This window comes from Phocaeicola abscessus CCUG 55929 (assembly GCF_000312445.1).
GTDB lineage: Bacteria > Bacteroidota > Bacteroidia > Bacteroidales > Bacteroidaceae > Phocaeicola > Phocaeicola abscessus.
This window is the reverse complement of the sequence record NZ_HE997183.1, coordinates 999-58,669: the sequence shown is the minus strand read 5'-3', so window position 1 is coordinate 58,669 and position 57,671 is coordinate 999. Positions and strand designations below refer to the sequence as shown.

Here is a 57,671-nt window from a genome sequence, read left to right as displayed (position 1 = left end):
ATGTTTCCATGCAGGCTTTTACCTGCGGTGCATAGGCTGCAAGAGTCTCTTCCGAGACGAAGCCTGCCACTTTGTCGATGTTCAAACTAATATTTTTCATCGTTCTTTCTGTTTTATCTGAATGAATCGGTTAATAATTTTATTTCGATCAGGGGAGAGATGCGTTCGTAAAGGATGTTGTAAACAGCGTCGACGATGGGCATGTTGACATGCAAGTGCCGGTTTATTTCTTTGATGCATTTCGTGCCGTAATAGCCTTCCGCTACCATCTCCATTTCGATCTGGGCGCTTTTTACGGAATAACCCTTTCCGATCATGGTCCCAAACACCCTGTTCCGGCTGAAATTGGAATAGGCCGTTACCAATAAATCGCCTAAATAGACGGAATCGTCGACCTCTCTATCGACAGGATTCACAATCGCCAGAAACCGATGCATCTCTTCAATGGCATTCGATACGAGCACCGCTTGAAAGTTGTCGCCATAATTCAATCCGCTGCAGATTCCTGCGGCAATGGCATAAATATTTTTCAACACTGACGCGTATTCGATGCCGGACACATCCTGACTTATTGACGTCTTGATATAGGCTCCGGCAAGGAAATGTGCAAAGCTGTCGGCTTTTTCTAGATCTTTGCATCCGATAGTGAGGTAGGAGAGACGCTCCAAGGCCACTTCTTCCGCATGGCATGGACCTGAGATGACGGCGATGTTGGTTTCTGGCACTTTGTAATTCTTCCGGAAGTATTCGGATACGATGACATTCTCATCGGGGACGATGCCTTTGATGGCAGTCACGATAAATTTATCCCTGATTTTGGCCTTCAATTTCTTGAGGTGGAGTTTCAGGTAGGGGGAAGGAGTGACGAAAATCAGCGTATCTGCCTCTTCCACCGCCGCATTGACGTCCGAGTTAAAGTGGATGCGTTGAATGTCGAATTGAACGCTTGTCAGATAGGCTGGATTATGCCCGAGGCGCTTGAACTCTTCTATGCGGTCGTCTCGTCTGAGATACCAGTTGATCGAATCAGCATTGTTCAGCACGATCTTTGCGATAGCTGTAGCCCAACTTCCGCCGCCAATGATCGTTATTTTACCTGGAAGTTTCATTGTATACGGTTAATCCATCCGGCAACTTCGTCTACAGTGGGGTTTGTCAATCCTAAGTGGTATTTTTTATTGATACCGCAAATATCCATTTGCACTTTCTGCGGATTCACGTCTTTCATATCCGATACTGAATTATATCCGGCTTTCTGTATGGCGGGTACCCAGTCTTCGTCGATGCCCAATTCCACATATTTGGAGGTGGGATCTTTCGGCGCCGTTTTTTCAGGGCGCATTTGCGGGAAGAGCATCACCTCCTGGATGTAGGTATTGCCTGTCATCAGCATGGTCAGCCGGTCGATACCTATTCCGATACCACTTGTGGGAGGCATTCCGTATTGCAAGGCTCTCAAGAAATCCCGATCGATGATCATCGCTTCGTCGTCGCCTTTTTCAGAGAGTTTCATTTGTTCCTTGAAGCGTTCTTCCTGATCAATCGGGTCGTTCAATTCGGAATAGGCGTTGGCCAATTCTTTGCCATTGACCATCAATTCGAAACGTTCTGTCAGACCGGCTTTGGAACGGTGCATTTTCGTCAGCGGAGACATTTCGACGGGATAGTCGATGATGAATGTCGGCTGAACGAAAGTCCCTTCACAGCAGGTACCGAAGATTTCGTCGATTAGTTTGCCTTTGCCCATGGTTTCGTCAATCTCTATGTTCAACTTTCGACAGACTTCCCGGAGTTGTATTTCGTCCATGCCGTTCAGGTCGTATCCCGTCTGTGTCTCGATCGCTTCCAGAATAGGCAAGCGGCGATAGGGGGCTTTGAAGCTGATGACCTTGCCGTCGATTTCTTTTTCCGGGCTTCCGTTGACGGCCGTACAAACAGCTTCGAGCAACTGCTCCGTAAACGACATCATCCACTTGTAATCCTTGTACTGCACATACAGTTCCATACAGGTGAACTCGGGATTATGATTCCGGTCCATCCCTTCGTTGCGGAAATTTTTCCCGATCTCGTATACCCCTTCGAACCCGCCCACGATCAGTCGCTTCAGATAAAGTTCCGTAGCGATTCGCATGTAGAAATTCATGTCGAGCGCATTAAAATGAGTGATGAAAGGACGAGCGGAGGCTCCTCCCGGGATATGCTGCAAAATAGGAGTTTCCACTTCCGTATAGCCGGCTCGATCCAAGTAGTCGCGCAACGTCTTGATCACCTGGGCGCGCTTCAAGAATATATCTTTCACTCCGTCGTTCACGATCAGGTCCACGTAACGCTGGCGATAGCGCATTTCGGGATCTTCGAACTTGTCGTAGGCTATCCCGTCTTTATATTTTACGATAGGCAACGGCTTCAATGATTTCGACAGGACTGTCAACTTACGGGCGTGGATGCTAATTTCTCCCATTTGCGTACGGAACACGAAGCCTTCGATACCGATAATGTCTCCCAAGTCGAGTAATCTCTTGAAAACCGTGTTGTACATCTCTTTGTTTTCGTCCGGACAGATATCGTCGCGCGTAATGTAAACCTGGATTCTGCCTTTCGAATCTTGCAATTCGATGAAAGAGGCTTTTCCCATGATTCGACGGCTCATCATTCGGCCGGCTACTGATACTTGTCGTTTCTCGGTGTCATCGTCTTTAAATTCGGCTTTTATATCGGTGGAAAATGCGTTGGTTACATATTCGGCAGCAGGGTAGGGATCGATTCCCATGGTGCGTAGTTCATCTAAACTGTTCCGTCTGATAATCTCTTGTTCGCTCAGTTCTAATACATTCATTTTGATAAAAATTTATCTCAATTTGCTTACAAAAATACTAAACATTTTTAAATGACCCATGCTTTTATCGGAATTTCTGTGTCTTTGCGCCCGTAGAGAGTTCAGCGGCAAGGGTGCTGTTGCGCAATATTTGTAAAACTCTTGGTTTAGGGTATGAAAAGAGGGGCGCAGGCGATCGCCTGCATACCCCTCATTCATTTCGTAAAAGCTCTCCTCACTTAGGGGGAGCAGTTTTTGAGAAATTTCGCTCCTTCAAACTTTTATTTTGACGCAGTCACTTATTCTTTTAAAGACCGATTATAATAAGAATCCTAATAATATACCGGCTGCGACGGCCGAACCGATTACACCTGCCACGTTCGGTCCCATGGCATGCATCAGCAGATAGTTGGTAGGATCGTATTCCAATCCGATGACTTGTGAGATGCGTGCGGAGTCGGGGACAGCAGATACGCCGGCATTACCGATCAATGGATTCAACTTCTTGTGCTTGGGTAGAATCAGATTGAATAGTTTGACGAAGCATACGCCGGAAGCGGTTGCGATAATGAACGATAAAGCGCCTAAGGCGAAGATCAGGACGGAATCGAAAGTCAAGAACTCGGAGGCCTGCGTAGAGGCGCCTACCGTCAAACCTAACAGGATGGTGATGACATCGATTAATGGTCCATTCGCCGTATTAGCCAAGCGGCGGGTAACACCACTTTCCTTCAATAGGTTGCCGAAGAACACCATGCCTAATAACGGAAGACCCGACGGTACGAAGAAACAGGTCAGTAACAGACCGATGATGGGAAACATCACTTTTTCCGTATGCGAGACGGGGCGCGGAGGTTTCATGTGGATGAGGCGTTCGCTGCGAGTCGTAAGAAGTCGCATGATAGGCGGTTGGATAACCGGAACCAAAGCCATGTACGAATAGGCCGATACAGCGATGGCACCCATCAGATTCGGAGCTAATTTCGAAGAAAGGAAGATCGCCGTAGGACCGTCCGCACCGCCGATGATACCGATTGCACCGGCTTGCATCGGGTTGAAACCGAGTAACAGAGCCAACATGTAAGCGCCGAAGATACCGAATTGAGCTGCAGCACCGATCAACATCAATTTCGGGTTCGAGATCAATGCGGAAAAGTCGGTCATGGCTCCAATGCCTAAGAAGATCAGCGGTGGATACCAGCCGGACGTCACGCCTTGATACAAGGTGTTCAAAACGGAGTTCTGTTCATAGATACCCAACTGAAGGCCCGCATCCATGTTGAAAGGGATGTTGCCGATCAACATGCCAAAACCGATAGGGATCAACAGCATCGGCTCGAATTCGTGTCGGACGGCCAGGTAGATGAAAAAGCCCCCCACCAAGATCATGATAAAGTGTCCCGGCGTGGCATTCGCAAAGCCCGTGTACGTCCAGAAGTCGGCCAGATTATTTCCGATAAAATTAAAAAACTCTCCCATATCATCCAATCATTATGAGGTCCGTACCTTCCAAGATAGAATCGCCTTTGTTAACAAGGATCGAGGTAATCACGCCGTCGCGGTCGGCATTGATGTTGTTCTCCATTTTCATGGCTTCGAGGACGATCACCACTTGGCCTTTTTTAACTTCTTCTCCTTCCTTGACTTTGATCTCAAGGATAACTCCCGGAAGGGGCGATTTAACGCCCACGCCTTTTCCGACCGGTGCGGCCGCCTTAGGTACGGCTGCTTGGGGAGCAGTGGGAGCGGTTTTGGAAGCGGAGGGAGTGGGAGTGACTTTCGGAACTGTCGCTTTGGGGGCAGTTTCGTCGTTCTCCATTTCCACGTCATAAGAGGTGCCGTTAACCTCTACATGGGCGATGTTCTCTTCGATGTTTCCAACAGTAACGTTGTATTCGTTGCCATTGATTTTATATTTGAATGTTTTCATTGTTTTAAATCGTTTTAAAGGATGACTACTTTATTTTCTAATCGGTTTCGAACGCATCATGCTCACCTTTGAATTCCAGGGCGATTGCGTATTGCAGATGGTGATTACATTGCTTTCGAGGTCGTGCATGCCTCCCCGGAATTCGTAAAGCGCCATGGCGATAGCCGCATATACGTCGTTCGACGCGGAAGTTGCTTTAACAGCCGACTTCTCTTCTTTCTTTTCGACAAGCGAAACCGCATCAACGGTTTTCTTGTCATCCTTTACGGAATGATATTTACCTACGGTGCGGAAAGAGAGATAGAGCAAAAGCAGGGCTGTGAATACGACGCTCATCGCGGTAATGGCCATGCCGATGCCTGATTCATCTTTTTCAGTGAACTTATCCATTTTCGGATTCGACTCCTTGGTCATATTGTTGGCTTTCGGAGTGACATACTTGGAGGGATCGCCGCCACCTTTTACCTCCCACTGACTGCTGCCGTCGTCATGGCGGGCATACGACTGGTCCGCTTTCAGGGTGTTCTCGGGAATGGTGATCTCGTCGAGCAGTTTGGAACGGGTATCGAATAGCGCAATCCACGTTTTCTTCGTCGGATCTAAACTGAAATTCGTATGGAAAGTTCCTTTGTTAGCCTCTCCGTCGGCGAAGAATATGGTCTGTTGGCGTTGAGCGACTTTGGTGTTGATGTCCCCTTTCGGGATGATATAAGTGGCCGTGTCGCCAAGGGTGTTGCTCATTTTGAGGTAACAGCCTGCCAAATCAGCTATATTATACGATTTATTGAATATTTCGATCCAAGGCGAGTGCTCTCCGTAAGTATTCACGTAACTCGTTTCGTTGGTCATGAGTACTTCGTTGATCAGGAACTTGGAATCCACGCGTCGGGGATTACACGAGCCGAGTCCTGCCCATAATCCTGCAGAAAGAAATATTCCGATAATTGTTTTCTTCATTATGATACTTATTATAATTAAAATGGATTACAATGGAATATTCCCGTGTTTCTTGGCGGGGACGTTCTGTTTCTTGTTACGTAACTGGGCTAAGGCTCTGATGATACGGAATCGGGTATTGCGCGGTTCGATGACATCTTCGATGTAGCCGTATTTGGCAGCGACGTAAGGATTGGCGAATAGCTTGGTGTATTCGGCTTCTTTTTCGGCGAGGAAGGCCTTCGGATCTGTTTGTTCTGCGGCTTCTTTGGCGTAGAGGACGCCGGCGGCACCAGCGCCACCCATGACGGCGATTTCGGCAGAGGGCCATGCGTAATTCAGATCGCCGCGAAGCTGTTTGCAACTCATCACGATGTGTGAGCCACCGTACGATTTGCGCAGGGTAACGGTTACTTTGGGCACGGTAGCTTCACCGTAGGCATAGAGCAGTTTTGCACCGTGCAGAATAACGGCATTGTACTCCTGACCGGTTCCCGGCAAAAATCCCGGAACGTCGACCAAGGTAACCAGCGGGATATTGAATGCGTCGCAGAAGCGGACGAAACGAGCCGCTTTACGGGAAGAGTTGCAATCGAGCACACCCGCCATGAATTTCGGCTGATTGGCTACTACGCCGACTGACTGTCCGTTGAAATGAGCGAAGCCGATAATGATATTCTTGGCATAGTTCTCTTGAATCTCGAAGAATTCGCCGTTATCTACCAGGGCGCGGATCACTTCGTACATGTCGTAAGCTTGGTTGGGATTGTCGGGAATGATCTCGTTCAACGCGTCGTCCGCCCGATCGATAGGATCGTTGCATGCGGTCATAGGAGCCTCTTCCATATTGTTCTGTGGGATGTAGCTCAACAGTTTTTTGATCGTAGCGATTGCTTCTTCTTCGGTAGGAGCGGTGAAGTGAGTTACGCCGGATTTGGTGGAATGGACGCTTGCGCCGCCCAGATCTTCTGCCGTCACGTCTTCGCCCAGGACGGTCTTCACTACCTTTGGCCCGGTTAAGAACATGTTCGAGGTGCCTTCCATCATTAACGTAAAGTCGGTCAATGCAGGAGAATAGACCGCCCCACCCGCGCAGGGGCCGAAGATGCCGGATATTTGAGGCACTACGCCGGAAGCGAGGATGTTGCGCTCGAAGATTTCGGCATAACCGCCCAAGGCGTTGACGCCTTCTTGGATACGTGCGCCACCCGAATCGTTCAGACCGATTACAGGAGCTCCCATGGTCATGGCCATATCCATTACTTTACAGATTTTCTTGGCCATCATCTCGGAGAGAGAGCCGCCCGTCACGGTAAAATCTTGTGCGAAGACATAGACTAACCGACCGTCGATGGTACCGCTGCCGGTTACTACGCCGTCGCCCGGGATGTATTTCTTTTCCATGCCGAAGTTCGTGCAGCGATGTTCGACGAACATGTCCATTTCTTCGAAACTGCCTTCGTCCAGAAGCATAGATAGGCGTTCACGAGCGGTGTATTTGCCTTTTTCGTGTTGCTTGGCGATGGCTTTTTCTCCGCCGCCCAAGCGCACTTTTCCCCGACGCTCCACGAGCGCGCTTATTTTTTCCTGTTGAATACTCATGTTATCTTATTTATTTGGATTTTCACAAAGTTCTGTCAATACACTCATGGTCGATTTGGGATGCAAGAAGGCGATATTCAAGCCTTCGGCCCCTTTACGGGGCACCTTGTCGATCAGCCGCAAACCTTTCCCCTCCGCTTCGACCAGCGCATGGGCCACACCGTCTTCTACGCAGAAAGCCAAGTGATGCATGCCGCCATGTCCGCCATTCTTCTCTATAAATTTAGCGATCGGGCTTTCCGGATCCGTCGGCTCTAATAGCTCTAATTTTACTTCGCCTACTTTTAGGAAAGCGGTCTTTACTTTCTGATCGGCTACTACTTCGATGTTGTAACACTTGAAGCCCAAGACATTTTCAAAATACGGCAATGCTTCCTCAATGCTTGGAACGGCGATGCCTAAATGTTCGATGTGAGAAATTTTCATGATATTTATGCTTAAATAGTTGTTAAAAACTCTTTTTGCTTATCAAAATTCGCTGCAAAATTAAATAATTTAGTGAAGAACTTGAAATATTTTGAACTAAAAATTTGTAAAACAATTTGGGATGTTAAAGATAGAGTTGAGTGGCGAGTGCGTTCAGCCAGTTCCACCTGAATTTGAACCAACGGCGCGTACTCCGCTGTTTCCCTCCGAAGCGGAGGATGAATTCGCGATAACCGTGAAGTCGGAAAGGCACGCCCACATCCATGAATTCGAAATGCGGATACTTCTTTTCGTTGGCATATCGGATAGCGGCCCATACGGCAAGTACTCCCGGATACTGTAGCTTGTACGTCTTGCGCATGCCTCCCGAAAACCAGAGGTAAGCCGTTTGACCGGAGAATATGCAGACCGAGCCGCCGATGATCTTTTCTTTATAGGAGACGATAAAGACTTTTGCAATTTCTTTTTTAATGTTATTTCGATTCATTTGTAGAAAGAAACTCATATCGGGAAAATGCCTCAGGATCTTGGAGGAATAATTTTTTTTCAACATGGTGATGAACGACTTTACCTCTTCCTCCGTTTCAGCTGCTTTCACGACGGATCCGTTTTTCAGCCCCTGGTTTATCTGCCGTTTTCGGGAGGCGCTCAGACGCACTTCCGGCGCCTTGCTATGGAGGGAATTGTATACCCTCATCCAATTCATGGGGAAGTAGCCGTTTTCCCGGAACTCTTTATAGGCGAACAGGGATTGAGTGATATTGCGGCATTCGATCAGGAAACAGCGGGGGAGCACCTGATAGGTGAGGTGAGTTAACATTTGTCCGAACAGCACCGGTTTGTTGACGCTGTCGTCGAGGAAATCGCCTGGCTCGAAGATTTCGCAACGGTTGACGAGCGACCCCGGAAGCCAGCGGCAACCGCGCCGGATCACGGCGAGTAGCTTCGCCACCGGACGGTCTTCCTCGTAGGCGATCATATAGAAAGGATCGTAGCCCGGCGTATTTTCATAGATATGAAACAGTTCGGCGGAGTGGAACAGAGAGTTGCTCGGCAAATCGGGCAACGTCGCTCCTCGGGTGTATGTAAGCAATCGGATACACATCGTAACTGCAAATGTATCAAATTTAACCCGACAAACAATTGATCCCGTCTGAATTTGCAGAAAAAGTTTCTCCGCTCGCGCAGAAAGCCTGCACTTTTATTTCACCTCCTCCAATCCTTTTTCCTGCATCAGGTTGCCGAGTTTTGTCTGGTCGGCGATATAAGCGATCCCTTTGCCGAATACGGCAGGACGGAGAAAGACGCTCAAATCCTTCACGCTTTCGTAAACGCAATAATCGCCGGCCAGGCCGCAGACGATCAGCGTATCCCTCTTATAGAAATGGAATTTCGCTCTGTCGGAAGTCAGCGTAACGTAGTTTCCCTTGTCTTCGAGGTGAGCGAAGGCGCTGTATGCTTCCGTTTTCGGATCGGCACCTTTGCGGATCACCTCGAAGGGGATGCGATTCTTCTGGCAAGTGCCGATCAACACGTCGGGGATAGAAGCTCCTGTTGAATATTGTACGCAATGCATGGGCCAGTGCCCTCCGTTTTCGGTAAAAGAGCAATGGTCGACCGGATGCCAGTCGACGGTGAAGAAGACCTTGTCGACGGTTCTGGAATTCAGAAGTTTTAAGATTTGTCTTAAAGCTTTTCCGGCGCCATCGACATAAAGAGCGCCTTTCTTTTGGCAAAAATCGATCTGAAAATCGACGATGATGAGTATATTCATTTCGGTACGATGAAATTAACACACAAAAATAAGCAAAATATTTTGTTTTTAACTCACATAAAATGTAAATTTGCCCACGTACGATATTCGTTAGCATTCTAACGTAGAATCAGGAATAAAATCGCTTTATGAAGAAAATAATTTTAGTCGGTATCGTATGTTTGCTGGGAGGAATCCTGAAAGGGTGGACGCAGACCTCTCGGAAGAGCAAGACTTCTGATAATTGGTATATAGGTGTAAATATGGGGGCGGCGGCAAAGACCACCCACGTGAGCACGTTCCGAAATTTGAATCCTGTGGTTGGTCTTCGTCTGGGCAGGCATTTCACCCCTGTATTCGGATGGGCGATGGACAGTCAATTTCATTGGGATGACAAGGGGTATTGGTGCGGCAAGACGAATACGGCTGTTGCAGGGGTGAATGCTTCTTTATTGGGAACGATCGACTTCACCCATTGGTGGGTAGGCTATAAGGGACTACCGTACGGGTTGAATGTGGTCGGCATTGCCGGCCTGGGATGGGGGCATACGTTCGGACAGCTACCTGAGGATAAGGCCCGAACAGTGAAGATGGACCGAAATGCGCTGACTTCCAAGGTCGGGGTGGACCTTATGCTGAATATCGACAACGAGAAAACCTGGCAGATTTATTTTGAGCCGGCGTTGACTTACCATCTGAACGATGGAACGCAGTATAATATCAACCGCTCTGTATTCGGACTTTCGGCCGGATTGATTTACAAGTTCAAGAATTCGGACGGAACGCATCATTTTGCCGTCGCCAAACTGTATGATCAGGCTGAAGTGGACGCCCTGAACAACGAGATAAATCGATTGAGAAACTCCAAGCCCGAAACTACAGTCGGGGAAGCTAAGCAGGCGGTGGAGAAACCGGTCTATGCGGGCGACGTGGTGGTGGTCACATTTGCCAAAGCCAAGTATGAGCTGAGTGACCAGGCAAAAGAGGTGCTCGACCAGATCGATTCGAAGGCTACCGTGGCGATTAAAGCCATCGCTTCGCCCGAGGGATCGAAGCGGTATAACAGGGAACTTTCGGAGAACCGCGCCCAGGCGGTCAGAGAATACTTGGAAGACCGCCACGTGAAGGTGAAGTCGGCAAGAGGGCTCGGCATCACTGGCGAAACCTCCAACAGAGTGGCCATCGTAACCATCGAATAAATGCGCTCCGCCGGAGGTGATTGCGACGAGACGACGATTTTTTTACCGAAAAACTTGCAAGAACAAAAATAATACGTACCTTTGCAACCGCTCTTCGGGAGTTGCAAGCGGAAGGTGTGTTAGTTCAGCCGGTTAGAATGCCTGCCTGTCACGCAGGAGGTCACGGGTTCGAGTCCCGTACACACCGCCTCTTGCAGCCTCTTCTCGAGTGGTGCAAAGGTGTGTTAGTTCAGCTGGTTAGAATGCCTGCCTGTCACGCAGGAGGTCACGGGTTCGAGTCCCGTACATACCGCTTCTAAAGAGAGCGAAAATTAGAAAAAACTCTGATTATCAATGTATTTAAGGATTTTTTTTGTTTGTAGTGAAGCAATATAGGCTTAAACTTCCAAAAGAGACGTGATCTCTTGTATGCTTTCTGTTTGTCGTATTTTTGTGTCATTTATATATGCTGTGGCTGTGGATATGGTATGAGCATCCGGAATTGAATATTTCCAATACCAACAATGAACTTGAATTGCTAAACGCTGACTTGAAGGCTAACTGGATTTACATAAAGGCATTAGTATGGAAAGAAGAAAAATCTTCGTTCAAGACTTTATAAAAGTCTACGCGCCCAGTAGATAAAGCAGAAATGGGTTTTTACAGGGCTCTTTTTGTTATATATGCCTAATTATTAATGAATTATCTGATTTCGTTTGATTTTTATATGAAAAGTTGCACAAAAATATTTCATTCTCTTCTTTCTTTTAGGAATGTTTTTGCATTCAACAAGGATTGCTATTTGTTATTTATGGTTAAATTTAATCTTGACATAGATTCTATATTTGTTTATATTAAATAAATTCATTTCCTTTGTATCAAAATATAACTTAACCGTTTAAGTATGTCTTCAAAAACAAAAATACAATCTTTAAAAGCTGTAGCGGAACATTTGCATATTTCTGTCGCAACTGTATCTTGGGTACTCTCGGGAAAAGGTGATGAGAAAAAGATAAGTCTTGCTACTCAAGAAAAGGTGCTTGCTTATACCCGTGAGATAGGATATCATCCAAATCTTTTAGCAAGAGCATTGAATGTAGGGAGGACTAATACTGTCGGCTTGATACTACCTTCTATTTCCGACACTTTCTATTCAGGTGTGGCCAAAGTTGTGGAGAGCTGTTTAGATAAGTTGAACTATTCATTGATGATTTGTAGTTCTGATTCTAACGGTGAGCGCGAAGGTCGTATGGTTAGAATTATGAAGTCACACCAAGTTGATGGAATAATCATTGCGCCTACAAAACAGAATCGGGAGGTCATACAGGGATTAATTGATGAACATTATCCGTTAGTTCTTTTCGATCGTTTCTTTTCGGATTTATCTACCAATTATGTTTTAATCGACAATAGAGAAAGTAGTTGCAAATTGGTTGATAACATTATCCGTAAAGGAGCGAGGAAAATAGCTATCATAACAACTAATCCTTACCTTACCACTCTAAGTTTTCGCTTAGAAGGGTATTTGGATGCTTTAAAGAAAAATGGCATGCCAATCGATCTTAATTTGATAAAAGTAATAGATATTCATGGGTATGAAGAAAATATTCCTTTTGCTCTAGATGAATTATTCTATCAGGTTCCGGATGTTGACGGTTTCTTTTTTACAACTCATATTTTGGCTATCGAAGCTTTCAATTATTTTATTAACAACAATATTGATTATAATAACAGGTTTAAGCTTGCGTCGATACACGAAGAATCTCTATTCAGAATTATAGCGCCCCAAATGGATATTGCTTTGATGCCTATACAAGAAATCGGGGAAAAAACAGTGGGCATATTATTAAAGGAGGTGGAACGGAAATTCAGGAAAGAAAATTTTGCAGATGGTGACAATATTGAACATTTAATATTACCGTGTAAGATGTTGTACAGAGAATAATTTTTTAAACGGATACTTAATCGTTTAAGTTAAGTGACGCTTGTTTTTTGTTGTACAACTTAATCGATCAAGTTGCTTCGAGAGAATTTCATTTGATGATGTATAAATACAATTTGATATATAATATATACATAAATAGTAATGCCAATTATAGATAAACATATTTTGGGTGTGGATATTGGAGGTACAAAGACAGCCATTATCTATGCACAAGAAAAAAACGGTATGGAAATAAAGAATAAGATTTCTTTTCAAACTGTTAAAGTGTGGGACACAATTGATAAGATTATCGAGTCGCTTCAAGAGATTATAAAAAGAAATAATCTTAGTGTAAACGATATATCGGGAATAGGAGTGAGTTGTGGCGGCCCTTTAGACAGCGGAAAAGGCATTATCATGTCTCCGCCCAATTTGCCTGATTGGGATAATATTCATATCGTTGATATTATCCAAGAACATTTTAATGTGCCTTGCGCTATTCAGAACGATGCAAATGCATGTGCGCTTGCTGAGTGGAAATTTGGAGCAGGGATTGGGGCCAAGAATATGGTTTTTATAACCTTTGGAACAGGATTGGGGGCTGGATTGATTTTGAATGGAACATTATATACCGGTGCTAATGATAATGCCGGTGAGATAGGTCATATAAGATTGTCGGATTTTGGACCAGTTGGATATGGGAAACAAGGATCTTTCGAAGGTTTTGCCAGTGGTGGAGGCATTGCACAGCTGGCTAAAACAAGATTGGAAGAATATTTTCAAAGAGGTAAAAAGGTTGAATGGTGTGATATAGACAACTTGGATAATGTGACCGCATGTCTAATTGCCGAGCAAGCTCATAAAGGAGATGAACTTGCTAATGAGATAATAGAACTATCTGCAAGGTATTTAGGTAAAGGGCTTGCTATATTGATTGATATATTAAATCCTGATCGTATAGTTATTGGCAGTGTTTATGCCAGAAATGTTGATTTGTTTTATCCTACTGTGAAAAAGGTACTACGAAAGGAAGCCTTGGATTTAGCTTTCAATGCATGTACAATATGTCCAGCACAATTAGGAGAGCAAATCGGTGATTATGCTGCAGTCTCTATAGCCAGTAATCTTTAGTTTTCAATAGATACATATAAATCAATATTATGCAAGATTTAATAAATGACAGTTTTAATGAAGCGCTTGAAAGTCTGCGTGTTTTTATGGATTCTTCAGAAAATATGCAGATGATTGAGAAAGCTGCCACGGCTATTGCTACTGCCATTCAACAAGGCAATAAGGTGATGAGTTGTGGAAACGGGGGCTCTCTATGTGATGCAACTCATTTTGCAGAGGAGTTGACGGGAAGGTATCGAATCAATAGGAATCCATTTCCTGCGATAGCACTCAACGATCCGTCACATATTACTTGCGTTGGCAATGATTATTCATTTGATGAGATTTTCAGCCGTTATGTTGAAGCGGTGGCCCAAAAGGGAGACGTCTTAATTGCTATTAGTACAAGCGGAAATTCCAGAAACATTCTGAATGCCGTTGAAGCGGCACACAAAAAAGGAGTGTCTGTGATAGGAATGACTTGTGACTCGGATAATCTTTTGAGGAAAACAGCAGATTTTCCGATATGTGCACCAAAAAACAAGTATTCAGATAGAATTCAGGAAATCCATATAAAAGTGATTCATATCATGATTCAAGTAATAGAAAGTAAACTATCTATTAATAATTAAAATAGCAAGAGCTTATGATGCTTAATGAAAAACAGCATGGGCAAGTTGATAAAATTTTGCCAGTAATATTTGACTTTTTCGTTATGGGATTTTTTGATTTGATTGGAATTGCTTCAAACTATGTAAAGCAGGATTTTGAATTGAACGCTTCCGTTGTTAATCTGGTATTATTTTCATGTTTCCTTTGGTTTTTGGTCATATCAATGCCAACAGGCATGATAATGAACAAGAAAGGACACAAAAAGACTATGCTTTTAAGCTATTTGTTTGCTTTTTTAGGATTGTTCATACCTTGCTTTTCGTACAATTTTGAATTTATGATTGCTGCTTTTGCCTTTATCGGAGTAGGTAGTGCTAACTTATTCTCGATTGTTTCCTCACTGGCTTTAAAAGCTGTCCCTCACAAAGCTAATGAGATACCATCGCTCTTAATTGTCGGGGATGTCGGGTGGGGCAATTATAACACCAATATTAGATTTTGTTTTTGATATGTTCTCTACTCAATCAGCGGCTCTCATTGTTTTGATTGTAATATGGCTTTATATGATATGGATGATAAATAAAGTCATGAATTTGCAATAATAAGTGTATTTTTTGTTAACTTAAATAAATTAATCATGAAAGCTAATTGTCGTTTAAAAGGGGAGTATACCCCAAGAAGGATGCAACAGCGAATGTTTTCTATTATGCTACTTGCTTTGCTAGTGCCAATAAGTGTTTTAGGCCAAAATAAAGCAATGGTAACCGGTTATGTTTTTGACACATATAATGAACCTCTTGTAGGTGCTATGGTGAAGGTTTCCGATTCTACTATATCAGTTGGTACTTACACCGGACTGCAAGGTGAATTCTCTTTAGAAATTAAAGAGGGAACTAAATTGGAGATTTCGTTTATCGGCTATGATACGCAGTATGTTACAGCTCGAAATGGAATGAAAATCCTTTTGAGTGAATCCACTAAAGCCTTAGATGAAATTGTAGTGGTAGGATATGGAACTGTAAAGAAAAGTGATTTAACAGGGGCTGTATCTTCTGTAACTTCAAGAGATTTTTTAGACCAACCAGCAAGTTCAGCCAATTCCGTATTATCTGGTAGAGTTGCCGGTGTAGCTGTAAGAAGGGCTAGTGGTAATCCAGGTGAAGGAAATACTATCAGAATTAGAGGTGCAAACTCTATTTATGGTGGAAATGATCCCCTTATCGTAGTGGATGGTAACTATGGCGGTATGCCTCATATTGAAGATATAGAATCAATAGAAATATTAAAAGATGCTTCTGCAACTGCCATTTACGGTTCTCGTGGTGCAAATGGTGTTATCATTGTAACAACGAAGCGTGGTAAAGAAGGTAAACCTAATGTTAAGTTTAGTACCAATTTCTCTGTAAACAAAGTATTAAAGCATTATGATTTGATGAATGCCATGGAATTTGCAAACTATAACAAAGAAGTAGGAACCTATCCTTTCTCTGATGATGAGATGGCTTTAGTTAAAGCTAACCCCTGTGGTGTTAATTGGCAGAATGAAGTATTGCAGACTGCCTTAATTCAAGATTATAAGATTGTTGTATCTGGTGGTACAGATAAATTTAAGTACTATGTTTCTCCTCATTATTATAACAATACAGGAGTTATAAGAAACTCTAAAAGTGAAGGATATGGAATTAAATCTAAAATAGATATTAAATTGAATAACAGCGTTTTAATGAAAGTTGAAATCGATGCTGGGCACGGTGATGTGTTGAATCAATATTATGGATCAGCAGGTAGTAGTACATCCCATCCTTTGATGGCAGCATTGCTTTGGTCCCCTACAGAACCAGTTTACGATGAAGACGGACAACTTAATCGTTTGGGTATTGGTACTGGAACAATTCTTAACCCTAAATTGCTTGTTAGTCCTGAAGAAAGGTATTATAGCAATTGGGCCAACGCTGTTGGAAATTTGAATATCAATATTCTTGATGGTCTGAGTTTAGCTTTAAATGGAAAAGTGGGGTTTAGTACTGGAGGTACTAGAAAATTTGTAAGCAAGAATTATACAGGCACAAATGCAGCAGCTAATCAAGTTTCATATGAAAACCTTAATTGGTTAATAAATGCTGTTTTAAATTATAACAAAACGTTTGCTAAAGTTCATCATTTTTCAGCAATGTTAGGTTTTGAACAGTCTGCAAGTAGCAATCAAAACTTTAGAGCTGATGCTCTTTCTCTTCCTATTGAATCTGTCAGTTGGTATAATTTGGGCTTGGCAGCGCCAAACATCAGTATTGGCTCAGGATATGGCAATGACGCTTTAATTTCATATTTTAGTCGTCTGAACTATAACTATAAATATAAATATTATTTGACTGCTAATTTTCGTGTTGATGGATCGTCTAAATTTAGACCAGGAAAACGATACGGCTATTTCCCTTCTTTTTCTGCCGCTTGGCGCATTTCTGAGGAAGAATTCATGAAAGATCAAAATGTATTCCAAAACATCAAATTGAGAGTAAGTTGGGGAATGACCGGCAATCAAGCTGTTGGAGCATATTCAACCTATTCAATTTTGAACCCTCGCGCTAACTCTTGGGGCACTGGGAGTCTTCAATCTGGATATTATCCTGTTATTGGTGGCAACCCTAATTTGACATGGGAGTCTACAAAACAATATAATCTTGGCCTAGATTTGTCATTCTTGAATAATCGTGTTTCTCTGTCTTTTGATTATTATAATAAGAAAACTGTTGATTTGCTAGCTCCCATTGCTGTTCCAGGATATAATGGTGGTGATTCTGAATATGGTGAAAAGAATGTGATTTCTAATGTTGGTTCTGTTCGTAATGAAGGATTAGAATTCAATATGAATGTTGATGTTGTAAAGACAAAAAAAATCTCATATGACATAAACTTTAATGGGGCAATTAACAAAAATGAAGTACTTAGTTTAGGTGATTCTCCTATCATATACGGTGATAGATATGCTCACGGTTTAACATCTACAAGCCCTTTTGCTTTGATTCCCGGTGAACCAATTGGTACTATCTATGGATTGAAATATTTAGGAATCTGGCAAGAAAACCAAGCAGAGGAAGCTCAAAAATATGGTCAGACTCCTGGTGACTACAGATATGATGACCTAAATGGGGATAATAACTATACAGCTGAAGACAATCAAGTAATAGGAAATACTAATCCTAAATTTACATGGGGAGTTAACAATCATGTTTCTTATAAAAATTTTGATTTTAACATTCTTCTTGAAGGTTCTCATGGACGTGATGTCTTGAACTGGACATATATGACCACTGTTGAAAAAACAAGGTCATCTACATATACTAATTTAGATGCCAGAAATCGTTGGACACCTCAGAATCCTAATGCAAAATTTGCAAAGATTGGAGAAACGAATAGATTGAATCCTGTATCTTCTCAATATATGGAAGACGCAAGCTATGTAAAACTACGTAATATTAGTGTGTCCTACAAATTTCCACGTAGGTTGATTCCTTTTGTCGCCTTACAGCTTTCATTAAGTGCACAGAATATACTTACTATTACAAAGTATAAAGGATATGATCCTGAGGTAAGCTCTTCAATTGGCAGTGATATGAACTCAGGAATGGATTGGTATGCATATCCTAACCCTGCCAGCTTCTCATTCGGATTATCAATTACCTATTAATAATTAAATTCACAAAAAAGGAAATCATATGAAAAAGATATATTTAATTCTATTGCTAGTCTTAGTTTCGTTCGCCTCTTGTGAACTTGGTGGAGGTTTTTTGGACGAAGATCCTAAAGGATATTTATTCCCGGAAAATTTCTATAATAACGAAGAAGAATTGAAAATGGCAAATAATGCATTGTATAGCCATTGGGTTGATGCATTAAACAGACCATATGAAAGTATGGAAATCAAGTATGCAAGCGCTGATGATATCTTAGGTACAGGAAATCAGCGACAATGCTACAATGAAATCGAAATTAATTTGGAAAATTCAGTTGGTATTGATGCTGATATTTCAAAAGGCTGGGAACGATGCTATGACGTTATTAATATAGCTAACTCCATCGTTTTAAATCATAGAAGAGCTGAAGGAAAAGTTACCGAAGAAACGTTAAACAGATATGCAGCACAAGCTCATTTTATTCGTGCTTATATGTACTTTTGGTTAGTAAGGTTTTACAACAATATCCCTCTGATTGAAACAGCATTTCAACCGGATGATAATAAAACCGTTAGATGTTCTAAGGCTTCTGAAGTTTACGATTTAATTGTTAGAGATCTCAAGTTTGCCGAGGAATATTTGCCAATTGATTGGAAAGATTTCGATAATACACTTCGCACAGGCGGAGCTATCACTAAAGGAGCTGCTAAATCTACTCTTTCAAAAGTATATTTACAAATGGCAGGTTTCCCTATAAATGGTGGTAATGAATATTATGCATTGGCTAGAGATAAGGCAAAAGAAGTAATTGATAATGCAGGTACATATGGTTATGAATTGAGAAATCATTTTTATCAAGTATGGGATCCATACTGGAAACCTTATTCTTTTGCTACGGACGAGGTAATCATTTGGACAGCTCAAAGTCTTATTAATGATGAATATTCTGTCCGTGCACCAAATCCTTGCCGTCCGATAGAATTTGGTGGTTGGGAATCAATGATTGCAGAAAAAGGATTCTATGAACGTTTTCCTGAAGGTGAACGAAAAGAATATACCTTTGTGACTGATTTTTATAAAGGTGGTGAACATTACAATTACATGGATTTAAAATGTCAGCACCCTGCTTATAGAAAAATGTGGGCTGACAATCTGACAGAAGGTTGGGAATGGGAAACTAGGAATGAACCCAATAGCAAATGGCGTACGAATATGGAAGCATCCGCAAACTGGTATTCAACTAGATCTACTATTATTATGCGTTATGCTGACATTCTTTTAACTTATGCAGAAGCAAAGGCACGTACTGACGGTCCTGATGCTTTGGCTTATAAATGTTTAAATGATGTAAGAAACAGAGCATTCGAGGGCGTAGGTGCAATAGGGGCTTCTTTAAATGATTTGAGTACAGATGATTTTATTGATGCTGTTGTATGGGAAAGAGCATATGAATTTGCTGGATTTGAACATTCATCTCGTTGGTTTGACTTGCAGAGACTTGAGTTGGTGGAAAAGGCTAATACAGAGTGGAGAAATGAAACTGAGGATAAATATAAATTAGTTCGTCCTTACTCCAAGAAAGATTATTTCTTACCAATTCCAAGCAATGAACTTATTTTAAACCCTGGCTTAGCAGATAATAATGCAGAGTTTAACTGATTGAATTTGTTTAATCGATAACGAATATGGCCGGGTAGATTCCAAAGATTAAATAAAGTAATAAACTTAAATAGAAAATTTAATCATGAAAAAAAAGTTCTTGTTACGTTACTTTTTTGTATTGTTTATTATTGCACAAAAAACGATTTTAACATCTTTTTCGCAAAACTTAACTAAATATGTAAATCCGTTTATTGGTACAGATTTTACCGGTCATACTTATCCTGGGGCTACGACTCCATTTGGCATGGTTCAAGTGGGGCCAGACAATGGTACGGATGGATGGAAATTCTGTTCTGGTTACCATACTGATTCAAAATCTATTATGGGTTTTTCTCATACTCATTTAAGTGGGACAGGAGTTTCTGAAATGGGTGATATTCTATTTATGCCAGTTATAGGTGATGTAGAATTAAAAGTAGGAGATAAATCGGAAAGTTATAAGTCTTCTTTTTCCAACGATTCTGAAATTGCGAGCCCTGGATACTATAAGGTGTTTCTTCAAGATTATGATATCACTGCGGAAATGACCGCCACCCTTAGGGCAGCCATGCATCGTTATACTTATCCGGAACATACAAAAGCTGGTGTAGTGATAGATTTGGAACATGGTATAGGTGATAAGACTACTGAGAGTTATTTGCGAGTGATAGATTCTCAAACAATTGTTGGAATGCGTCGTTCAAGTGGATTTATTAGAGATCATCGTTATTATTTTTGTGCTCGATTCTCAAAACCATTCTCCAAAGTGGTTTCACTTGAAGATGAGATACTGTCGAATGAGAAGTACATTTTGGGGAAAAACACCAAATTCTTACTTCAATTTTCCACAACCGATAAGGAAGCCGTGATAATCAAAGTGGGCTTATCAACTGCTCATGAAAAGGGAGCAATTAAGAATTTGGACAAAGAAATTCCCGGTTGGATTTTTGAGGAAGTAAAGTTGGAGGCTGAAAATACTTGGAACAGTTACTTAGGACGTATTGAAATAGAATCATTTAATGAAAGTCAGAAAATATCGTTCTACACTTCTCTGTACCATACTCTCCTGATGCCTAATTTGATATCAGACTTGGATGGAAGTTATTCGGGGTGGGATCATAAATTACATAAAAGCGAGGATGGTAACATGTATACCAATTTCTCGTTGTGGGATACCTATCGTGCTCTTCATCCTTTCTTGAGTATCATGTATCCAGAAAATAATAGCCATTTCGTAAAATCTATGCTTGAGCGTCACAAGCAAGTGGGTTTGTTACCTACTAATGAATATGGGATGTGTGAAACTTGGTGCATGATTGGTAATCATGCAGTACCTGTTATTGTGGATGCCTTTTTGAAAGGAAACAAGTCATTCGATGCAGAATTGGCTTATAATGCTGTTAAACATGCACAAACGCACGACCATAATAAATCAGATTGGACAAATTATAATCGGTATGGCTATTTCCCCTTTGATAAGAGTTCTGTTGAATCAGTCTCTCGTACTTTGGAATCAGTCTATGATGATTATTGCGTAGCAATGATGGCCAAAGCTCTGAATAAAAATGAGGATTATAATTCCTTCATGAAACGTGCTTCCAATTATAAAAATATCTATCATCCAGGTTCCATGTTGGTGAGAGGCCGTAATTCAAAGGGAGAATGGAGAACTCCTTTCGATCCTTTTGCGCTGACAAGTGAAGCTGGCGGTGGCGATTTTACAGAAGGAAACGCCTGGCAGTGGACTTGGCATGTACAACATGATGTAGATGGGCTGATAGATTTATTTGGCACAAAAGATAAATTTGTTCAGAAGCTTGATACATTTTTCGCAACAAACGTTACAGATTTGCCGGGTCAGGATTTAGTACCTGACGTAACAGGTTTAATTGGGGGCTATTCCCAAGGAAATGAACCAAGCCATCATGTTGCTTATCTCTATACTTTGGCTGATCGTCCTGATCGTACAGCCGAAATTGTTAGAGAAGTATTTGACCGTTTTTATTTAGCAAAACGTGATGGCTTGTGTGGTAATGACGATTGTGGTCAAATGTCTGCATGGTATTTGTTTTCAGCAATGGGCTTTTATCCAATTGATCCCGTTTCGGGAGAGTACGTGTTAGGTGCACCTCAGGCACACCGTATTTCTCTAAAACTGCCTAATGGTACATTTACTATGAGAGCCAATAAACTCAGTGTCAAGAATAAGTATGTGGAAACTGTACGTTTGAATGGCAAGAAGACTAATCTGAAAACCCTCAAGTATAATGATATCAAAAATGGAGGATTGCTTGAGTTTGATATGACCAACCGTGCTTTATGAAAGAACTTCTATTGTTTTTTTTCCCACTGATTGTTTCATGTGAGATGCAGAAACAAAATGATTTGTCCCAATATACGGATCTCTTTATAGGAACTGCATACGTGGGGCATACCCATCCGTCTGCGCAGTTGCCTTTCGGCATGGTACAAGTGGGTCCCGATACAGGAACTGATTTATGGGAGCATTGTTCAGGATATTATGATGGCGATTCTACCATTATTGGATTTTCACATACTCATTTAAGTGGGACGGGGTGTCCAGACATGGGGGATATCATGCTTATGCCAGTTGTGGGTGATGTCCCTTTAGATCGTGGGGTGTCTACAGATACTTCCACGGGGTATCGTTCTGCGTTTTCACATCAATCAGAAGAAGCTACCCCAGGATATTACAAGGTACAATTGGATGATTACGAAGTAAAGGTAGAATTAACTGCTACTCAACGTGTTGGTTATCATCAATATACTTATCCCGCATCCGAACAGTCGGGATTAGTCATTGATTTGGGACATGGGATAGGGGATGAACCTATATATTCTTCTATGTCATTGGTTAATGACACTATCATCGTAGGCATGAGACGATCGAAAGGATTCGTCGAGGATCACAGTTATTACTTCTATGCGGTTATTTCTAAACCCGTAAATAGCGTATCTTCTTTTGCGGATAACATTATATCCCATTCTATGTCTGTTGAAGGAAAAGATACAAAATTGCATTTGGCTTTTAGTACACAGGCCCATGAAATTGTAACTGTCAAAGTTGCATTGTCAACTGTAAGTATTGATGGAGCCCAAAAAAATCTGCTTGCTGAAGTTAAAAACAGTAGTTTCGACGAAATTCGTTTGCAAGCTAAAGAGACTTGGAATAGTTACTTGCAAAAAATACAAATAGAGCCTTTGAATGCAGACCAACAAACCTCTTTTTATACAGCTCTTTATCATGCATTGTTAATGCCTAACTTAGTGAGCGATGTAGATGGTTGTTACTCTTTGCCGGATGGCACTTTGGCGAATGATTCAGCCGACCACTATACCAATTTCTCTTTATGGGATACTTATCGGTCTGCTCATCCTTTCTATCTGTTGATGTATTCAGACAAAAACAATGATTTCGTTCGCTCCATGCTTTCTCGTTTTAGTCGTAATGGCATTTTAAGTACAAATGAGTATGGACAGAATGAAACTTGGTGTATGATTGGTAATCATGCGGTACCTGTGCTTGCAGATGTGTATGTAAAGGGTACGATGCCTGAAAAAAACAAAGAAATAGAACATGCCATATACAATTCGCTTACCATTTCTCATCCCAAATCGGATTGGGGAATATATGATAAATATGGCTATTATCCCTTCGACTTACTTACTGTAGAGTCTGTATCAAGAACCTTGGAACACTGTTATGATGACTATTGTGCAGCCTTAGTTTATCAAAGAAGTGATTCAATCAAACATCGTTTTTTCAGAAATCGTTCTGGTAATTATGTGAGTCTTTTTGACAAATCGATTGGTTTGATGAGACCTAAAGACTCCAACGGGACCTGGCGTTCGCCTTTTGATCCATTCTTGCTTTGTCATGCAGGAACAAGTGGCGGCGATTATACAGAAGGTAATGCTTGGCAGTATACATGGCATATTCAGCATGATATCCCGAAACTTGTAGAACTTATGGGAGGAAAGGATTCTTTCGAAAGTAAACTTGACTCTTTGTTCTTTCTTGATGTCCAATCGCTTGGTGGTGGATTTCATGGGGATGTTACAGGGTTGATAGGGCAGTATGCGCACGGTAATGAACCGAGCCATCATATATCGTACCTTTATAATTACACCAATCATCCATACAAAACTCAATCGATTATTCGCGATATTTTTAATCGATTCTATTTGACTGGTAGAGATGGGCTTAGTGGAAATGACGATTGCGGTCAAATGTCAACTTGGTATATATTTTCTGCTATGGGCTTTTATCCTGTAAATCCAGTTTCCGGCGAATATATCATCGGAGCTCCTCAAGTAAAGAAAGTAACATTGAATTTACCCAACGGCAAACATTTTGTCGTGACTGCCAATAAGCTTTCAACCGAAAACAAATTCATCGAATCCGTCACGCTTAATGGAAAAACGTTGGATTCGTTTAAAATAAACTATAAAGACATAATGAATGGAGGAGAACTTATTTTTGAAATGTCTTCTCAAGCAAAATAGTACCCTAATAAACTTAAATTAGATAACATGAAAATTACCCTTTCTAAATTTTGTGCATCTTTATTATTGTGCGCGACTGTTTGTTCCTGTACAAACAAAGTAAAGTATGAGGACATATATGATCCGATTAAGGATGTAGGTCAATTTCAATTGCCCTCATTAACCAAGACTCCCAAGTATTGTTGGTTTCTGACCGTTGAGAATGAAAATCCTTCTCAGAGTCTTAAGGAATATATTCTTGCAGCGTCAATGTCTGGACTGACTGCAAGAGCTATTCAGAATGACAAGACGGACGTTGCAATATGGATTCGTAATCATGGAGACAATTTAGCCGCATACAAAGCCGAACTGATGTCTTTGCAAGAAAGAGGATGCCAATTTTTGGGAGATATATCTCCCTTTGAACTGATGACTCAAAAGATGCCTCTTGTCAATGGTAAAGATGTAAATATCAATCATCTTTTCGACGGATACATCCTGATGGATATGGACAATAATCCCCAAAGTGGTTCTGTGGCAGTTACAGCCTCTCATGTTTATAACGGCGTAATAGTTGACAAGGTATTTAAAGATAAATTCGACAAGGCCGGATTCAAGATGCTTTACGACGCATCAAACAAAAAAGTTCCCGATGCTTGGAACGAATTCAAGGATAAATGTGCCACTGATGGCATGGTAGTCATGCCTAACAACACCTACGAACTTAGAGATGTTGCCATCCAGAATTCATGGTTCTTTATGAATTTCTATCCAGAACCTCACAGCAATGACAAGGGGGAATACTGGAATTTGTATCAAGAAGTGTGCAGCACGCTTGATAATCATACTATGGTTTATGGTTGGGAGGAAGGGCCGCATGATGAACGTGCTATCAATGCGGTTGTTTCTGAAAATGCATTGTCTACAGCTATCAATGACTGGTTCTACAATTACTGCTTAACGAATTCTGATTATCGTAATAGACAGAATTCAGTATTGGCAGATGTTATAAATCCTAAAGATATAAACTATAACAAGGACAAACGATTTGTCTCTTATTATATGAGTGACGGAGACAACAATCAATGGATGATGGGAGGATTTATTGAAGATTGGTATGATGTTCCTTATAGCAGTGCCAATAAGGTAGCTTTTGGTATCAACACAACTGCAATGCCTCAAATGGCTCCTGCTGCTTACGAATATATCTTGAATCATCAACCCAAAGGTTCAACGATAGTTGAAGTACAAGGGGGAGGGGTTATGTATAGTGACACTTATGGCAATAAACGAAACAGATCCGAGGCTCTTAAAGAGAGAGCACGAATGACGGCTGCTCATATGCGCCAACATCGTATCAAAGTTTTGGGATTGATGGCTAAGGAATACGTTGGATCCGAACAAGCCAAAGAGGCCTATCAAACCTACATTAATGAAAACGACCAGCTCATTGGATTGGTAGCTCTGCAATATACTCCTTATGCCGGAGGTAGAGGTGATATCTATTGGTTCAAGAATACGGTGGGTATGCACATTCCTGTGATAACAGTGAAGTACTCTTTATGGAATGAACCTCAAAATAGGGAAAGAGAGGGAACTCCCAAGTATATAGATGCTTGTTTGGACAAAGACGAAAATAACCCCAAATACAATTTGGTGTGTATCCATGCTTGGAGTAAATTCTCGGATCAAGGAACTGACTGTGATGAATTGGCCGAAACCCGGAAAGGCGATGTAATGGGCAGTAATATTGCCACGCTTCTTACCAATCATCTGGACGATTCGTACGAAGTGGTAAGCCTTGAAGAGCTTATATGGCAACTTCGGATGGACGTGTATCCTGAAGAAACCCAGAATTTTTTAGATTCACTGCAATAGATAATGGCCGATGCAGGAGGCTATCTGTCAGCGCAGGAAAATTATGCTGCAAAAGTGAATACTTCAATCGGTACTCGAGGAACGGGATTGGCTTGTGAGACTTTTTGCATCCAGGAGTTTCATATTCATAAGGATATTGGATGAACCGTTAGTCCCGTACATACCGCCAAAGGGTTGAAAGATGGGCTGTAAGTCGTTTGAAACAGTTTTAGGAACGAATCCCAAAGCGTCTTCAGCAGTGAAAACGAAGACGTTTTTTTCGTCGCCATTCTTAGATTCGGATGAGGTCGGGAATCAGCGCGTATTCCGTAAACATACCCCTGACGAGAGAAGAAAACCGGAGGTACCCGACCAATAAAAACTAAAAAAATACACCTATTTTTTGCACATAGTGCGAAAATCTAAAAACTTTTTCTATATTTGCATATATCAATCATGGAGGTATACAATGCAGACACGAACTATTCTTGATCACACCCGGTTACATTCACTGAAACGATTCTCGCTCGACGATACGGCGGAGGTTAAAATGTCTCCGACGGGGAACTTTTATGATCATTATGTCAAGAAATCGATGATTTTTCGAATACCCACTTGATAAAATGTCACAAAAGAGTCTCCGCCGGGAACACTTGGCTGCCGGGTGATCGAAACAGAGTCTCCGCCGGAAGCACTCGGCTGTCGGGTGATCGAAACAGAGTCTCCGCCGGGAACACTCGGCTGTCGGGTGATCGAAACAGAGTCTCCGCCGGAAGCACTCGGCTGTCGGGTGATCGAAACAGAGTCTCCGCCGGGAACACTCGGCTGCCGGGTGATCGAAACAGAGTCTCTGCCGGGCGGCACAGCATCCTTATTTACGGAAAAATACGGCAACAGTTGCCGGAACTGTTTGTTAAATCATAAAATATAAATGCCATGAAGCAAGTTAAACAAATTGACAGAACCTTGAGTTCCAAGTTTTCGCTCGGCTTGCATGCCGACCTGCAAATGCGTCTCTATGCGGAGATCAGTAAGATGACGCCCGAGAAAATTCTCTTGACGGCTGCCGACCTCGCCGCCTGGAAGTCGGATGTCGACGTGGAAAGCGATGCGGCACGCCGCATCATGGCCTCGGAACAAACCGCCCGACTGTCGGTTAAGGACAAGGAGCGCGACAACATCGTGACGGCCCTGTTCGAGGAAATTCGCCAGGCCGTGCAATCGCCTATTGCCGCCCGCGCCGAGGCGGGACGGAAGCTGAAAATCGTAGTCGACACCTACAAAGGACTGCAGTGGGAGAGCATCGCCGAGGAAACCTCCCACATCGAGGGACTGCTCGTCGACTTCGACAAGTGCACCGCCGACCTCGCCACGCTGGGGCTCGCCCCTGTGGTGGAGCTGCTGCGCACGGCCAACGCCGAGTTCATCGCGATCCGTACCGATCGCGCCCTGTCTAAGGCTGCCGACACGTTGCCCGCCGGCCGGATTATTCGCCGTAAGAACGACGAAACGATGAACACCGTTTTCCGCCATATCGAGGCAGCTTACATCACCGTTGCCACCGATGACGACCGCCAGGCTATCTCCGACCTCATCGATCGGTTGAACCGGGTGATTCGCGAAACGAAGACGACGCATAACGAGAGTCAGGCGCAGAAAAAGCGCGACGGCGGAGATATGCCTCTCGAAGCCGTTTCGGCGGAAAGTCCGCAAGCGTGAAAGCTGCTCCCCGATCCCGAGGCGGGCTGCTTTGAAGAAACTGTTTCTCGAAAGGGCGATGCTTCCCTATCGTCAGATAGTCCTGCAGCGCTTTGGCGTAGGCTTCGAAAGTTTGCTTGTCTTTCTCCGTCGTTCGGCAGGACCGTGCGGGTGCGTCGCCCTTCGAAAGTCCGGTTTACCTCGAGGTAACCGGCTTTCCATATAGTTGGGTTTAATGCGAGGACGGATGTTCGAATCGGCTGTGGTCGGTCGACATATCGATCAGCCGTCGTTTGACCTTGCTTCCTCGGCTGAAATTCCACGTAACGGCAAGCTTAATCAATCTTCCGGTTCGGCCGATCTTGTAATCCGACAAACTTTCGTAGTCGTTCAATTGGCTGCGATAGCGGTGGTGCTCGTTGAACAGGTTCTTCACGCCGACCGATGCGATCCACTTGTTTTTCTTCCACTTTTTCTTGAGGGTAAAGTCGAGCGTCCGGTGCGGAGCGACCTCGCTGTTGCCGGAGTATAACCGGCTGTAAGCATCGTAGAGGAATTCCGCCGAATAACCGGCCGGCAGACGGAGGCCGACCAGGATGTTCGTAAACAGCAGGTGGTGGTGGCGGTAATCTTCTCTGTCGGTCATTTGAATACGTTGACGTACGCCCGTCAGGTTCACCGTAAGCTGCAACCATTCGGCGGGTTGGAACGGCGCACTGATATGAACGAACCAATGGTCCTCATGCCGGTGGTTTTCGTATTGAATGTACGAGATGTTCGGGTTCTGGGCGTCTTGCTTGGAAAACTCGCGGATCAGGTTCTTATGCAGGCGGCCGCCGATACTGAGGATGAAGCGGTAATTGTAGACGAGGGTGGCGCTGATATTGTCGATATACGTTGGTTTCAGATCGGGATTTCCGATCCGGTACGAGTATTCCGAATGCTGGATGCGATTCGGATTGAGAGCTTCGAAACTCGGACGTTCAATGTTTTTAGCGTACTGCAGGGTGGTCATCCACTGCTTCATCTTGTCGAACGAATAGGTGAGGGCGAGGTGCGGATAAAGATCGAGGTATCGCTTCGAGCTACCGTCCGTCCGATTCTTCGTATGGGTATATTCCGTCCGCAGCCCCGCATCGATGTCGATACGTTGCCGGGATATTTTACAGGTCGCGAAGCTGGCAAGGATGGATTCCCGGTATTTGTAATCGTAACGGAAGGCGGGGAGGGGCGTCCAACCCTCCTTCCGCAAGCCTTCGTACCGGGAGCGGTCGGTCATGCCGATTTGCGTGCCTTTCGCGCCGATTTGCCAAGAGGTGTGCTCGGAGACGTACTTTTTATAGGAGACGTCGGCGGAGGCAATGTGATAGTCGGCGGTCAGCCGGTTCCGGTAAGTCGTATCCCGGCTGCTGCGGTGTCGGGAGATGAAATAGGTGTTCCGACTTCTCGAATGTTTGCCGGTGTAATCGGCCAGCACCTTGAGGGCGGAACCCTTTTGGTCGTACTTGCGCACATAGCTCATCGCGCCGGAATACATGTCATAGTCGGTCCGCTGACGATAGTTCCCGCTGCTCTCGTAAATTTCTGACGGATAGGCCAACCTGCTTTCGTCCGTCGTCTTCATGCCCGTATGATAACGGAAGTATTCCACCATCGCACCGACGGTGCGCATGGAATCGACGGCATATTGGACGTCCGCTTTGGCAATCGCGTTATTGTCGTGTTGTTTCGCCCTGCCGCGATTGGAATACGAAACGGACGGGGCGGCATAGTTCCTTTCTCCGGAGCTCGTCACGTCGTTCCTGAAAGTTGGCGAAACCGCGACATTACCGAAGATGCTCCATCGGTTGATCCGGGTGTCTACGGTAAGGGAGGGGAACAGACGGGAGAAGGAACCGGAGACGGATTGACTCACTCCCGCATTCCCCTGCAGCCCGTTGTCCGACCGGTGCTTGAGATGGATGTAGACGATGCCTCCTTTGTCGTTTGCGTCGCTGGCCGCATCCGCCATGGGTAGGACCTCCACCTTTTTTATGTTCTGTGACGGCAGGTTCCTCAGGTAATTGATCAGTTGTTCGCCCGTCAGCCGCACTTCCTTTCCGTCGACGAACACTTTTGTTCCGCCGGCGCCGAGGATGGAGATTCTCTTGTCGGTCAGAGACACCGACGGGGTCTGTCGCAAGAGCTCCTCCGCATTTTGGTTATCGTCGGGAGGAACCAGCATGACGAACCGATCGGCTTTCCTGAGGATGCGAGGGCTTTTCACCGTCACTTCGTTCATTTCCACCGATTTGTAGATGGCCGTGTCCGCCGACAGCGAGTCGTGGGGAACCTGCGCCGCACAAACGGCGGGGCAGATCAGGCAGCATATCAATAGCTTTTTCATGCTCTTATCAATGTTCCCAGTTCGGATAATACAATGTGAGTTTGATCTCTTCTGGGGCGCCTTCTTTCAGGCTGATTTTCTTGCGGGCGAAACCTTCGACGGGGCGATTGCGGTCGTCCATATCCATCTGGAAATTGGCGTTCTCATCGTGGAAAACCGAGATTTCCACTTCACCCTGCGGCAGGTTTTTCAGTTCGAACGAAACGCCTTTGAGGGAGGCTTTCTCCTTTGCGTAGACGGGCTGCCCCTGTCGGTCGGAAGTAATCATCAGGAGCACTTCGCCTTCGTCGGAATGTACGCCATTGACTCTTATTACTATGCTTTGAGCATTTGCACACGTTGCCAGGAGCAACATCATTACGAATAAAACGGCATTTTTTTTCATACGTCTTTTAATTTATTGTGAGATCATTATAAGTTTTCATTCGTTTCTCCGAATCAGTTCCCGTCAATATTTCAATTGATAAATCGGTTTATATCGTAAACTATTCGTATCTATTAAAATCGCAAGATCTTTTTCTTTCTTACGACGTTACAAATATAAATAAGTTTAAAATATAAACTGATATTTCTATATTAAAAAATATTAAATCGATAATTTTTTCTTGCGATTGTCGATAGGATGGAGGGGGGATATCGATGCAGGAGGCGATTATCAAAGGGGTAGTTCTTTGCAGATCGAGCTGTTCGTAAAAGACATGCGTACCCTCTCTTCATCAAAACCGATCGGAACGGGAAATAGGGAAACTCAGAGGTAAAGACTTCTCTTCCTTATGCAAAGGTAAATTTTGTAAGAGAATAATTTCTTTGAGATCAAGGAACGAATGGAATTTATTTCTATCTTTGCAGCAAATTTTCGAGACGATGAAAATTAAGGAAGTGGTAAGTGCCCTTGAGAAGTTCGCGCCTCTGCCTTTGCAAGACGATTTCGATAACGCCGGCTTGCAAGTAGGATTGACAGATGCGGAAGTTACAGGGGCATTGTTGTGCGTGGACGTGACCGAGGCGGTGATGGAGGAAGCCATCGGCTTGGGGTGCAACCTTATTGTGGCGCATCACCCTTTGCTGTTCAAAAGTTTGAAGTCGATTACCGGTAAAACGTATGTAGAGCGGTGCGTGCTAAAAGCCGTCAAGAACGACATAACGGTGTATGCAGCTCATACCAACCTCGACAATGCGATGAACGGGGTGAACTTTAAGATCGCCGAGAAGATCGGCATGAAAAATGTCCGGGTGCTGGAGCCGAAAGAGAATACGCTGCTAAAATTGGTTGCTTTCGTTCCTGCCGCACAAGCCGATGAAGTTCGGAGAGCGCTTTTCGATGCCGGATGCGGTAATATCGGGAATTATGATTCGTGCAGTTATAATGTGAACGGCGAAGGAACGTTCCGGGCGGCGGAAGGAGCACATCCTTTCTGTGGGAAGATAGGCGAACTGCATCGAGAAGCCGAAGTTCGGATCGAGACCGTCCTCCCTTATTTCCTCCGTTCGAAAGCGGAGAAATCCTTGCTCGAGATTCATCCGTACGAGGAGCCGGTCTACGATTTTTATGCCTTGCAAAACGAATGGCCGCAAACCGGAGCCGGGATAATAGGCGACCTGGACGTACCGATGAACGAAAATGACTTTCTGAGGGATATTAAAAAGAAATTTGAAGCGGGATGTGTCAAGCATTCCCGATTGAATGGCCGGCTTATTCGACGCGTAGCCCTTTGCGGCGGAGCAGGAGCCTTTCTGCTGCCGAAAGCCGTAGGAAAGGCCGACGCTTTTCTGACAGGGGAAATCCGGTACCACGACTATTTCTTTTACGAAAACGATATGTTAGTAACGGAAATAGGGCATTACGAAAGCGAACAGTATACGAAAGAGATATTTCAATCAATCATACGGGATTTGTTTCCTTCTGTAGAGGTCTACATCTCGCGGATCAATACGAATCCTATAAAATATTTATAATGACATGGCTAAAGAAGTAAAGAAGGATCCGAACGAGCTGACCGTAGAGGAGAAGCTTACAGCGCTTTATCAGTTACAGACTATTTTGACGGAGATCGATAAGATCAAAACCTTACGGGGCGAACTTCCTTTGGAAGTGCAGGACCTGGAAGACGAAGTGGTGGGCTTACATACGCGCATCGACAAGTATAAGGCGGAAATAGACGAGATTAAGGCGGACAATGCCGCGAGAAAGAATAATATAGAGGCTTCGCGCTCCTTGGTCGACAGATACAAGGAACAACAGGAAAATGTTCGCAACAACCGTGAGTACGAAACATTGAGCAAGGAAATAGAGTACAAGGAATTGGAAATAGAACTTGATCAGAAACGCATCCGTGAGGGGAACGAAGCGATGAATATCCGTACGGAAGATATCACCAAGAGTAATAGCGAATTGGAAGAACGAAGCAAGGATCTGGAAGCAAAGAAGGCTGAATTGGAAGATATTGTCGCCGAAACGAAACAGCAGGAAGAAAAACTCCGCGAGAAAGCGAAAAATTTGGAAGACAACATTGAATCCCGCCTGCTGCAAGCTTTCAAACGTATCCGCAAGAATAGCCGAAATGGGCTGGGAATCGTTACGGTGCAACGCGATGCGTGCGGCGGTTGTTTCAACAAGATTCCGCCTCAGAAACAGTTGGATATCCGAATGAGCAAAAAAATTATTGTCTGCGAGTATTGCGGACGTATTATGATCGACCCTGAATTAGCCGGTATAGCTAAAGTAGACCCCCTCGTACCTGCCAAGAAGAAAAGAGGGACAAAGGCAGCCTCGAAACGCTCGAAAGAGGAAGCATAGTCGATAAGATTATTTTGTAAAGGGCTGTTCGGAAAAACGGATAGCTCTTTTTCACACCCTTTATAATTCACGATACGTGGGGATGTTTGGCAAAAATACATAACTTTTCCTTGCATAATCTATCCGGCAACAGTAATGGGAAAGTCCGTTGCTCACTATCAGATAGTCGACTTTCAATACCAGATTATAACGCGTAATCTGGTCGAATGCGGTTTGTGTAATCTCGACGGTGGGAGCTTTGTATTCGATGATGAGTCTGGCTTTCAGATCCTTCGAAAAAAGCACGGAGTCGCATCGCTTTTTAGTCCCGTTTAAATCGAGTTGAATTTCATTGGCCATGAGTCCTTTCGGATAGCCTTTGTGCTCGATGAGATAATGGATAAAGTGTTGCCTGACCCATTCCTCCGGAGTGAGGGCGACATATTTCCGTCGTAACACGTCGAAGATGGCTGTTTTACCATCTCTTTGCACTATTTTCATTTCGTATGTCGGTAAGTTCAACGGTAACATTTAAAAATAAATTTGGCATTCCCCTCGTCTTCCATTATTTTTGCATCTGTGAAGTTTAATCTGTAACTCCGTCACTGCTTTTTTTTCATCGGAGGATACAAAAATACGAAAGATTATGAAAACAAAAGAAGAAATTGTTGCAAATTGGCTTCCGCGATATACGAAACGAAGGTTGGATGATTTCTCGGATTATATATTACTGACTAATTTCCAGAATTATGTAGACCTCTTTGCCGAAAAATTCAAGGTGCCTGTCACGGGAGCCGATGCCAATATGCCTTCGGCAAAGGCAAACGGTATAACGATTGTAAATTTCGGAATGGGGAGCCCCAATGCGGCGACCGTGATGGATCTTTTGGGCGCTATCCATCCCAAAGCCTGTCTTTTTCTGGGTAAATGCGGCGGTATTTCGCATAAAACCCGGTTGGGAGACTTGATCCTGCCGATTGCCGCCATTCGTGGCGAAGGAACTTCGAACGATTATTATCCGCCGGAAGTACCTGCATTACCCGCATTTATGATGCAACGCGCAGTCTCTTCCGCTATTCGGGATCATGCGCGCGACTATTGGACGGGAACGGTATATACTACCAACCGTCGCATTTGGGAACATGACGACGGATTTAAGAAATATTTAGTCAGGACGCGGGCGATGTGCGTGGACATGGAAACGGCGACGCTTTTTACAACGGGTTTTTATAATCATATCCCGATCGGCGCGCTGTTGCTGGTTTCCGATCGTCCCATGCTGCCGGAAGGAGTGAAGACGGAGAAGAGCGATAAGTTGGTTACGACGAATTTTGTGGCTGAACACGTTCAGATAGGAATCGATTCGTTACGCATGATTATCGACGGTCAGAAGACGGTAAAACACTTGAAATTCGACTGGTAATTTTATATCAATGGCAAGAGAATTGACTTACTGGGATGTCTTGGCGGATTTGCGGAAAAAACAATTCAAACCGATCTATTATTTGATGGGGGAAGAATCGTATTTCATCGACCTCATAGCTGATTATATGGAAAAGAATGTGTTGACCGAGGTCGAGAAAGAATTCAATTTGACCGTCGTTTATGGGGCGGAGACGGATATCGCATCCGTGGTGAATACGGCTAGACGTTATCCGATGATGTCGGAGCATCAAGTGGTTATTGTCCGTGAAGCGCAAGCTATGAAGAATATGGAGGAGTTGAGCCACTACCTTCAAAAACCGTTAAACTCGACGATTTTGGTACTTTGTCATAAACACGGTTCTCTCGACCGAAGAAAAAAGTTAGCTGCCGAAATACAAAAGATCGGCGTGCTTTTCGAATCGAAAAAACTGAGAGATAATCAATTACCCGATTTTATAGTCGATTATCTGAATCAGAAATCTGTCGATATCGAATCCAAAGCCGCTGTGATGTTAGCCGAATATGTCGGCGCCGATTTAAGCCGCATGGTGGGGGAATTGGATAAGCTCATTCTCACTTTGCCTGCAGATCAGCATTGTATCACGCCTGTTCAAATAGAGCTGAACATTGGGATTAGCAAGGATTACAATAATTTTGAACTTCGGAACGCGATTGTTGCGAGAGATATCGTGAAGGCTAATCAGATTGTAAAGTATTTTGCAGAAAATCCGAAATCGAATCCAATGGTGCTGACTTTGTCCGTACTCTTCAATTTCTTTTCAAATTTGATGCTGGCGTATTATGCCTCGGTAAAAACGGACGAAGGGATCGCCAAGCAATTAAGCCTGAAGACTTCTTGGCAGGCTAAAGATTATATGACAGCTATGCAGCGATTCAGTGGAACGAAGGTTTTACAGATTATTGATGAAATCCGTTATTGCGATGCGAGATCGAAAGGAGTAGGGAACTCTTCCGTCAGCGATGGCGACTTGCTTCGAGAGCTCGTTTATAAAATACTTCATTGACTTAATTATCAAGTTTATCGATGGAGAGGTGGCTGTATCGGAATAGGAGTTTGAACACAGCTGTTTGAGTAATGTCGGAAATGTTTAGGTTCCGAATCCTGTCGTAGATATTCCGCTCTTATCTAAGTTCTGATCCCATTTTTGCTTCCTCTGAAAAGAATCGGGGACTATGATGAGTAATACTGACGTTTCTTCCGTCCGTTTTTCTATTTTGAACAGAAATTTGGAATGGAAAAAAGGTAGTATAATAGTATATATCAGCTATTTAAATATATTTTCGATCACTGAGAATCGATAATTTTAAATCTTCCTTACTTTTTCCCGTAAATTTTTGTAGGATTTAATTTGAGTAGTAGGCTTTTATATTTTGGGCGAAAAATCTTTTGGAGAAAGTTTTTTACAGGATAGCGAGAAAATCGTGATTGAAATTTTGGTGAAGAAAAATTTGGCATTTGCATGGAAATGGAGAAAGACGAGAAGAAATATTTCGTTTTTTACAATTAGCAATTTTTATATTTTCAGTTTGTAAATAAACAAATATAAAAGTCATAGTTAGATTATACATAGAATATCGAAATGTTTACAAATAGAATTGTAAATCGACCGAATCTTGATTTCATAAATCTGACCGACTCCTATTCATATTTGTATATGTATAATTATGCTTATTGATGATATATTATATACTCTGTTCATTATCTTATACTTATCGTTGCTGGTTAAAGTATTGTTTAATGAATACATGCTATGATTTAAGTGTTTGTTTTATTAAAGTGAAATTTCCATCTTTCTAATACAAATAATATATTATTAATCTGCATGTTATATAGAACCACTATAGTAAATTATAGATCTATGAAACGATTTTTCACAATGATTTATTTACTTACGGATAAGGTTTATCTTTTTGATCGATACGGATGTGAATTGTATTTTCGGGATAATAATTTGCTTTAATAAAGTCTGATTATTACTTTTGTAACGCAATAACATCTCAATTACTTTTGTAAAATGAAAGATCGTATTTCTCAAATTATGAACAAAAAGGGGTTTTCTGCGACTCAATTTGCAGAAAAAATAGGGATTTCGGCTTCTTCTCTTTCGCATATTCTCAATGGGCGGAATAATCCGAGCTTAGACGTTGTAATGCGTATCCATAAAGCGTTCGAGACTATTAATACGGATTGGCTGATTTACGGTACAGGACCGATGGAAAGTACTCCGATCGCTGGGAAAGACAGGGATTTATTCAGCATGGCGAATGCCGAGAATTTAAATTCCTCGTCCAACGAGGCGGAAGCTATGAAAAATCGTAAGGAAACGATGGTTAAACAACCTGAAAATACGACGAAGGAGTTTGTCCGCCAAGAGATTAGGTACGTTGAAAAACCATTGAAACAGATCACTGAAATAAGAATTTTCTTCGATAACGGAACGTACGAAACATTTAAGCCGGCTTAGTCTTTTCGTTTACAGCCTGTATTCTTTCTATTAAACTTCGTGGAACGTTCATAAGGCTGTTCGAAGTAAAATGCCTATCTTTGTCCGAGAATGGCAAAGCATTAGTCGATTTCATGAAAAAATACGTTTTGGATCTAATCGTTACGGAGAATATTCGTCTTCATGATCAGTATGTGCTCCTGAAGCTAACTCATGACGATCAGTTACCTCCTATGCTACCGGGACAATTCGCGGAACTTCGTGTGGATAATTCGCCTGCTACCTTTCTTCGCCGCCCTATTTCCATTCATTATGTGAGTTGCGAGAAGAATGAAGTTTGGTTTCTCATTCAGTTGGTAGGTGATGGTACTCGTCAATTAGCTACGTTAAGGTCGGGAGACCTGTTGAACGTGTTACTTCCGTTAGGGAATGGCTTTACGGTATCTTCCGGTATCAAAGGGAAAGCGCCGTTGTTGGTGGGAGGAGGGGTCGGGACGGCTCCGCTGTTGTTTTTGGGAGCGGAAATGGTTCGGTCGGGAGGCCGGCCATCTTTCCTCTTGGGAGCTCGTTCGGCTAAAGATCTGCTCCAGTTGGAGCTATTTCGTGCATTAGGAAAGCTTTATGCGACGACGGACGACGGGAGTTTCGGCGAAAGAGGTTTTGTCACCCAACACAGTGTTCTTCAACAAGAGCATTTTTCGATGATTTATTGCTGCGGACCGCGTCCGATGATGGTTGCTGTAGCCCGTTATGCTAAGAGAAACGGTATAGAGTGCGAAGTCTCTCTGGAGAATAGAATGGCGTGCGGTCTGGGGGCATGTTTGTGCTGCGTGGAAGATACCGTCGACGGTCGGATGTGTGTATGTCGAGAGGGACCTGTATTCAATATAAAGAAATTAGTATGGCAGATTTGAGCGTAAATATAAACGGTCTGGAGTTGAAAAATCCGGTGATGGCGGCTTCTGGAACTTTCGGCTATGGCAAAGAATATGAAGATTTGGTCGATTTGGCTGAGATAGGAGCAATCATCGTTAAAGGGACGACACGTTATCCGCGTGAGGGAAATCCGTATCCACGCATGGCGGAGACGCCGATGGGCATGCTGAACGCCGTAGGATTACAAAACAAAGGCGTACATCACTTCGTCGAACATATTTATCCGCAGATAAAAGAAATCCGATCGGCCTTGATTGTGAATGTGGCGGGGGCTTCTGTAGAAGATTATGTAGAGACCGCTCGAATCGTCGGCGAATTGGATCGGATTCCTGCCATTGAGTTGAATGTATCTTGCCCGAATGTGAAACAAGGCGGAATGGCTTTCGGCGTAACGACGGAAGGGTGCGAGGAGGTGGTCGGGGCTGTCCGTCAAGTCTATAAAAAGCTTCTGATCGTAAAACTTTCGCCCAATGTGACGGATATTGCGGAAATGGCAAAGGCCGCCGAGGCGGCGGGAGCGGATAGTGTTTCGTTGATAAATACGTTGTTGGGTATGGCCATCGATTCGGAAAAGCGCCGTCCTTGCCTATCTACCGTGACGGGAGGAATGAGCGGGGCTGCGGTGAAGCCTATCGCTTTGCGTATGGTATGGCAAGCGGCGCGCGCCGTTAAAATACCGGTGATCGGTTTGGGGGGAATTATGGAGGGAAAGGATGCTATTGAGTTCCTTTTAGCCGGCGCTACCGCCGTACAAATAGGAACGGCGAATTTTATCGACCCCTCCGTTACGGTAAAGGTCGCAACCTATATCGACGACTATTTGGAGAGGCATGGTTACCGTTCTGTAACTGATATTGTGGGAGCATTGGAAATTTGATTGGGTAGTCGTAGCCTATTTTAACAAATCCGGGCGTAAACGTTGTGTCCGTTCCAAGGACTGCTGCATTTCCCATTCCTTGATCTTAGCTTCATGGCCAGATAACAAAATGTCGGGAACTTTCCAGCCCTTATAGTCTGCCGGGCGGGTGTAAACGGGGGCAGCTAGCAGGTTATCCTGAAAAGAATCGGAAAGCGCTGACTGTTCGTCTGAGATCACGCCGGGGATGATTCGGACGACCGCATCTGCGATGACGGCCGCCGCCAATTCCCCGCCTGTAAGGACGAAGTCCCCCACACTGATCTCTTTGGTTACGAAATGTTCTCGGATACGGTAATCGACCCCTTTAAAATGACCGCAAAGAATGATCAGATTCCGTTTGAGCGATAACTCGTTTGCCATGGGTTGGTCGAAGGGTTGGCCGTCGGGAGTGACGAAGATGACCTCGTCATAGTGGCGTACTGCTTTCAATCGGGAGATGCAACGGTCTACCGGCTCGATTTTCATCACCATTCCGGCAAAGCCGCCGAAAGGATAATCGTCTACCTTTTTATAATGATCGGTGGCGTAATCGTGCAGATTGTGCAAATGTATTTCCACGAGTCCTTTTTTCTGCGCCCTACTCAAAATGGAGTAGTTAAAAAAGCCCTCTATCATTTCCGGTATGACACTGATAATGTCTAATCTCATCTTTCTCGTTATTTGCGGGACAAAATTAAGAAAAAGCCTTTGTTTTTCCGTACTTTTATCCTAAAATCGCGCTATATTTGGCTTCTAAAACATACTGTTATGATGAAAGATTTGTTTGCTGGAGATAACGACATGGCGAGGATAGATCGGTTACGTGAAGAGCTGCATCGCCACAATTATAATTATTACGTATTGAATGCACCAGAAATCAGCGATCAGGAATTCGATCGGCTGATGTACGAACTGCAGGAATTGGAAGCCAAGCATCCCGAATATCGCGATGCGAACTCGCCGACCATGCGGGTGGGAAGCGATATCAATAAGAACTTCAGACAAGTAGTTCATCGATACCCAATGCTTTCTTTGGCCAATACGTATTCGGAAATCGATGTGAAAGAGTTTTATGACCGTGTGAAAAAAGGATTGGAAGGCGAGGAATTCGAGTTGTGTGCGGAATTGAAGTTCGATGGGACTTCGATTTCATTAGTTTATACGGATGGAAAACTGACACAAGCCGTTACCCGGGGAGACGGGGTGCGGGGAGACGACGTGACGGACAATGTAAAGACCATTCGTTGTATTCCGTTGGTGCTGCCTCCCGACAAAGGCTATCCCCGCGAATTCGAGATGCGAGGAGAAGTGTTGATGTCCTGGACCGTATTCGAAGAGCTGAACAAAGAGCGCGAATTGCGCGAAGAGCCGTTGTTCGCCAATCCCCGTAACGCGGCTTCGGGTACGTTGAAATTGCAGAACTCGGCGGAAGTGGCTCAGCGTAGGTTGGATGCTTATCTCTATTATATGTTGGGCAAGCAACTTCCGCATGATGGACATTACGAAAATCTGATGGAAGCGAAAGCATGGGGTTTCAAGATCTCCGATAAGATAAAGAAATGCCGATCTTTGTCAGAAGTGTTCGACTACATTGCTTACTGGAATACGGAACGGAAGAACTTGCCGGTAGCGACCGATGGAATCGTCCTGAAAGTTAATTCCACCCGCCAGCAGCAATTTCTTGGATATACAGCCAAATCTCCCCGTTGGGCTATCGCGTATAAGTTTCAGGCGGAACGAGAGCGTACCCGCCTGAATAGCGTAACCTACCAGGTGGGAAGAACAGGAGCCGTAACCCCCGTGGCCAATCTCGCCCCCGTTCAGTTAGCCGGAACCGTAGTGAAAAGGGCTACGTTGCATAATGCCGACGTTATCGAGGGCTTGGATTTGCACCTCGGGGATATGGTTTATGTGGAGAAAGGCGGTGAGATTATTCCGAAAATCGTAGGAGTGGATATGAATTCCCGTGCGAAGGCGGGCGAGAAGGTGCGATTCGTCACGTATTGTCCGGAATGCGGTGTGGAGTTGATCAGGTACGAAGGTGAAGCTGCTTGGTATTGTCCTAACGACACGGCCTGTCCGCCTCAAATCAAAGGGAAAATCGAACATTTTATCAGTCGGAGGGCCATGAATATCGAAGGAATAGGATCGGAGACCGTCGATCAATTCTTTCAGGAAGGTTTGATCCGCGATATCGCCGATTTATACGATCTGAAAGTTTCGGATATCGTTTCTCTCGAGCGGATGGGAGAGAAGTCGGCGGATAATATCATCAAAGGTATAGAAGCTTCCAAAACTGTCCCGTGGGCAAGGGTACTTTTTGCCATCGGGATTCGCTTCGTCGGGGAGACGACGGCTAAGGTACTGGCCAAATCCTTCCCATCTGTCGACGAATTGAAAGTCGTCACCCTCGACGATTTGATTCGCATCGACGAAATAGGCGAGAAAATCGCCCGCAGCATCATCTTATACTTCAAAGACGAACGGAACATCGGGATTATCGAACGCTTGCGCGCTGCAGGCGTCCGACTGAAGTCTGACGAGGAGGATGCGCTCGGGGCGTCGGCCAAGCTGGTGGGCAAATCTGTCGTCATCAGCGGGGTATTCGCCTTGCATTCCCGTGATGAATACAAGGAATTGATAGAACGGAATGGTGGAAAGAATGTGGGAAGTATTTCGTCGAAGACGAGTTTCGTCCTTGCCGGTGAACAGATGGGGCCGTCCAAGCTCGAGAAAGCTCGGCGGTGGAATATCCCCGTGATCGACGAAAATACGTTCTTGCGGATGATCGAATGACTTTTTAATAGCATCTGATAAAAATAGTTGATTATTTATCGCGAAAACGAATTATTAGTTGTACTTTTGTGTCCGATCACTGAGGAAAGTTCGATTATGATACAGGCAAGATTGAGAGGAATGGGAGTCGCTTTGATTACTCCTTTCAAGGAAGACGGAAGCGTGGATTACGCCGCATTGGTGCGACTGGTCGATTACCAACTCCAAAATGGCACCGATTTCCTCTGCGTTCTCGGTACGACAGCTGAAACTCCGACTTTGACCAAGGAGGAGAAGACCGCGATCACCCGGACGGTGATAGAGCGCGCCGGCGGTCGGCTGCCCATCTTGTTGGGGGTAGGCGCCAATTGCACGCAAACGGTGATCGATACGCTGAAAAACGATGATTTTACGGGAGTGGATGCCGTGTTGGCGGTAGTGCCTTATTACAATAAGCCTTCGCAGGAAGGTATTTACCAGCACTATAAAGCGATTTCCGAATCTACCGACCTGCCCATCGTCCTTTATAATGTTCCAGGACGTACGGGAGTGAATATGACAGCCGAAACTACGTTGAGACTGGCACAAGATTTTCGGAATATAGTAGCAGTGAAAGAAGCCTCCGGCCATATTACCCAGATGGACGATATCATCAAACACAAACCTGCCCATTTCAATGTCATTTCCGGTGACGACGGCATTACCTTTCCTCTGCTTGCCTTGGGTGCCGTGGGCGTTATTTCCGTGATTGGAAACGCTTTCCCGCGCGAGTTCGGTAAGATGGTACGCCTGGCCTTGCGAGGCGACTTCGAGCATGCCTTGCCTATCCATCATAAATTTGCCGAGCTCTTCAAACTCCTTTTCGTCGACGGGAATCCGGCGGGCGTTAAGGCCATGCTGAACGTCATGGGTCTCATCGAAAATAAACTCCGTTTGCCCCTCGTTCCCACGCGCATTACTACGTTCGAGAAAATGCGGGTGATTTTGGATCAATTGAACATCAGATGTTGACCGGACACCCTATTTCGTAAGCTTTTTCAGGTGATCGATCAGCTCGTCGAATTCATCGGGAGTCTGGAAGATGAAAAAACTTCGCGCATTGTTCTCAGCTTCCCTTTTAGGCGCTGTAAAGGCGGGCGACTTGATCACGGCGAGGCATTGGCCGTCATCTTTGACTTCAAAGAATGCTTTCATCTTGATGTTGGTGTCCTGATAAATTTTCGAGTTGGTGGCATACGTTATGAAACCTCGCTTAAAATATGATTCCAAAGGCGTTTTGACGTTTTTCGTCCCATCCTTTACGGCTTGTAAGGCATGTTTGACGAATCGGGTTTTGATAATTTCCAAGTTGACGATGAAGTTGGGAATATTCGCGTATTTGATATATAAGCTCGGCGTTACGGCCTCGTTGGACGATTCGAGGTCGATCTTGGCACAAAAGCCTTCGTTTTCATAGTTGACGACATCGATACGGTAATACTTCGCAAAGTACGACATGTAATACTGCGAAGCATGCTCTTGCGAATAACCGGAGAGCGCAATGCAAGCGAACGATAGCAAGACAAAAATTCTTTTCATGGCAAAAACAATTTTTTACTAATTCTTAAAACGGATAAGCGATTAAACTGCTTGTAAGATGGTTTTATAACGAAACGCTGTAAAGGTAAAGAATTTAATTGAAATTCGACATATGGCGAGCCGAATTATTACGAATGAAAATTTTCCTCGCCCGTCTGAACGAAGTTTTACTCTCGGTAGAATATCTGCCGACATCAAAAGGCAGATATTGTGTTCAACAAAACAAAGGCAAGTTAGTAAACAAGTCGGGAGAAGTCATAGTTAGATGCGGGAAACAGTTATGAAATAGAGAGGGGGAAGTGCTTTCATTATTTGAGTCGGGTGAAAGAGCAAGGCATAGTCCACGATTGTCCAATTGAATATACTCGATACGGAACTCTTGACAACTGCGCAGAGGGTTTAAATTCTCTACGCACACAATTTTAATTCTCTACGCACACAATTTTAATTCTCTGCGCACACAATTTTAATTCTCTGCGCACACAATTTTAATTCACCGCGCAGAGAGTTTGAATTCCCTGCGTAATCGACCTATTGTCCGCCTATGGCGTATTCATTTTTTCCTCAAATACATTGATAGACATCCCGATCGGCATTATCGGCGAGAATAAAGTGATGATTGCTTGGATTAACGCCCCCTGGCGGTGATTCCGTAGGGATTCAAACCCTAAACCTTCTGATCCGTAGTCAGATGCTCTATTCAATTGAGCTACGGAACCGTTCTGTTGTTGTGAGAATAAAAGTGCTTGGCGGTGATTCCGTAGGGATTCAAACCCTAAACCTTCTGATCCGTAGTCAGATGCTCTATTCAATTGAGCTACGGAACCGATTTCTTGCCTCTTTTATTCGACGGGTGCAAAGATACATCCTTTTTCCGATTTTCCAAATCATTTAAATGAATTTTTACGTAAAGCGGACATCGTTCGATTTCCTACAGAAAGGGCGAAGCGTTCGTGGCAGGTCGGGCAGCGGACGGTATTCAGACTCGGATGTTCGGCAATTCGGACGTATACGGATTTATTTGGGTGCTTTCTTGTATAAATAGAGGGCGATGAACGCGTACAGGATGTTGGGTATCCACACGGCGACCAAAGGGGAGGTGTTCCCGTTAACCGCGAACGTGGACGATACGGTTTGAAAAAGGATATACGAGAAGCTCAACGCCAAGCCGATTCCTAAGTAGAGCCCCATTCCGCCTTTCACCTTTCGCGAGGAGAGCGAGACGCCGATCGTGGTCAGGATGAAGGCTGCGAACGACATGGCTATCCGTTGGTGGTATTCTATTTCGAACTCTTTGATATTGGCGAATCCGCGTTTCTTCTGTTTGGCGATGTATTCGCTCAACTGCGGACTGGTCATCGTCTGCTGCTGGTTTTTCATGATGAGGAAATCGCGCGGTTCCATTTTGATGACGGAGTCTATCTGGCTTCCTCGGGTGATATGTTCTTTCATGCCTTCCAGCTGGCGGATCATGTAGTCTTTGATCGTCCACTTGTAGACGTTCGTCGTATCGTAAGTAATGCTTCTGGCCGTCAGATGCGAGATCAGTTTCTTTTCCTTGAACTTGTCTAACGAAAAGCGATACCCGGTTTTATTAAAGTCTTCATAGCGTTCGATGTAGGCGATGACGCCCTCGTCCACTTCCAACTGTACATTGCGGACGTATTCCATCTTCCTTTTTTTCTTATACTGATCTTCGAAGTCCAGGCGGGTGACGTTTCCCTTTGGGATGACGTAAGCCCCTAAGCCGAAGGTCAGGATCGAAATGATAGCGGCCGAAATCATGTACGGTCGCATCATCCGTTTGAAGCTCATGCCGGTGGAGAACATGGCGATGATCTCCGAGTTCTCCGCCAGTTTCGCAGTGAAAAAAATAACGGCTATAAAGACGAACAGGGGGCTGAATAAGTTGGAGAAGTAGGGGATGAAGTTCAGGTAATAATCGAAAATGACGGCGTGCACGGGAGCCTTGTTGCTGATGAACCGGTCGATATTCTCGTTGATGTCGAAAACCACAGCGATGGAAATGATCAGCGCAATGGCGAAGAAATAGGTTCCGAGAAATTTCTTGATGATGTAAATGTCCAATCGTTTTAGCCAATGACGGATGCGAAGCCATTCCCTGTTCGGTTTCAATTCTTCCCGATGCGCTTCCAGCCAACGCGGGAAAGTCTTTATCCGGTTGACGAGGGCCGTCACCTGCTCGATACCCGCTTTGACTGCTTCCTTTATCCGTGTCGATGCGTTTTTCATTATTTATAATCTGGTAGAAAGTCGTTTCACCATATTCGGTTTCCATGCGGCGTAATCTCCTTCGACGATATGTTTCCTCGCTTCGCCGACCAGCCACAGGTAAAAGGCCAGGTTGTGGACCGAAGCGATTTGCATGGCCAGCAACTCCTGAGCGTGAAACAGATGTCGCAGGTAAGCCTTGCTGTAAGCGGTGTCCACATACGAGGCTCCCGTCGCTTCGATGGGCGAGAAATCGTCTGCCCATTTCAGGTTTTTCATGTTCAGGATGCCGTCTTTCGTGAATAACATACCGTTTCTGCCGTTTCTGGTCGGCATCACGCAGTCGAACATGTCGACGCCTCTTTCAATACCTTCCAGCAGGTTCGCAGGGGTTCCCACTCCCATCAGGTAGCGGGGTTTGTCTGAGGGGAGGATCGCATTGGTCAACTCGATCATCTCGTACATTTTTTCAGTCGGCTCGCCTACGGCCAGGCCTCCGATAGCGTTTCCGTCGGCATTTTTGGAAGCGATGTATTCGGCCGAGCGTCGTCTCAAATCCGGATAGATGCAGCCTTGAACGATGGGGAACAAGGATTGTTCGTACCCGTATCGGGGAGCCGTTTCATCGAAGCGTTTGAGACACCGGTCCAACCAGCGGTGCGTACGCTCGACGGATGCTGCGGCGTATGCATATTCCGAAGTACTCGACGGACATTCGTCGAAGGCCATGATGATGTCAGCCCCAATCGTGCGTTCGATATCTATTACTTTCTCGGGGGTAAAGAGGTGCTTGGAACCGTCGATATGCGATTGAAATTCCACGCCTTCTTCTTTCATTTTCCGGATTCCCGCCAGAGAAAAGACTTGGAATCCTCCGCTGTCCGTCAGGATCGGGCGATCGAAGCCATTGAAGCGGTGCAGTCCTCCGGAGCGTTCGAGGATATCCAATCCCGGGCGTAAGTACAAATGATAGGTATTGCCTAAAATGATCTGAGCCCGAATGTCATTTTTCAGTTCGTGCAAATGTACTGCTTTGACCGATCCGACGGTTCCTACCGGCATGAAGATGGGAGTTTCGATCTGTCCGTGCGCAGTCGTGATCAATCCGGCTCTCGCATTCGATTTCGGATCCGTATATTGCAGTTCAAAGGTCATTCTTTTCTGTTTTTTTCTCTTTTTTCGTCCCCTCTTTCAACAACTTCTCGAAATCGATGGCATCTTTTACTTTTTCTCCTGTCAGGGCAAGTTTCCATACTTCTTTAATGTCTTTTACATAGTGGAAAATCAGTCCTTCCAGGTAAATGGGATTGATCTCCGAGATGTCTTTGCGATTATCTTCGCACAAAATAATTTCTTTGATGCCGGCGCGTTTAGCCGCTAAGATTTTCTCTTTGATGCCGCCCACGGGCAATACTTTTCCTCTTAACGTGATTTCACCTGTCATGGCTAAGTTCGGTTTTACTTTTTGTTGCGTCAACGCCGAGGCTAAAGAGGTCGCCATCGTGACTCCCGCCGACGGCCCGTCTTTGGGAATGGCTCCTTCGGGAACATGGATGTGGATATTCCAGTTTTCGAAAATACCGTCAGGCAGATCGAGCAACGAAGCGTGGGCTTTGATGTATTCCAAAGCCAACATGGCCGATTCTTTCATCACGTCGCCCAAGTTGCCGGTCAAGGTCAGTCGGTTGCCTGCGCCCTTGCTTAGACTTGTTTCGATGAACAGAATCTCGCCGCCTACGGAGGTCCAGGCCAATCCGGTTACCACGCCGGCGTATTCGTTGCCTTGGTATTTGTCCTTGTTATATTCGGGGATACCTAACAGTTCTCTCACCTCCGCCGGCCTGACGTTCCGTGTGCTCGGATAACCGTCACGGGCTTGTTGGAGGGCGAGTTTTCGGATAATTTTATTGATTTTCTTTTCCAATTCACGAACGCCGCTTTCGCGCGTATAACTTTCGATGATGAGCTCGAGAGCTTGTTTGGAGAACTTGACATCGTCCTTCTTCATGCCGTTTGCTTCCATTTCTTTCGGAATCAAATGGCGACGCGCAATTTCGATCTTCTCCTCCGTAATATATCCGCTGACTTCGATCAGCTCCATCCGGTCGAGTAGTGGAGGGGGGATGGTATTCAATACGTTTGCCGTGGCGATGAAAAGGACGTGCGACAAGTCGTAATCCATATCCACATAATTGTCGTGGAACGAACTGTTTTGTTCCGGATCAAGCACTTCGAGCATGGCGGAACTTGGATCGCCGTGAGCATCTCTGTTCAGTTTGTCTATTTCGTCAAGAATGATCACCGGATTCGATGAACCGGCCTTGATCAGACTCTTGATGATTCGGCCTGGCATGGCGCCGATATAGGTTTTCCGATGGCCGCGAATTTCCGCTTCGTCATGGACGCCGCCTAACGACATGCGGATGTATTTCCGCTTCAGGGAAGCGGCGATGGATTTGCCCAATGATGTTTTCCCCACTCCCGGCGGCCCGTAAAGACAAATGATCGGTGATTTCATATCGCCTTTCAGCTGTAGCACAGCTAAGTGTTCCAAGATGCGTTCCTTTACTTTTTCCAACCCGTAGTGGTCTTTATTGAGAATACGTTCTGCATGGTTGATATTCAGGTTGTCAGGGGTGTATTCGTTCCACGGCAAGTCGAGCAACGTTTGCAGATAAGAGAGCTGGACGTTATAGTCGGGCGATTGGGGATTGATGCGTTCCAACTTGGTGACTTCCTTATCGAAGATAGCGGCCGCGTCCGCATGCCATTTCTTTTTCATGCCTTTTTTGCGCAATTCGTTGGTATCATCTTCCGAACTGCCGCCTAACTCGTCTTGAATATTCTTGATTTGCTGTTGCAGGAAATATTCTTTCTGTTGGCGGTCGATGTCTTCCCGAGTTCGCATCTGGATATTTTGTTTGATATCGGCCAGCTTGATTTCCCTGTTTAATATTTGTACCAGTTTATACATTCGCTCTTTTAGCGAGTTGATGGTTAGCAATTGAATTTTTTCATTGACTTCGAAAGGGAAGTTGGAACAGACGAAATTGACTAAAATTTCGGCATCGTCCAGGTTCTTGATAGCGAAGACGGTATCTGGACTCAATTTATCTGATTTTTCAATGAACTTGGTGGTCAGCTCTTTGCAGGTATCGGTCAAGGCCTTGAATTCGTCGATGTTCTCTTCGTCTTTGGTTTCGGGAACGGGGGTCACTTTGCCTGACATGTAAGGAGAAAACGAGGTGATCTCATCGAGTGTGATCTTAGGGCCGTTCGATTGGAGAATCACGGTACTGTTTCCTCCCGGCATTTCGAATACGCGCAGGATTTTCGCTATTACGCCGATATGGAATAAATCGTTATAATCCGGTTCTTCCGTTTCCGCTTGAATCTGGCAAACGACGGCGATCGGCTGCTTGCTTCTATAGGCTACGTTTATCAATTTCTGCGTGGAGGGACGACCTACCGTGATGGGCATGACGACCGATGGGAACATTACCATATTCCGCAGGGGCATGACGGGTATTTCTCTATCGATTTCGCCATTGGATATCCTTTCAGGGTCGGTTTGGATCTCCGTCAACATGGAAATGTCATCATCGTTTTCGTTTCTCAACATGAAACTGCTTGCTTTTTTTCTCGTGCTCATAAAATCTTTTTGCTTCCTCTATTATTTTTCGAACTTTTTAGCTCGAAATGAAATGCAAAGTTAGTTATTTCCGTCCGGATTTTCTTTATTATTTGGATTAATTATGACAATAAGTTCAAATAATTCCTAATATTTGGTATTGCCCGATAAATCCTATACATTTGGCGATGGTAAACAATGAATATATCATTGATGTCTGCTGATTATTTTGCTTTTAAACGATTTGTCGTCTATCATGATCGCTGCGCGATGAAGGTGGGAACGGACGGCGTTTTATTGGGGGCATGGACGGATGTTTCTCAAAGCACGCGTATCTTGGATATCGGAACGGGAACAGGATTGATCGCCTTAATGCTTGCGCAACGAAGCGATGCCCGGATAACGGCTGTCGACATTGATGAAAACGCTTACGGTCAGGCTATGGATAATATTTTACTCTCTCCTTGGAAAAATAGAATTCGGGTTATGCGACAAGATATTCGGGAGTATTGTCCCGAACAAAGCTTTGATTGCATCGTATCCAATCCGCCTTATTTCGCAAACTCTCTGAAAAGTCCCCAAAAGCGACGGAATACAGCCAGGCATACAGATAGTTTGAGCTTTTACGACTTGTTACGGAGCGTTTCGGAATTGTTAACGCCGGAAGGTGCTTTCTCCGTAGTGCTGCCTTATGAATCGTTGAACGTTTTCTGGTCGACGGCTATGGAGTTTTATCTTTATCCAAGCCGGCAGACCACCGTCTTTTCCAAGCCGGGTGCCTCGCCTAAAAGAGTTTTGTTGGAATTGCGACCTCGGATTGTTTCCTGTCAGGTAAATCAGTTGGTAATAGAAACGGGGCCTCAGGTTTTCAGCGAAGCATTCAAGGCTTTGACGTGCGATTTTTATCAAAAGTGGTAGGAAACTTTATCTTCATGTCCTTTAAGGGCTGCAAGTTGTTAATGAAATTCCCGATTTCTTGCATGACATTGCGGGAGGCAGCTTTTCTCTTCAATTCGGGAGCGATGATGTTCAACCCTTGGGGAACGACCTCGACGACCAAGTCTTTTTCTCCTGTTACCGGATCGCCGTCTATGTGAAATACGCCGGGATCAGCCCGATGAATCAACACTTTTTTCGTTCGGAACGTCTTGATGCGGGAATCCTGATCGATGGTCTTATTGAACAGGCGAAAGGTAAGCGAGGGGATGTCCAGCACCGTAAACGGTTCCAAGATGGTAACGTCCAATAAACCGTCCACCAGCGAAGCCTGCGGGGCAATAAAAGCATTATTTCCGTACTGATCGGCATTTGCACACGCAATGAGGAAGGCCTTATGCTGGATGGTGGTATCCTCGTTCGTGACTTCGTACGTGTCGGGTTTATAGGTGAGATATTGGGTTAAGATATTCTGCACATAGGTCATTGGTCCTCTTTTACCCGAATCCGCGAATTTCATGCTGATGAAAGCATCGAATCCCACACCGCAGGTACAGAAGAAAGGGATGTCGTTGATCTTCCCGTAGTCAATGCAAAGCGAGTGGTCTTTATTTAACAGACTGATGGAGGCTTTGGGATCGATGGGGATATGTAAGGTTCTGGCCAATCCGTTACCCGAACCGCAGGGGATGATTCCCAAAGAGGTCGGGGTGTGAACGAGGCCGCGGGCAACCTCATTGACCGTGCCGTCGCCACCGATTGCGACCACCGTGTCAATCCGTTCGTCGACGGCTTTGGTCGAAAGTGCTGTAGCATGTCCTGCAAATTTTGTTCTGATAATTTCGAAATCGTATTTGTCCCGATCTATGAGCTCGTTTATTTTCTTCAATATCGTTTCTTTGCTTTGAGTTCCGGAAATGGGATTGACGATGAATCTTATCTTTTTCTTTGGGGGCATAATGGTACTTTTGAGCACTTTGGCTCATGCAAAGTTACTGCTTTTTTATTTTTTGAAATAGAAATCCCCTAAGATTTCCTTGAAGAAATTTTTTTTGTAAAAAAATCATTCCGATAATGAAAAATTAATATCTTTGCAGCCTGATTTGGCGGTTAATGGTTCCCAGAATCGACACATCGGAACGATTTTAAACTTATTATACCAAACGTGTAAGATTAGCATACTTACGCCACATATTGAAGATATGGGATTATTGCAAGACAAATTAAGTAAATATCGTTTGCCTCAAAAATATCAGGCAGAAGGAGTATATCCTTATTTCCGCGAAATAGATAGCCATCAGGATACCGAAGTGATCATGGACGGGCAAAAAGTCCTGATGTTCGGTTCTAATTCTTATATGGGGCTAACCTATGACCAGCGTATCATCCATGCGGCTATTGAAGCGACAGAAAAATACGGTACGGGATGTGCTGGCTCCCGTTTTTTAAATGGGACGCTCGATATTCACGTACAATTGGAAAAGGAATTGGCGAAATTTGTCGGTAAAGACGAAGCTTTGGTTTATTCTACCGGCTTTAGTGTGAATGCAGGCGTCGTTTCATGTCTTACCGATCGTAACGATTACATTATTTGCGATGACCGCGATCATGCCTCGATCGTCGATGGGCGTCGTCTTTCTTTCTCTACGCAGCTGAAGTACAAGCACAATGACATGGAGGCTTTGGAGAAAGAGTTGAAAAAATGCAATCCTGACGCCGTGAAGCTCATCGTGGTGGATGGCGTATTTTCGATGGAAGGCGATTTGGCGAATCTACCCGAGATCATCCGTTTGAAAGAGAAATACAATGCTTCTGTGATGGTTGACGAAGCTCATGGGATCGGCGTGTTCGGAAGCAAAGGACAGGGGGTTTGCGATCATTTCGGCGTCATCGACAAGGTAGATCTGATCATGGGCACGTTTTCGAAATCGCTTGCCTCTATCGGAGGCTTTATCGCCGCCGATCACGACACGATCAATTGGTTGCGTCATAATTCGCGTACTTATATTTTCTCCGCAAGCTTGACGCCGGCTTCGACCGCCGCTGCTATGGAGGCTCTTCATATTATTCAGGAAGACGAACAGCGCCGAAAGAATTTGTGGACCATCACCAACTATGCGTTGGATCGGTTCCGCGCCGCCGGTTTCGAAATTGGCAATACGGAAAGCCCGATCATTCCATTATATGTCCGCGATGTCGACAAGACCTTCGCCGTGACCAAATTGGCTTTGGACGAAGGGATCTTTATCAATCCCGTCATTCCGCCGGCTTGTGCCCCTCAGGATACGTTGGTTCGCGTCGCTTTAATGGCTACTCATACGAAGGAACAGATTGGCATCGCCGTCGAGAAATTGACAAAATGTTTCCGGCAGCTCGGGATTTTGAAGTAAAATCCGTTGGGAAATATAAAAAAACGGCGTATTTTTGCAACGCTTTTAAAGAAAGTAAGACGGGGTGTAGCGCAGTCCGGTTAGCGCACCTGCTTTGGGAGCAGGGGGTCACAAGTTCGAATCTTGTTACCCCGACAAGCTGAAAATCAGGTAGTTACAATAAAGTAACTACCTTTTTTGTGTCGAATACTTAGGTGTCAAGCGGAAATAAGGCACATTAGAGGATAATACAACAACGCATTGATTGGGGCCAAAATTATGGATCGTTTTTCTTTACGAACAGAATAAAAACGGAGGAGCGCCGGTTGAAATATTCATTTAATAACTTACCTTTGTAGAACAACCGAAGAAAATGATGAATAAGATTTTATGGATAATCGTTGCGCTATCGCTTACTGTCGATAGTTATGCCGCTTTCCGTGATGCTGACTCCCTGATAGCGTGCAAATTCATTATCGGCCGTTATTATTTCACTTTTACGCCGATGGGGGTCGAGAAGGATTCCATTACCCTGTACAAGCTGCCGAACGGCAAGACGGTTTTCGAAGTTCATCACCCCGAACATTTGACGGCCGCCGACTTGCGATATGCCGTTCCTGAAAACAACGTCAAAGATCTCGAATTGTTGAAGGAATACAAGACCAAGGGGATAAGAGTAATGAGTGCGCTGGCAGTTATACCGGTAGGGGCCAATCGGCTGAAAATAGGGGATCAAATCGGCAGATTCAGCATAAAGGATGTGGAAGGAAATCTTTTTTCGGACAAAAGCACGAGGGGGAAACCGTTGGTACTTAATTTCTGGTTCACGGGATGCGGCCCCTGCATCAAAGAGATGCCCGAAATCAACCGGTGGATGGAATCGGTTCCCGACGCGACATACCTCGCCGTGACCTATAATACTCCACAGGAGATCAAAGAAATTGTAGAAAGGCAGAAATTCAGATTCCATCAGATTGCCGACGACACACTCTTGAAAGATATGTTCGGGGTCGAGGCCTATCCGGTTACGGTCATCGTAGATAAAGAGGGAATCGTCAGGTATGTGATGGACGGCACTAATCCGCAAAAGAGAGACTTTCTGCTTCGATTGCTCCAACAAATAGCGTCGGAATGAAAACAAATGAGTAACTTTGGGCGCTAAAATTTAATAATAAACAAGAGATGTATAGAAGTCATACATGCGGAGAGTTGAGACTTTCCGATGCAGGGAAGGAGGTGACCCTGACCGGATGGGTGCAGCGGACACGGAAGATGGGAGGGATGACGTTCGTCGACCTCCGCGACCGCTACGGCATTACGCAATTGGTATTCAACGAGGCGATCAATGTCGAGCTTTGCGAGCAAGCCAATCGTTTGGGCCGCGAATTCGTCATTCAAGTAACCGGCACCGTTCAGGAACGCTCAAATAAGAACGAAAATCTTCCTACGGGCGATATAGAAATCGCGGTCTCCGGGATGAATGTGCTGAATCCGTCGTCGACTCCCCCTTTTACCATTGAAGACGAGACCGACGGGGGCGATGATCTCCGCATGAAATACCGTTATCTGGATTTGCGCCGCCCCGCCGTCCGCAAGAATATGGAGTTGCGGCATAAGGTGACAATGGAAGTCCGCCGTTATCTCGACGGGTTGGGATTTCTCGAGGTAGAAACGCCGATGCTGATCGGTTCTACGCCCGAAGGGGCTCGCGACTTCGTCGTGCCCTCGCGCATGAACCCCGGGCAGTTCTACGCCTTGCCCCAGTCTCCGCAGACTTTGAAACAATTGCTTATGGTGGCGGGTATGGACCGTTATTTCCAGATTGTAAAATGTTTTCGCGACGAAGACCTTCGGGCCGATCGGCAGCCGGAGTTCACGCAGATCGACTGTGAGATGAGTTTCGTGGATCAGGAGGATATCATCCGCACCTTCGAAGGCATGGCGAAGCATTTGTTTAAGGCGATTCGCGGTGTGGAATTCGACAAACCTTTCATCCGGATGACATGGCAGGACGCCATGAAATATTACGGCAGCGACAAGCCCGACATGCGCTTCGGCATGACTTTGGTCGAGTTGGCCGACGTGCTGAAGGGCTACGGCTTCTCCGTATTCGACAATGCCGCCTATATCGGCGGAATCTGTGCGGAAGGAGCTGCTTCGTACACGCGCAAACAGTTGGATGCGCTGACGGAATATGTGAAAAAGCCACAAATCGGCGCGAAGGGGATGGTCTACGCCCGCGTAGAGGCCGACGGAACGGTCAGGTCGAGTGTCGACAAGTTCTATGCCCAGGATGTGCTGCAGCGGATGAAAGACACATGCCGTGCCAAACCCGGCGACTTGATCCTCGTTCTAAGCGGAGACGACGTCATGAAGACTCGCAAACAGTTGTGCGAACTCCGCCTGAAGGTGGCCGAACAATTGGGACTGCGCGACAAGGATAAGTTCGCCCTGCTTTGGGTGGTCGACTTCCCGATGTTCGAATGGAGCGACGAAGAGCAGCGTCTGATGGCCACGCATCATCCCTTTACGCATCCCAAGGAGGAGGATATTCCCCTCCTGGATACCGATCCGGCAAACGTCCGGGCCGACGCGTACGATATGGTATGCAACGGCGTCGAGGTGGGAGGCGGATCTATTCGTATCCACGACCAGCACCTGCAGGAGAAAATGTTCGAACTCCTCGGTTTCTCCAAGGAGCGGGCCGAAGCCCAGTTCGGATTCCTGATGAATGCGTTCCGATACGGTGCTCCTCCTCACGGAGGACTGGCCTACGGGCTCGACCGCTGGGTGTCGATCTTCGCCGGGCTCGACAGTATCCGCGATTGTATCGCTTTCCCCAAGAATAACAGCGGACGGGATGTGATGCTGGATGCTCCCGCCGATTTGGAACAAAAGCAGCTGGATGAATTGCACTTGACCATCAACGTGAAAGAAAATAAATAGGAATTTTATCGGAAGAGCAAGCGCTAAGTCGGAATAATTTATTTTTCCGTCTCCGGAGCATTCCGAAATTTCGGAGGATACTTCGCCGACCTCGTATCGCGCTTTTATCCGGGTGCGTAACGCTTCGGCCACCGGTTACGCGGTGGTGCGCGCGGTGAACATTATGCACAGCTACTGGCGTCGTCTTCGGAATTCAGCGCAAACGATGCCTGTGGCTATGGCTACGTTCAATGATTCGGAAGCGGTACGTCCTCGAGGATAATTAGGTATGTAAAGTCGTTCGCGTATCCAGGCAGCTACTTCCTTGCTTATTCCCTTGCCCTCGTTTCCCATCACGATAAGTCCGTGATCGGCGAGTTGTTTTTCATAGATATTCTCGCCGGTCAGAAAGGTTCCGTAGACAGGTATATCGCTCAACGATTTCAGGAGCAGCGGCAGATCGGTATAGCAGATCTTCACCCTGGCTAACGCTCCCATCGTAGCTTGAACGGTTTTGGGATTGAAGACATCGACCGTCTCGTTCGAACAGAACAGGTATTCTATGCCGAACCAGTCGGCCAGACGGATGATCGTGCCTGCATTTCCCGGGTCTTGTACGTTATCCAACGCTAAACATAAAGCATGCGAAAGCATCTCGGTCGATAATGGATAGGAGGGCTGTTCGAAGACAGCCAACACCTCTTGCGGACTTTTCTGGAAGCTGGCTCTCGCTAATTCCTCGTCCGTTACTTCTACGATTTCGTCCGCCTGCACCGAATGAGCTGACTGCCATTTTGCCGTAGCCAACAGGAGCCGGCACCCGAAATGTCCGATCAGTTCGTCGACTAATTTATGGCCTTCGGCTACGAAGACCCCGTCGGTCGTCCGATTTTTCTTCAACTCCAACGAACGGATGTACTTTATCTTATTCTTACTAAGCATGGCGGGCGGTATAACACGAATAACTTAATTACGGACAAAGTTAACTTTAATTCATTATTAGTCGTATATTTGTACGTTAAAATTCGAAGTTTACGCGGTATATGACTGGAAAATCAATCGGCATGCTGATGATAGGACTGCTTTTCGTGACTTCGTGTTCGGTCGGCAAATTCATCCCGGAGGATAAATACCTGCTGGATGAAGTAAAAATCGAATCGGATACGAAAGGCGTGGATCCTTCTCAGTTTTATACCTATATCCGTCAGAATCCCAATGCTAAATGGTTTAATTTCGTAAAGGTTCCGATGCGGATCTATTGCATTTCGGGGCGGGATTCGTCTAAAAGGATTAATCGATTCTTCCGAAAAATAGGAGATGCGCCGGAAATCTTCCATAGCGAATCGGCGGAGAAAACTCAAAGGGAAATTGAAAAGGCTGTCCGGAATATGGGCTATATGGCGGCTAAGGTTACGCTCGATCATTTTATTAAAAGGAAGAAATTGAAGCTAACTTATCGCATTCGTGCCGGAAAGCCGTACGTAGTCCACAAGCTGACCTATGAGATGAATGATCCGACCGTGGCCGAGTTCGTCCGAAAAGATTCTGCCCGTTCGTTCCTCCACAACGGAATGAGGCTCGACGTAAATGTCCTGGATGCCGAGCGTCAACGGATTACGAACGGGCTTATGTCGAACGGCTATTATCGTTTTAATAAGGATTTTATCGTCTATCAAGCGGATACGGCGCGAAACACCCATTCGGTGGATTTGATTCTCAGGTTATTGCCCTATCAGCGGCAGAAAGAAGATATTCCCGAAAGGCACCGACAGTTCAGCGTTCGCAAAGTCAATTTCATTGTCGATAAAGAGGTGGTGCGCTTGGACAGGGAAGGTCTGATCGAGTTCGACTCGCTCGTGTATAAGGGATTTTCCGTGTATTACAAGAAGAAGTTATATTTCCGTCCGAAATTGTTGACGGATTTCAATCGTATCCGTCCCGGAAAACTGTATAACGACCAGGATGTCCAGGAGACGCATTCGCTGCTCGGTCGTTTACGAGCGCTTCGCTATGCGAATATTACTTTCCAGGAAGTCGATGGGAGCGACAGTACGCAAATAGATGCGTATATTTCTTTAGCAAAGGGAAAAGACAAATCCGTCGCCTTCGAAATCGAAGGGACGAACTCGGCCGGCGATTTGGGGGCAGCGGCTTCGGTTTCTTTTCAGCACAGGAATGTATTCAAAGGATCGGAAACATTTACCATGAAAGTGCGCGGTGCCTACGAAGCGATTACCGGATCGAACAGTCAGGATTATGTGAACGATAATTATACCGAATTCGGCGCGGAAACGAGTCTGAACTTCCCGCAATTCATGATTCCGTTTCTTTCTTCCAATTTCAGGCGGAAAGTACGGGCCACCTCCGAAGTCGGGCTGCAGTTCGGCCAGCAAATCCGTCCGGAGTTTTCACGCACTTTGGCCGCAGCGTCGTGGAGCTACAAATGGAGTAATCGGCGGCGTCAGCACAAGTTCGATCTCGTGGATATCAACTATGTGTATATGCCGCGCAAATCAACCGAATTCGAAGACTATCTGAATAACATGTCGGCCCGAAATTCTTTATTGCGCGCCAGTTATGAAGATCAGCTCATCGTGCGTCTCGGCTACACGTATACTTATAACAGTGCGGGCAATATGACGATGCGGACATTGAGGCGAAATTCCTATTCCGTCCGTTT

The 57,671-nt window shown here is 44.9% G+C and carries 46 protein-coding genes and 5 tRNA genes (1 of these 51 only partly in view); 29 read left to right on the top strand and 22 right to left on the bottom strand.

Going from position 1 to position 57,671, the window contains the following annotated elements:
• From BN102_RS04265 to BN102_RS04220, 10 genes are all read right to left on the bottom strand, one after another.
• On the bottom strand, positions 1-100 hold the 5' end (the start) of the coding sequence (locus BN102_RS04265; RefSeq protein WP_019207851.1) for a glucose-6-phosphate isomerase. The gene continues 1,244 nt to the left of window position 1, outside the view; the window shows 100 of its 1,344 coding nt (coding positions 1-100); it begins with the start codon at positions 98-100; the stop codon falls past the left edge of the window.
• Between the two features lie 13 nt (positions 101-113).
• A complete protein-coding gene (locus BN102_RS04260) occupies positions 114-1,109 on the bottom strand; it encodes an NAD(P)H-dependent glycerol-3-phosphate dehydrogenase (protein WP_019207850.1) in 996 nt (331 codons plus the stop codon).
• Entirely contained in the window at positions 1,106-2,836 is a 1,731-nt protein-coding gene (lysS, locus tag BN102_RS04255) for a lysine--tRNA ligase (protein ID WP_019207849.1), read from the bottom strand. Before lysS ends, BN102_RS04260 begins: the two co-directional genes overlap by 4 nt.
• 297 nt (positions 2,837-3,133) lie before the next feature.
• Positions 3,134-4,294, bottom strand: a complete 1,161-nt coding sequence (locus tag BN102_RS04250; protein WP_019207848.1) for a sodium ion-translocating decarboxylase subunit beta — start codon at positions 4,292-4,294, stop codon at positions 3,134-3,136.
• A gap of 1 nt (position 4,295) precedes the next feature.
• Positions 4,296-4,745, bottom strand: coding sequence for a biotin/lipoyl-containing protein (locus BN102_RS04245; RefSeq protein ID WP_019207847.1), 450 nt, complete (start codon positions 4,743-4,745; stop codon positions 4,296-4,298).
• A 30-nt stretch (positions 4,746-4,775) separates the two neighbouring features.
• Positions 4,776-5,702 (bottom strand): OadG family transporter subunit, encoded by a 927-nt coding sequence (locus BN102_RS04240; RefSeq protein ID WP_019207846.1) that lies wholly within the window; start codon positions 5,700-5,702, stop codon positions 4,776-4,778.
• Positions 5,703-5,729: 27 nt separating this feature from the next.
• Positions 5,730-7,283 (bottom strand): acyl-CoA carboxylase subunit beta, encoded by a 1,554-nt coding sequence (locus BN102_RS04235; protein WP_019207845.1) that lies wholly within the window; start codon positions 7,281-7,283, stop codon positions 5,730-5,732.
• 6 nt (positions 7,284-7,289) lie between these two features.
• Entirely contained in the window at positions 7,290-7,709 is a 420-nt protein-coding gene (gene mce / locus BN102_RS04230) for a methylmalonyl-CoA epimerase (protein WP_019207844.1), read from the bottom strand.
• A 124-nt stretch (positions 7,710-7,833) separates the two neighbouring features.
• A complete protein-coding gene (locus BN102_RS04225; RefSeq protein ID WP_019207843.1) occupies positions 7,834-8,814 on the bottom strand; it encodes a GNAT family N-acetyltransferase in 981 nt (326 codons plus the stop codon).
• Positions 8,815-8,910: 96 nt separating this feature from the next.
• A complete protein-coding gene (locus BN102_RS04220; protein ID WP_019207842.1) occupies positions 8,911-9,483 on the bottom strand; it encodes an isochorismatase family protein in 573 nt (190 codons plus the stop codon).
• Positions 9,484-9,611: 128 nt separating this feature from the next.
• On the opposite strand from BN102_RS04220, the gene BN102_RS04215 reads away from it, so the two are divergent.
• From BN102_RS04215 to BN102_RS04150, 14 genes are all read left to right on the top strand, one after another.
• Positions 9,612-10,661: an OmpA family protein gene (locus BN102_RS04215; RefSeq protein WP_019207841.1), complete on the top strand. Its 1,050-nt coding sequence runs from the start codon at positions 9,612-9,614 to the stop codon at positions 10,659-10,661.
• A 113-nt stretch (positions 10,662-10,774) separates the two neighbouring features.
• Positions 10,775-10,848 (top strand) — tRNA-Asp (locus BN102_RS04210).
• Positions 10,849-10,879: 31 nt separating this feature from the next.
• A tRNA-Asp gene (locus BN102_RS04205) sits at positions 10,880-10,953 on the top strand.
• 591 nt (positions 10,954-11,544) lie between these two features.
• A complete protein-coding gene (locus tag BN102_RS04200) occupies positions 11,545-12,585 on the top strand; it encodes a LacI family DNA-binding transcriptional regulator (RefSeq protein ID WP_019207839.1) in 1,041 nt (346 codons plus the stop codon).
• A gap of 150 nt (positions 12,586-12,735) precedes the next feature.
• Positions 12,736-13,695: an ROK family protein gene (locus BN102_RS04195; RefSeq protein WP_035456601.1), complete on the top strand. Its 960-nt coding sequence runs from the start codon at positions 12,736-12,738 to the stop codon at positions 13,693-13,695.
• Positions 13,696-13,724: 29 nt separating this feature from the next.
• The gene (gene gmhA / locus BN102_RS04190) at positions 13,725-14,306 is read left to right on the top strand and encodes a D-sedoheptulose 7-phosphate isomerase (protein WP_019207837.1); all 582 of its coding nucleotides are present in this window, start codon (positions 13,725-13,727) and stop codon (positions 14,304-14,306) included.
• Between the two features lie 14 nt (positions 14,307-14,320).
• A complete protein-coding gene (locus tag BN102_RS04185) occupies positions 14,321-14,794 on the top strand; it encodes an MFS transporter (protein ID WP_019207836.1) in 474 nt (157 codons plus the stop codon).
• Between the two features lie 129 nt (positions 14,795-14,923).
• Positions 14,924-17,971, top strand: coding sequence for a SusC/RagA family TonB-linked outer membrane protein (locus tag BN102_RS04180; RefSeq protein ID WP_019207835.1), 3,048 nt, complete (start codon positions 14,924-14,926; stop codon positions 17,969-17,971).
• Positions 17,972-17,999: 28 nt separating this feature from the next.
• Positions 18,000-19,616, top strand: a complete 1,617-nt coding sequence (locus tag BN102_RS04175; RefSeq protein ID WP_019207834.1) for a RagB/SusD family nutrient uptake outer membrane protein — start codon at positions 18,000-18,002, stop codon at positions 19,614-19,616.
• Between the two features lie 85 nt (positions 19,617-19,701).
• A complete protein-coding gene (locus BN102_RS04170) occupies positions 19,702-21,921 on the top strand; it encodes a GH92 family glycosyl hydrolase (protein WP_019207833.1) in 2,220 nt (739 codons plus the stop codon).
• The gene (locus BN102_RS04165; RefSeq protein WP_019207832.1) at positions 21,918-24,125 is read left to right on the top strand and encodes a GH92 family glycosyl hydrolase; all 2,208 of its coding nucleotides are present in this window, start codon (positions 21,918-21,920) and stop codon (positions 24,123-24,125) included. The genes BN102_RS04170 and BN102_RS04165 overlap by 4 nt, the downstream gene beginning before the upstream one ends.
• Before the next feature lie 27 nt (positions 24,126-24,152).
• Positions 24,153-25,982 carry a GxGYxYP domain-containing protein gene (locus tag BN102_RS04160; protein WP_021311991.1) on the top strand — a complete coding sequence of 610 codons (1,830 nt, stop codon included), beginning with the start codon at positions 24,153-24,155 and terminating at the stop codon, positions 25,980-25,982.
• A gap of 594 nt (positions 25,983-26,576) precedes the next feature.
• Positions 26,577-26,885: a hypothetical protein gene (locus tag BN102_RS10840; RefSeq protein WP_425357565.1), complete on the top strand. Its 309-nt coding sequence runs from the start codon at positions 26,577-26,579 to the stop codon at positions 26,883-26,885.
• A 12-nt stretch (positions 26,886-26,897) separates the two neighbouring features.
• Positions 26,898-27,680, top strand: a complete 783-nt coding sequence (locus BN102_RS04150) for a DUF6261 family protein (protein WP_019207828.1) — start codon at positions 26,898-26,900, stop codon at positions 27,678-27,680.
• A 211-nt stretch (positions 27,681-27,891) separates the two neighbouring features.
• Here the strand turns inward: BN102_RS04150 and BN102_RS04145 are convergent, their stop codons facing one another.
• Both BN102_RS04145 and BN102_RS04140 read right to left on the bottom strand, forming a co-directional pair.
• Complete coding sequence (locus BN102_RS04145; RefSeq protein ID WP_019207827.1) at positions 27,892-30,045, bottom strand: outer membrane beta-barrel protein; 2,154 nt, start codon at positions 30,043-30,045, stop codon at positions 27,892-27,894.
• A gap of 7 nt (positions 30,046-30,052) precedes the next feature.
• The gene (locus BN102_RS04140) at positions 30,053-30,430 is read right to left on the bottom strand and encodes a DUF2141 domain-containing protein (protein ID WP_019207826.1); all 378 of its coding nucleotides are present in this window, start codon (positions 30,428-30,430) and stop codon (positions 30,053-30,055) included.
• Positions 30,431-30,909: 479 nt separating this feature from the next.
• On the opposite strand from BN102_RS04140, the gene BN102_RS04135 reads away from it, so the two are divergent.
• Complete coding sequence (locus tag BN102_RS04135) at positions 30,910-32,001, top strand: Nif3-like dinuclear metal center hexameric protein (RefSeq protein WP_019207825.1); 1,092 nt, start codon at positions 30,910-30,912, stop codon at positions 31,999-32,001.
• Between the two features lie 4 nt (positions 32,002-32,005).
• Entirely contained in the window at positions 32,006-32,842 is an 837-nt protein-coding gene (locus BN102_RS04130) for a zinc ribbon domain-containing protein (protein WP_019207824.1), read from the top strand.
• Positions 32,843-32,902: 60 nt separating this feature from the next.
• Here BN102_RS04130 and BN102_RS04125 read toward each other — a convergent pair whose 3' ends face one another.
• Positions 32,903-33,352, bottom strand: coding sequence for a type I restriction enzyme HsdR N-terminal domain-containing protein (locus BN102_RS04125; RefSeq protein WP_019207823.1), 450 nt, complete (start codon positions 33,350-33,352; stop codon positions 32,903-32,905).
• A 115-nt stretch (positions 33,353-33,467) separates the two neighbouring features.
• Between BN102_RS04125 and BN102_RS04120 the strand changes: the two genes are divergently transcribed.
• The 5 genes from BN102_RS04120 (at position 33,468) to BN102_RS04100 (ending at position 38,524) form a co-directional block, all read left to right on the top strand.
• On the top strand, positions 33,468-34,244 hold the full coding sequence (locus tag BN102_RS04120; RefSeq protein ID WP_019207822.1) for an AMP nucleosidase: 777 nt from the start codon (positions 33,468-33,470) through the stop codon (positions 34,242-34,244).
• A 10-nt stretch (positions 34,245-34,254) separates the two neighbouring features.
• Complete coding sequence (holA, locus tag BN102_RS04115; RefSeq protein WP_019207821.1) at positions 34,255-35,271, top strand: DNA polymerase III subunit delta; 1,017 nt, start codon at positions 34,255-34,257, stop codon at positions 35,269-35,271.
• Positions 35,272-36,282: 1,011 nt separating this feature from the next.
• Entirely contained in the window at positions 36,283-36,732 is a 450-nt protein-coding gene (locus tag BN102_RS04110; RefSeq protein WP_019207819.1) for a helix-turn-helix domain-containing protein, read from the top strand.
• A 113-nt stretch (positions 36,733-36,845) separates the two neighbouring features.
• On the top strand, positions 36,846-37,625 hold the full coding sequence (locus BN102_RS04105; RefSeq protein ID WP_019207818.1) for a dihydroorotate dehydrogenase electron transfer subunit: 780 nt from the start codon (positions 36,846-36,848) through the stop codon (positions 37,623-37,625).
• Complete coding sequence (locus BN102_RS04100) at positions 37,613-38,524, top strand: dihydroorotate dehydrogenase (protein WP_019207817.1); 912 nt, start codon at positions 37,613-37,615, stop codon at positions 38,522-38,524. The genes BN102_RS04105 and BN102_RS04100 overlap by 13 nt, the downstream gene beginning before the upstream one ends.
• Positions 38,525-38,539: 15 nt before the next feature.
• Here BN102_RS04100 and trmD read toward each other — a convergent pair whose 3' ends face one another.
• Positions 38,540-39,214, bottom strand: coding sequence for a tRNA (guanosine(37)-N1)-methyltransferase TrmD (gene trmD / locus BN102_RS04095; RefSeq protein ID WP_019207816.1), 675 nt, complete (start codon positions 39,212-39,214; stop codon positions 38,540-38,542).
• Between the two features lie 102 nt (positions 39,215-39,316).
• On the opposite strand from trmD, the gene ligA reads away from it, so the two are divergent.
• Together ligA and dapA are read left to right on the top strand one after the other, a co-directional pair.
• Positions 39,317-41,341 carry an NAD-dependent DNA ligase LigA gene (gene ligA, locus BN102_RS04090; protein WP_051007716.1) on the top strand — a complete coding sequence of 675 codons (2,025 nt, stop codon included), beginning with the start codon at positions 39,317-39,319 and terminating at the stop codon, positions 41,339-41,341.
• 96 nt (positions 41,342-41,437) lie between these two features.
• Positions 41,438-42,331 (top strand): 4-hydroxy-tetrahydrodipicolinate synthase, encoded by an 894-nt coding sequence (gene dapA / locus BN102_RS04085; protein ID WP_019207814.1) that lies wholly within the window; start codon positions 41,438-41,440, stop codon positions 42,329-42,331.
• Between the two features lie 9 nt (positions 42,332-42,340).
• On the opposite strand, the gene BN102_RS04080 is transcribed toward dapA, so the two are convergent.
• The 6 genes from BN102_RS04080 to lon form a co-directional block, all read right to left on the bottom strand.
• Positions 42,341-42,898: a hypothetical protein gene (locus tag BN102_RS04080; RefSeq protein WP_019207813.1), complete on the bottom strand. Its 558-nt coding sequence runs from the start codon at positions 42,896-42,898 to the stop codon at positions 42,341-42,343.
• A gap of 645 nt (positions 42,899-43,543) precedes the next feature.
• Positions 43,544-43,617: transfer RNA gene (locus BN102_RS04075), tRNA-Arg, on the bottom strand.
• 34 nt (positions 43,618-43,651) lie between these two features.
• Positions 43,652-43,725 (bottom strand) — tRNA-Arg (locus tag BN102_RS04070).
• A gap of 190 nt (positions 43,726-43,915) precedes the next feature.
• The gene (locus tag BN102_RS04065) at positions 43,916-45,151 is read right to left on the bottom strand and encodes an LptF/LptG family permease (protein WP_019207812.1); all 1,236 of its coding nucleotides are present in this window, start codon (positions 45,149-45,151) and stop codon (positions 43,916-43,918) included.
• Positions 45,152-45,154: 3 nt separating this feature from the next.
• The gene (gene tgt / locus BN102_RS04060) at positions 45,155-46,285 is read right to left on the bottom strand and encodes a tRNA guanosine(34) transglycosylase Tgt (protein ID WP_019207811.1); all 1,131 of its coding nucleotides are present in this window, start codon (positions 46,283-46,285) and stop codon (positions 45,155-45,157) included.
• A complete protein-coding gene (gene lon / locus BN102_RS04055) occupies positions 46,275-48,752 on the bottom strand; it encodes an endopeptidase La (protein WP_019207810.1) in 2,478 nt (825 codons plus the stop codon). The genes tgt and lon overlap by 11 nt, the downstream gene beginning before the upstream one ends.
• 222 nt (positions 48,753-48,974) lie before the next feature.
• Here lon and BN102_RS04050 point away from each other — a divergent pair, with 222 nt between their 5' ends.
• Entirely contained in the window at positions 48,975-49,679 is a 705-nt protein-coding gene (locus tag BN102_RS04050) for a tRNA1(Val) (adenine(37)-N6)-methyltransferase (RefSeq protein ID WP_021312000.1), read from the top strand.
• Here BN102_RS04050 and BN102_RS04045 read toward each other — a convergent pair.
• Positions 49,642-50,655: a diacylglycerol/lipid kinase family protein gene (locus BN102_RS04045; protein ID WP_019207808.1), complete on the bottom strand. Its 1,014-nt coding sequence runs from the start codon at positions 50,653-50,655 to the stop codon at positions 49,642-49,644. The genes BN102_RS04050 and BN102_RS04045 overlap by 38 nt on opposite strands.
• A gap of 244 nt (positions 50,656-50,899) precedes the next feature.
• Here BN102_RS04045 and spt point away from each other — a divergent pair, with 244 nt between their 5' ends.
• The 4 genes from spt (at position 50,900) to aspS (ending at position 55,012) form a co-directional block, all read left to right on the top strand.
• Entirely contained in the window at positions 50,900-52,087 is a 1,188-nt protein-coding gene (spt, locus tag BN102_RS04040) for a serine palmitoyltransferase (protein WP_019207807.1), read from the top strand.
• A gap of 60 nt (positions 52,088-52,147) precedes the next feature.
• A tRNA-Pro gene (locus BN102_RS04035) sits at positions 52,148-52,222 on the top strand.
• 217 nt (positions 52,223-52,439) lie between these two features.
• The gene (locus BN102_RS04030) at positions 52,440-53,201 is read left to right on the top strand and encodes a TlpA family protein disulfide reductase (protein ID WP_019207806.1); all 762 of its coding nucleotides are present in this window, start codon (positions 52,440-52,442) and stop codon (positions 53,199-53,201) included.
• 47 nt (positions 53,202-53,248) lie between these two features.
• A complete protein-coding gene (gene aspS / locus BN102_RS04025; protein WP_019207805.1) occupies positions 53,249-55,012 on the top strand; it encodes an aspartate--tRNA ligase in 1,764 nt (587 codons plus the stop codon).
• Positions 55,013-55,183: 171 nt separating this feature from the next.
• On the opposite strand, the gene BN102_RS04020 is transcribed toward aspS, so the two are convergent.
• Positions 55,184-55,933, bottom strand: coding sequence for an RNA methyltransferase (locus BN102_RS04020; protein WP_019207804.1), 750 nt, complete (start codon positions 55,931-55,933; stop codon positions 55,184-55,186).
• A gap of 101 nt (positions 55,934-56,034) precedes the next feature.
• Between BN102_RS04020 and tamL the strand changes: the two genes are divergently transcribed.
• On the top strand, positions 56,035-57,671 hold a 1,637-nt coding region (gene tamL, locus BN102_RS11005), incomplete at its 3' end, for a translocation and assembly module lipoprotein TamL (protein ID WP_019207803.1).

Coding starts and splice junctions, on each gene's coding strand:
- BN102_RS04165 (WP_019207832.1), top strand. CDS start 21,918: ATGAAAGAACTTCTATTGTTTTTTTTCCCACTGATTGTTTCATGTGAG.
- BN102_RS04080 (WP_019207813.1), bottom strand. CDS start 42,898: ATGAAAAGAATTTTTGTCTTGCTATCGTTCGCTTGCATTGCGCTCTCC.
- BN102_RS04235 (WP_019207845.1), bottom strand. CDS start 7,283: ATGAGTATTCAACAGGAAAAAATAAGCGCGCTCGTGGAGCGTCGGGGA.
- gmhA (WP_019207837.1), top strand. CDS start 13,725: ATGCAAGATTTAATAAATGACAGTTTTAATGAAGCGCTTGAAAGTCTG.
- BN102_RS04170 (WP_019207833.1), top strand. CDS start 19,702: ATGAAAAAAAAGTTCTTGTTACGTTACTTTTTTGTATTGTTTATTATT.
- ligA (WP_051007716.1), top strand. CDS start 39,317: ATGAAAGATTTGTTTGCTGGAGATAACGACATGGCGAGGATAGATCGG.
- holA (WP_019207821.1), top strand. CDS start 34,255: ATGGCAAGAGAATTGACTTACTGGGATGTCTTGGCGGATTTGCGGAAA.
- BN102_RS04110 (WP_019207819.1), top strand. CDS start 36,283: ATGAAAGATCGTATTTCTCAAATTATGAACAAAAAGGGGTTTTCTGCG.
- BN102_RS04020 (WP_019207804.1), bottom strand. CDS start 55,933: ATGCTTAGTAAGAATAAGATAAAGTACATCCGTTCGTTGGAGTTGAAG.
- tgt (WP_019207811.1), bottom strand. CDS start 46,285: ATGACCTTTGAACTGCAATATACGGATCCGAAATCGAATGCGAGAGCC.
- BN102_RS04185 (WP_019207836.1), top strand. CDS start 14,321: ATGATGCTTAATGAAAAACAGCATGGGCAAGTTGATAAAATTTTGCCA.
- trmD (WP_019207816.1), bottom strand. CDS start 39,214: ATGAGATTAGACATTATCAGTGTCATACCGGAAATGATAGAGGGCTTT.
- BN102_RS04100 (WP_019207817.1), top strand. CDS start 37,613: ATGGCAGATTTGAGCGTAAATATAAACGGTCTGGAGTTGAAAAATCCG.
- BN102_RS04065 (WP_019207812.1), bottom strand. CDS start 45,151: ATGAAAAACGCATCGACACGGATAAAGGAAGCAGTCAAAGCGGGTATC.
- BN102_RS04200 (WP_019207839.1), top strand. CDS start 11,545: ATGTCTTCAAAAACAAAAATACAATCTTTAAAAGCTGTAGCGGAACAT.
- BN102_RS04220 (WP_019207842.1), bottom strand. CDS start 9,483: ATGAATATACTCATCATCGTCGATTTTCAGATCGATTTTTGCCAAAAG.
- BN102_RS04050 (WP_021312000.1), top strand. CDS start 48,975: ATGTCTGCTGATTATTTTGCTTTTAAACGATTTGTCGTCTATCATGAT.
- spt (WP_019207807.1), top strand. CDS start 50,900: ATGGGATTATTGCAAGACAAATTAAGTAAATATCGTTTGCCTCAAAAA.
- BN102_RS04175 (WP_019207834.1), top strand. CDS start 18,000: ATGAAAAAGATATATTTAATTCTATTGCTAGTCTTAGTTTCGTTCGCC.
- BN102_RS04180 (WP_019207835.1), top strand. CDS start 14,924: ATGAAAGCTAATTGTCGTTTAAAAGGGGAGTATACCCCAAGAAGGATG.
- BN102_RS04105 (WP_019207818.1), top strand. CDS start 36,846: ATGAAAAAATACGTTTTGGATCTAATCGTTACGGAGAATATTCGTCTT.
- BN102_RS04260 (WP_019207850.1), bottom strand. CDS start 1,109: ATGAAACTTCCAGGTAAAATAACGATCATTGGCGGCGGAAGTTGGGCT.
- BN102_RS04150 (WP_019207828.1), top strand. CDS start 26,898: ATGAAGCAAGTTAAACAAATTGACAGAACCTTGAGTTCCAAGTTTTCG.
- dapA (WP_019207814.1), top strand. CDS start 41,438: ATGATACAGGCAAGATTGAGAGGAATGGGAGTCGCTTTGATTACTCCT.
- lon (WP_019207810.1), bottom strand. CDS start 48,752: ATGTTGAGAAACGAAAACGATGATGACATTTCCATGTTGACGGAGATC.
- BN102_RS04125 (WP_019207823.1), bottom strand. CDS start 33,352: ATGTTACCGTTGAACTTACCGACATACGAAATGAAAATAGTGCAAAGA.
- lysS (WP_019207849.1), bottom strand. CDS start 2,836: ATGAATGTATTAGAACTGAGCGAACAAGAGATTATCAGACGGAACAGT.
- BN102_RS04135 (WP_019207825.1), top strand. CDS start 30,910: ATGAAAATTAAGGAAGTGGTAAGTGCCCTTGAGAAGTTCGCGCCTCTG.
- BN102_RS04225 (WP_019207843.1), bottom strand. CDS start 8,814: ATGTGTATCCGATTGCTTACATACACCCGAGGAGCGACGTTGCCCGAT.
- BN102_RS04215 (WP_019207841.1), top strand. CDS start 9,612: ATGAAGAAAATAATTTTAGTCGGTATCGTATGTTTGCTGGGAGGAATC.
- BN102_RS04030 (WP_019207806.1), top strand. CDS start 52,440: ATGATGAATAAGATTTTATGGATAATCGTTGCGCTATCGCTTACTGTC.
- aspS (WP_019207805.1), top strand. CDS start 53,249: ATGTATAGAAGTCATACATGCGGAGAGTTGAGACTTTCCGATGCAGGG.
- BN102_RS04130 (WP_019207824.1), top strand. CDS start 32,006: ATGGCTAAAGAAGTAAAGAAGGATCCGAACGAGCTGACCGTAGAGGAG.
- BN102_RS04045 (WP_019207808.1), bottom strand. CDS start 50,655: ATGCCCCCAAAGAAAAAGATAAGATTCATCGTCAATCCCATTTCCGGA.
- BN102_RS04250 (WP_019207848.1), bottom strand. CDS start 4,294: ATGGGAGAGTTTTTTAATTTTATCGGAAATAATCTGGCCGACTTCTGG.
- BN102_RS04240 (WP_019207846.1), bottom strand. CDS start 5,702: ATGAAGAAAACAATTATCGGAATATTTCTTTCTGCAGGATTATGGGCA.
- BN102_RS04245 (WP_019207847.1), bottom strand. CDS start 4,745: ATGAAAACATTCAAATATAAAATCAATGGCAACGAATACAACGTTACT.
- mce (WP_019207844.1), bottom strand. CDS start 7,709: ATGAAAATTTCTCACATCGAACATTTAGGCATCGCCGTTCCAAGCATT.
- BN102_RS04145 (WP_019207827.1), bottom strand. CDS start 30,045: ATGAAAAAGCTATTGATATGCTGCCTGATCTGCCCCGCCGTTTGTGCG.
- BN102_RS04160 (WP_021311991.1), top strand. CDS start 24,153: ATGAAAATTACCCTTTCTAAATTTTGTGCATCTTTATTATTGTGCGCG.
- BN102_RS04120 (WP_019207822.1), top strand. CDS start 33,468: ATGAAAACAAAAGAAGAAATTGTTGCAAATTGGCTTCCGCGATATACG.
- BN102_RS04140 (WP_019207826.1), bottom strand. CDS start 30,430: ATGAAAAAAAATGCCGTTTTATTCGTAATGATGTTGCTCCTGGCAACG.